Source organism: Nocardiopsis alba (assembly GCF_000710955.1).
GTDB classification, from domain to species: Bacteria; Actinomycetota; Actinomycetes; order Streptosporangiales; family Streptosporangiaceae; genus Nocardiopsis; species Nocardiopsis alba.
Genome location: NZ_BAZE01000002.1, coordinates 1 through 55307 on the forward strand (window position 1 = coordinate 1; position 55307 = coordinate 55307).

The following is a 55307-nucleotide window of genomic DNA, read 5'->3' on the forward strand; positions in this document are numbered from 1 at the left end:
AACGATCTGTTCGGGGCTCCAGCGCTGTTGGAGGCGCTGTTGGACATACTCGCGCAGCCGCGGGTTGGCGTCGAGTTTGCGGGGCTTGGGTCGCCTCCTGCGCTTCTCGGCGCGGGTCTGGGCGGCGTGGGGACCGTACCGGTATTTCTTGGCGGTGGCGTAGTAGGAGCGGTTGCGGCGGACCTCGCGGCCGATCGTGGACGGGGCCCGGCCCAGCTCGGCGGCGATCGAGCGGATCGAGGACTTGGCCTGGAGCATGTCGGCGATCCGCACGCGGTCTTCCTCGTTCAGGAAACGCGAAGAGCCTGGCGAGGACCGTGGCCTCCGGATGGGAGGTACGGCCTTCGCCAGGCTTTTGTGCGGGTGGCGGCCATTGCGCCAGACCTTGCCGGTGCGCCGATTGATCCCGACGATCCGGCAGGCCTCTCTGCTGCTGTAGCCCTGTTCCATGAGCCGGAAGTATTCCTCCCGCTCACGGACGAGCTTTGTCCGGCCCTGGTTGACCGACCGGTCCCGGATCTGGAAGTCGTTCATCGCACCCCTTCAGAGATGGGGTGTTGCAACGACCGTTAGAACCTAAGTCGCCTGGTGGGGGTCGGTTTACTTTCAGATCAGCTCGTGCGGAGCGCGCTGAGCAATGCGGTCCATTCGGTGGCTGGCACATCCAGATAGCCCAGAGTTCGGTTCTGGGTGTCCCGGATCCAGGTCATCTGACCTTCCGCAACCTCTACGCAGTCGCCTTGCGCGCCGCTGTGCCAAGACTTGTGCCACTCGCGAAGCTCAGTGCTCACTTCATCTCTCCTATGACTTCTTGGATCCGTTCCCGTGAGGCTGGAGGGGGCAGAGCCCATGTGAGTAGATCCCCAAAGATCGTCACAAGACGCCGCACACCATCAGGTTCCGTGATCAGCTCACCCCCCGACGAGTGCTCCGCATAGACCTGAGTGTCCTGATCCAGGAAATCCAGAATCCGGAACGGGCCCGACGAAAGTCCCCCGTGGTAGGGCGTCGACCTGGGCAACACCAGGGTCTGCACCTGCTCCGAGAGAGATAGTAGGTGCCGGAGCTGCTCCTTCATCACCTGGGGCGAGCCCACAACGTCTGTGATGGTTCGCTCGGAGATGATGGCCAGCATGCGTGGATTCTGCGCTTGCCTTAGGGCTTCGAGCCGCGCGACACGGAGGTCTGCGAGTTGGTTCAGTTGCTCAGAGGTGTCGAAGGGACGTCCATCGCGGAAGATGATCCGAGCGTAGTCCCATGTTTGCATGAAGCCGGGGATCAACCATGGATGCCACATCCTGATCTCCGTTGCCCGCTCCTCGCTGGTCACCACCTGCCTGTACCAGTCGGGGTCTGAGTCCCTGGTTCGGTGTTTCTCCCATTGGCGGAGCAGGTCCCCATTTTTCCTCATCGCCCTGTCAAGCTCGGCGATAAGTTTCCTATTTGGTTCCCTTTTGGCGTTTTCGATCTTGCTGATCGTCGACACCGAGTAGCCGCATGCCTTGCTTAGATTCTGGAGTGTCCATCCCTGCTGCCTGCGCAAACTCTTGAGCAGGGTGCCGAACTCGACCCACGAGGAGAGTGTTGCTTCGGTCATGTAAAAATTTTACAGAAAAACTTTCCCCGTGTGTACCCCAAGAGCGCTCTTGTGGGGAATCTGAGGAAAAACCCTTGTGAGCTACGGATAGATGTCGCACGGTAGGGATTGACGGGCTCACAGTTAGCTTTGAGGATTTCGCAGGCTTTTGTCCTGCTTTGTCTGGAGTGACTGTGGCTAGATTCAAGAAAACCCCGGGGGCCGAAGTCGTGAGCGGCCGCCCGGGGTTGTGACCCACCCCGACAGCTCCGAGGTGAGACGAATGAAGTGTACTGCTCTGAGGACACGCCACGACAGGCCTTTGTCCTCTGCCTACCAAGTCCTCCACTACCCCGACCCCGACAGGCTGGGCCTTCGTGTGCGGCACACGGTCGCGGCCCGCGCCGCTGCGCAGAACTGGGTGCGTCGGCATGCGGCTCGGGGGATCGCCAACCCGATGGCGGCTGCTGAGATCGCGAACCGGGCTTCGTTGATCGCGTGGGAGTTGATGGACAACGCCCACCAGCACTCATATTCCGGAGCTCCTGATCAGACGCTCACGCTGATGCTGGAACGGTCGCGGTATCTGTTGTCGATCACGGTCACCGACGCCGGCCCCACCCCGGGCCGCACGAAGCTCTCTTTCCCGGAGCAGAAGAGCCACGGTGGCGGTCTGGGTCGGGTGGCTTCACTCTCCTTCTATTGGGACTGGGACGGATGCGCCGGCCTACCGGTCACGGTCAAGGCCCGGATCGAACTTCCCTGACCAGAAGCAAGGAGCAGAACACCGTGAGCATGATCCCGACACAGGTCCGACGCACCCTCCCAACCACCACCACGTTCACCCCGCCCAAGGGCACCCCTGTCCTGCCTGTCCGGCAGGGAATCTTCGTTCCGCCCGACACCACCACCGCTACTCCGGTCATCCCGAAGGTTCGGAAGCGCTGGTTCGGTCTTCGGTGCCGGTTCGCCCACTGGGCCGGGTTCCTCCCGACATCGGGCCGGGCCGAGCGTCCGGTCTCACCGCCCTCGACGGTTCCGGACGCTTCGGACACCCCGGTCGCACCGAGCGTTCCGCCCGCTCCGGCGCCCCGGCCGCCTTTGCCCGCCCGGCGCGCTTCGGCCAACCGGTTCGCTCCGAGCACGCCGCCGGCTCCGATGTTCCGGTTGGCCTCGCCCGTCCCACCGACCTCTCCCGTGCCTCCTCCTCGACGTCCCGCACAGTCCACTTCCAGTGCTTCGGCCTCTTCTGCCTCGCCCACTTCGCGTTCAGTGGAGCAGAACGCGGCCGCGGAGTTGAGCGCGTTGCGGTTGTTGGGTCGGTTGAGTGTCCAGCAGCGGCTTGCGCGGGTGGATCACCGGTTGAGTCTGGCTCGGCTATTGGTCGACGGGATCTTGGACGAGCGCTCCCGCGTGGAACGGCAACTACGCGAGGCCGAACAGGCCGAGCAGGACGCCGGTACCCAAGAGCTCGGCGTGGCCATACGCCGATACCTGGCGCAGGGAGGTCGGTCGTGGACGACCTCCTGGCCCCCGCCCAGGCCGCCTCGCAGTGGGGGGTGTCGTATGCGACCGCCGCCCGCTGGGCCCGCGAAGGCACCATCCCCGCACTCCATGTCGGGCGTCGTTACTACTACCTCCAGGGCACCGTCGACCAGGTCAGGCGAGCCCGAGCCACAGGTGCCGCCCCTTACCCGAACCACTACGCGAATGCGGGGGTAGCGATGGCGATGACCTGGGGCGTGGCCCGCAGCGGAACCCTGCTCGACCGTGAGGAATGGGCGTTGACCAACGCGGCCCGCACCTTCGACTACCTGGACTACGGCAAAGACTCGTGGAGCCAGGACCGCCACACGGCCGTCAAGATGGCCGAGGCCTCACCCGCCTTGGCGGGGCAGATGCTGGTGCACCGCAAAGCCCGCGAAGGTGTGGTCGACGCGGTCTGTCGATCGTTCTCGCAGGTCGTGGATCTGGGTTGTGGGTTGCCGGCGATGCGCCGAGCCCCGCATGAACGCGGCCGGGTGTTGTGGGGGTCGCGGGCGAGGACGGTCTATGTCGACCACGACCTCGCCGCTCTGGCTGCTGTTAGGGCGTGGTGGGAGCACCCGGCTCAGGTTCGTGGGTACAACGTGCGGGTCTTGGACCTGGATCTGCGCTACCCGGAGAACCTCGCTTCGGCACTGGAAGAACACCTGGACCTGTCGATGCCGGTAGGGGTGCTCTCCACCCTGACCCTGGACCACCTGGAGGATTCCGAGGTCACAGGGTTGGTGGAGGCACTCGCTGCGGCGCTGGCTCCGGGCAGCGGGTGGGGGATCACCCACCTGTCCGGGATGGTCGGCGCCGCCGACGTCTATACCGACCAGGCCCGGGAGCAGGGTACGGACACTCGGCTGGTGGCGCGGGATCCGGAGGGGTTGCGGAAGGTGTTCGAGGCCGCGGGCTGGGGGCGTTGGCGGGGCTTGTCGCCGCGTGAGCCGGGTGGGGGAGAGCCGCCGATCGCCGCCCTGACCACCCTGGACGCCTCCACACACCCCGATCGAACCGACCGGGCTTCCCGGACCGCGCCGCCCGACCGACACCTCTGAACAGGTGGGTCACGCACCCGGTCGGTCCACCGCGGAGGCCGGGTGCGACCCCCCACCGGCGGGACGCACCACGCCGGTGGAAGAAGACGCCAGCCCCTCCCGACTACGGAAGGGCTGAACACGGGGGACAGAGCCCCGGTCCCGGGCGCGGTTGCCGCCGCGTCCCCGGGTTTCCACCGAAAGAAGAAGCAGAAAGCAGGCTATCGATGCAGATCATCTACACCCAGGGTCGTAAGTCCCTTACCGCTGGTGTTCAGCACAAGGCCGAGGCCTCTCAGGGCGCCTCCAACTGCGCCGCCGCCAAGCTCGTGGATGGCGGGAACGTGTTGATGGGCGACACCCAGAACCCCGACCAGGTGCGTTTGACCCTGCCGGGCAGCGCTTGGGACGCGCTGGTGCGTGCCCTCGCCTAGTTGATCCCCCCAAGACGACGGGGCACTTGCGGCCTGGCAGCAGCAACGCGTGGCCCGTCCGGTGCCCCAGGAGGCACGCCCTCACCGGCGCCCTCCTGGGGCCCACCCTCAGACCACGGCCCTTTCTCGGAGAACAGTGACGACGCGGGCGTACCTCGAGAGAACGTCCCGCCTTCGCCCCGCGACCGACGCGCAAAGGAAACCATGACCCCCCTCATCACATACGCCGTGCCGATCGCGCCGGCACCCCCGGCACCCCCGGCACCGCGGGAGCCAGCGCCGTTCGGCCTGCGCTGGAACACCGGAGTTACCGGAGCCGCGGGGACCCTCGGCGCGCACCCTCGTCTCCGGGTTCCCCGCGCCGGTCACCAGGGGAAGGGCACCGTCCGATGAGCGACGCCACCACCCGCCCGAACCCCACCGACCTCGCCCGGGACCTGGCCGCACGGCTCCCCGGACCCGAACACGTCCGTGCCCTGTTCGCCACCGTGCCCCGGCACCGCTTCCTGCCCGACGTCCTGTGGGATGAGAACAGCGTCCGCTACGACCGCTCCGTGGACCCCGACGCGTGGACGCGCACTGTCTACACCGACCAGGCGCTCGTCACCCAACGCGACGACGGACGCGAAGACGGCACGGGCCTCCCGACCTCCTCGTCGAGCGCCCCCACGGTCATGGCCCGCATGCTCACCGCCGCCCGGATCGAACCCCGCGACCGCGTCCTGGAGATCGGCACCGGCACCGGATACAACGCCGCCCTCCTCAGCACCCTGGTCGGCGACGACCGGGTCACCTCCATCGAGATCGACCCGCGGATCGCCGCCCGAGCCCGGCGGTCGCTGATCGAGGCCGAGTTCGCGCCGACCGTCCTCACCGGCGACGGCGAGAACTTCGCGACCGGACTCCCCGGCCCCGCCTACGACCAGGCCATCGCCACCTGCACCGTCAGTCGAGTCCCGGCCGTGTGGATCCGACAGGTACGGGAACACGGCCGGATCGTCACCCCCTGGGCACCGACACCGGGCGCCCCCGGCGGGGTCCTCGCCGTCCTGGACGTGGTCGACGGCCGCGCCGAAGGCCGTTTCGAAGGGGGCCTGGCGTTCATGTGGGCGCGTGGCCAACGGCGGGCGGGCCACAGGCCGCCCATCGGAGCCGAGGCCGACACGGTGGCCCGAGTCGACGGCGACCCCCGCGAACCCTGGCTCGACGGAGAGCAGGCACTCCTGCTCTCCCTGCTCATGCCGGGGTGGACCCACGGCATGGGACAGGAGGATGACGCAGAGGAACCGTACGTGTGGATCGCCTCCACCACCTGCCCCTCCTGGGCACGGCTGCACGCCGACGGCCGGATCGAACAGGCCGGCGAACGGAACCTCGTCGACCAGGCCGCGCAGGCGCGCGAGTGGTGGCACGACCAGGGCGAACCCGGCTACACCGACTTCGGGCTCACCGTCGATCTCACACGAGAACGCCAGACCCTCTGGCTGCACGAACCCCACCAGACACTCTGGTCCACCCGACGGGACGCCCCGCATGGATGACGACGGCGAAGCCAAGAAGGAGCTCGGCGTACACCTGAGGAGGCTGCGCGAAGTGGCCGGGCTGAGCGGATACCGGCTCCCCGGGGTGGACCAGTCGACGGTCTCCCGCATCGAGAACGGGCGGATCCGCCCCTCCCACGAGCTCATGATCCGCCTGCTCGACGTCTACGAGGCCGATCAGGAGGGGCGCGAGCAGGCCTACCTGTTGTGGGACCAGGCCCAGCTACCCCTCCAGACCCGACGCCGGCAGATCGAGGGAACGCGCACCTCGTGGGACTTGAGCGGTGAACCGGTCCGCGGCCCGACGCTACTGGCCGGAGCGAGCGCCGCCGAGGACGCCGCCCGCTACCTCACCCGTGCCAATGGGCGGGGAACGGCGCGACCCGACGGAACGCCCTGCTGAACGACGCCGAAGGACGGCTGCTCCAGGCCTTGGCCGCGCTGCACGCCGCCCGGACACGAATACCGGTGTGACGAGAGGTGCTTCGCTCCCCGACGGAGCGGGCTCGCCTCGCCGAGGCGGCCCCGTCGAACAGCCGGACCCTCCTCGAACCCTGAACTTCCCTGACCCCCGATGACGACCCCCTTTGAGAGAAGAACATGACGCAGCCGGATGTCGACCCCATGGACCTGCTCACCCCCCAGGAGGTGGCACAGGCGTTCCGGGTGGATCCCAAGACCGTGCGCCTGTGGGCGCAAGAAGGGCGGTTGCGGTGGGTCCGCACGCTCGGCGGACATCGTCGCTACTTCAAGTCCGACGTTCAACGCCTGCTCACCGAGCCCGGACGATGATCGAGGCCCGGACCACGTCGATCTCGGGGTACCGGAGCGGGCTGTGATCGAGACACGAAGACCTTCCGCCTCCGCTCGTCGGTGACGTGCGCGGGGGTGTGAAAGCCGGCGTGGCGGTGCGGTCGACCTCGGACAGCGCGGACCACCCCTTCGCGGGGGCCGTCAGGTCCCGTACCGCCACACCCACCAAGCCCCGCCGCCTACGGGTGGTGAGGCTCCGCTCGGACCTGAAGCCGGGCGGGGCCATGGGGGAGCGGGCCGGGGGTGTCACCACCACCTCCGGCCTCTGCAGAACACACTCACCGCACATCGACGCGGGGTGGCAGCCCCGCGGAACGAGGGCCCGGCCGCACCGGGTTCGCGTGTCGTGCGGCCACCGCCGGTACCTCCGAGCCGACGACCGACACCTGATCGAGGAACCCGAACGGTGACCCACGTGAACGGACATTCCAATGAAAGGGACCCGCGCGCGGGCGCGAGCCCCTTCACGCATTACGCGCTAGATGACCAATAGGAGAGAGTGCCCCGGCGCCTGTCCGTCCAACGCCCGCCAGGCGGTCGCCCACCTCTGGAAGTCGTCGGAGTCACCGCCCAAGGAAACCACGAAGGCATTGAGGAGCGGAAAGGTGGGAAGCCTGTCGGATTTCAGCGCCTCGCAGAATCCGGCGGCCGAACACGTTCCGACACGGAGCGACATCTTGCGGAAGCTGGGATCGCCCGCCCACCTCCGGTACCGCCGCATCATCTCGATGAATTCCGCGACGCTCGTGGCCTCCATGGGATCCGGTTTCATGGAGAACCCCGGGACGTCCTCCGGCACCTCCGGCACCTTCTCCGGACGTGGCGCGGGTCGAGGGCCGAGGACGGTGTGGACCGATCCCCGCCGGCCAGGGGGAGTGTCACGGGCCAGGGTGAGGGGGAACTCCGCCCACAGGGAACCGTCCGGATCCTTGCGGACGGCACGGGGTCGAGCCTCTGAGGCCACCACGTACCGCTCGCCCTCGAAGGCGTACGCGGACGACATCAGCGCGCCTCCTTCGGGATGATGCGATGAGAGACATCAGCGGCGAATCCGAGTGTTGCCGCAGCCAGTACGAGGGCGGTGGCGAGGTCTTGTCCCTGACGATGCAGGATGAGCGCGACGATAATCATGACGACCACGATCATGACGCGCACCCCCCGAGAGTCGAGGGAGAGATAAGCGGTCACATTGGACCTTTCGTGTGAGATTGGCACGGCTGGATAGTCGCGAAACCCCGGATCTTTCGGCTTCGGCGGATTCTGGAGATGCCAAGCCGTCAAGGGAGCGACAGGGGCCGTAAAGGAGAAAGTACATCATCCTGGGACGGGTGCGCAGCGACTCGCAAGTCTCTTCGTCCTGGTTGTCCTGTTGATGTGTGTAAGTCACGCTCTTCGGTGACTGGGCCGCTTTGCGAACAGGTGCGTTCGCCGGTGTTCGAGATCGTTCATCAGGGTCGTGACTTGTTCGATATCTTTAGGTTCCCCCAAAAGGGGGATACCGGTACTACCCCTGCACGAATCAGAGGTACCATTTTCGGGTTGACCGAAATAATGATTCGGAGCAGCGTAGAACGTGAGGGCCGGCTGGATATCGGGGCCGCGGGACTGGAGACCCGGCGGTTTCGAAGGGGCCCTCCGCAAGGGCCGCACCCTTCGGGGTGCGGCCCTGTTCCATGGCCGGGGTGTCCCGGGCGAAGCCGTGCGTCGAACGGACCGCGTTCAGTCGGGGGTCGACGGTGATGTGCCCCGAGCCTCGGCCTGTTCGGGGGAGGGTCCCTCCAAGAGGTGATCGACCCGGACCAGCCGGTAGCCCCGGTCGAGTAACGTCTCGATGATCATGGGCAGGGCGTCGACGGTCTGCGAACGGTCTCCGCCACCATCGTGCATCAGAACGATGGACCCGGGGCGGACCTGATCGAGTACCGACCGGGCGATGACCTCCGCTCCGGGCCTCGACCAGTCCTTCGGATCCACGTCCCACAGGACCGTGGTCGCCTCCATCGTCGTCAACCAGTCGTACGGTCCCGGTGGCAGAGCGCCGTACGGGGGACGGAACAAGGTCGGTGCGTCGCCGTTGGTGAACGTGGAGAGCGCCTCGCCCGTGCTACGCAGCTGTTCGAGGATCTGCGCTTCGGACAGATCCGGCAGATAAGGATGCGACCACGTGTGGTTCCCGAACGCATGCCCCCGCTCCTGTATTCGCCCGAGGATCTCGGGGTGGGCGACGGAGTTCAGGCCCACGCAGAAAAAGGTGGCAGGTACCGCATAGTGCTCGAGTATGTCCAGGATTCGGTCGGTGTGCGGAGGAAAGGGGCCGTCATCGAAGGTGAGGGCGACCTTCTTCTCGCCACGCGGACCGTGGGCGAAGAACCTGCCCGGGGCGGGCTGATCGGCGACCGCGGCCATAGCGGTCTCATATCCTCCGGCGAGCTCCTCGTCGCGCCCGGAGTGGGTCCCCGAGCCCGTCGCCGACCGGGAGAGCGGAGGCCGATCGCGGAGGGTCGTGCGTGCCAGGGCCTCGGCCGGGGCCGAACCGAGAAGTGGGAGTCGGGACGGGGCCCGGTGGTCCGCCCGGTACACGGTGAGGCCCGCCTCGGTGAGCCGGTCGTACAGAAGGCCATTGGTGTCGTCGATGATGACCCGAGATCCGTTTCCATGTAGAAAATCGACCATGGTCTCGATTTCATCTGTTCGGTATCCATGGGTGGGTATCACCGTTCTTCCGTAATCGTCGACCACGGTGACATGGAAACCCGCCGCATCCCATGAGATCCCCGCGCGCATCATTCATCTCCATCGAGTCCGGTGCGCGAACCGCGGTTTTCGAGCCTTGCACTCTCTTCGCTCGATGTCCAGATCGGAAGGTAGTGGGAGGAGAGCGTGATTCGAGCCGGTGGCCGCCGGAGGACGGACGGGCCCGCGGTGGTGGTTCCCAGGGTGTGAAGACCGGTCGTCTCCTGGAAGGGCTGTCGAGGGTGGGTGTGTCCATCGCGGTGGGGCGGGCGCGACCGATATGTGCGATCTTGGCTGTGGCGCTTCACCCACCAGGACATCCGAAGCCGTCGGCCACGTGTGGTCGACGGCTTCATACATTGTGAAATCCGGAACATCCAGGAAGGCCCGCCGGATGAGGTCGCAGGGGAGGGGCCGGGGCATCACCGTCGCCCCGACCCCTCCAGGCCATAGGTCGAAGTCGACCCTTCGGCTGTGCGTTGTCGGCCGTCGCCCGAACGGCCGGGACGTCACCACCGCCCCGGACGACGTCGAACTAGCTGTCGCGCTTCTTCACGTAGGTGCCGCGGCGAGGCACCACGTACGCCCACTCGTCCTCGACGAGGAGGGCGATGGTGCGGCGCACGGTGGAGCGGGCCAGCTCGTACTCCTGGACGAGCTGGGTCTCCGAGGACATCGGGCGATCGGGGGCCCAGTCACCCCGTTTGATCCGGGCGATCAGGATCTGGGCGAGCTGACGGTAGGGCGGTTCGGGGGCGTCGTGAATGATGTCGGCGTCAGGGCCGAGCGGCTGGTCCATGGCGTAACCGTAATAGTTACGCTACGTGCGGGCTACTGACCCTTTGTATTCATTTGAGTATGGACAAGTTCATACAACTCGAGACGTGTGAAAAGTGTTCGGGGTGCTGAGCTGGGGCTTCGAGGGGGCGGGGGAGGCCTCGCGGGAGAAGGCGTTCGTCGTTCGTTCGAAAACAGGGCGGTAGGCCCGCTCGGCTCGCAGAGGTCCATCTCAGGGCTCTTCCTCGTCGGTCTTCATCATCTCCTCGAGGGTCCTGTCGACCAGGGTCCGGGCCAGCAGGCGGAGCAGGATATCGAGCGGCATCAGCCACCACCTGCCCTTCCTGTTCTTCCCGTGGTCGGACTTCCTGTGAGATCCGTGCTCTTCGCTCATGTGCGCTCTCCGGTGGTGGGTGTCGTCGGTCGAAGCTCGGGGCGGGGGTTCGTGGTGAGGTGTCCTCTCCTGGAAGAGGGCATGGCTCCGCCCCTGGTGGACGTGATGGTGAAAGCCGTACTCGATATGGCACGGCGCTGATCCGCTGCAAATTCAACCACACTTCTCGAGTTTCTTGATTATCCAGGGAGCATGCAAGGCGATTTCGTGCATGTGAGAGTTCGCATGGAGATAAAGAGTTCGTATGGAACATGAAGCTTCACGTGGGCTATCAATCTTCTGGTTTTTAATGTAGAAAGATAATTCTTCTTATCGTGTGGGTTGGTGGGTTGAATTCAGAGGGTCGAGGTGGGTGTTCGAGAGTTGTATTGAGGGGGTGTTTAATATTGAAATATGGTATTCCGTGATTTATGTTGTGGGGCGGGCTTGGGTATTAATTGGAGGACTGTGGGCTGAAATGGCGTGAGGTGTTTTCCTGGGGCGTCTGGGGGCTGGCTGCGGTCCCGAGGTGGAAAGGGTGGGGAGGTGGAGGGGTGTCGGATGGGAGGGTCCTCCCCTGGTGGGTGTGAGGAAGCGGTGGCCTGGGTCTCTCATGCCACAGGGGCCTCTTCAGTCCCTCTGATCTCTCTCGCCACCGTGGCCCCTCGCCGACGATGCTCTTGTACGCGAATATTTCCTTGCGGGTGAAATGGAGGGTTCTCACTCTTTTCTCCTCCTCTGTGGCTGAAGAGAATCGCCACCCGTGCATAATGCATTTTCTCGCGAGAAGGCATGTACAGGGGTATGTGTTCGCCGGCATGATGGTTTCGCCGGAGCGAAAGCCCCCGCCACGTACATATCGCCCAAAAGGCGATGCGTGTTTCCTTTCTGGAAGAGGGATTCCATGGCGAACGAGATCAAGTACGGCGACCTCATCCACCTACAGAACGGCTACAACGACTGGGCCGGCGGATACCTCGACACCAACGGCCACCGTCCGGCCCCGGCCAAGTACGGGGTCTCCACCGCGGACACACCCACCCGAGGCCCGGGCACCGGAACCTGGGAGGTCCTCTCTGCCGAAGGCAAGGCCGACGGGACGGCCGTGATCAGCGGAGACGTCATCTACCTGCGCAACCTCTACCAGGACGACGGCGGATACCTCGACACCAACGGCCACGCCTCCGACGATCAGAAACGCTCCGGCGGCAGGTACGACGTCTCCACCTCTCCAGGCAAGGATCGAGGCGAGGGCACCGGCCGCTGGCGGATCTTCGCGCAGACCTCCAGCCCCACGGACCAGGCCGTACGCCTCGGTGACGTCCTGCTGCTGTGGAACCTCTACGGCAGCGGCAGCTTCCTGGAGACCAACAGCACCGCCGGGCCGGGCCTGTACGACGTGTGCACCAACGCCTACTTCAACCGCGCCGCAGACGTCACCCTGTGGAAGGCCCTGACCGCCGAGGCGTGATCCTCGGAGCCCGAGCTCGCTTTTCCGGGGTCCGGAACGCGGTGGCGACGAAGGCATCGGATTCCGGACGCCGCCCGGAACGGTGCTCAGGCTCTTCTCGGAAGGGCTCTCCGGATCGAGTGGAAAAGGGGAGCCCTATGCCCTTGTCGGTGGCCCCGGTGGGGGCTTCGGAGGCAGGGAGGTGCGGGGAGAGGGTGAATTCGTTTTCGCTCAGGAAAGGAGGGGCGTTCGAGGAAGGTCGTGGCCGATCACTTCACGGCGGAACCGTGAATCCCAGTCGTGCCACATGGCCAGGGTCAGTACCCCCTCGACCTGGAGGCCGGGCGGTTCGACCGAAGCCCACAGGTACAGCTCCCGCTCCTCGTCCAGCGAGAACCACCGAGCGCTGTCGGCGGAGGAAGGAAGGTGTCCGGGCAGAGCCTGGTAGATCCGGCGCAGCGTTTCCCAACCCTCGGAGGTGAAGCGACGCCAGTCCAGGCGATAGATCCGCTCCACCGCGATCCAGCGTGTCGCGGTTTCCGGGTTCGGATCGTCGAGGTCCGCGTCGAGGGGAGCTTCCTCGTCGTTGTCGTAGTACCAGTCGTGTTCCCGCACGGGAACAGCCTTCCAGAGTGAGGGAGGACGACGATCTGCCGGGTGCCGGGCCTGATGGAAGTCGACGAGGGTTGTGCTCAGACCTGCGGGTCGTGGGGAGGGCATGGCCCGTGCCGTCGGGGGTATCGATCCCCATTATTGCTCTACGTAGTCATAGGCCCCGGGAAATTCGCAAGACTCATTACTCTGGGTAGCGGAGTCGGGGGCCTGAGAACGATCTCGGCAACAGGGTGCGTCGGCCCGGTCGGGCGGCGAGCGCCTCAGGGTCTTTCTCGTCGGAGCCGGTCGATCGCTTTCCTGGAAGCCAGAACACCCTCACCGAAGAGCCGAGGATGCTGTCCGTGAGGTGGATACCCGAGCCGGAGGCGCCTGGTTACGGTTGGCGACACATCGGGTCATGCCATCACGGGGGGAATCATGTTCCGTATACCGACGAAGGTCGCCGCCGTGGCCGCGGCCGCGGTGACCGCGCTTTCCCTGACCGCCACTCCCGCTGCCGCCGCCCCCGGCAGCTTCACCGCCGAAGGCGTACGCATCTATCGGTACGCGGACTTCCAGAGCGACGTTCTCGGGCTCGGCTATCCATCGCACTCGGTCAACGTGCGATGTGTGGTGTACCGGCAGTACTACATGTCGATGTACTACCTGACGAACAACAGCACGGGCGTCACCGGCTGGGTGCCGACGGAGTACGTCCGAGCGGGTGACGTTCCCGGCTGCTGACGGCAGTGGACGGTTCGCTCTGAGGTCTTCGGTGGGTGAAAGACCCACCTGCTCCCCGCGCACGCGGGGATGGACCGCGCGATATCGCCCCGGAAGAAAGGGCCTGCTGCTGCTCCCCGCGCACGCGGGGATGGACCGCCTTCGAGATCTCCACCGAAGCGCTCAAGCCGCTCTTCGCCGCGATGGGAAAGGAGGACCAGGGGCCGCTGATCGCCTCCCACCTGGCCGACCGAGGGCTGACATTGCGCGACAGTGTCCTCGCCGCCCTCGAAGGCCTGGACACGGAGACCCTCCTGCTGGAGGCCGGGATCACCGAGGGCGACCTCGCACGCGTTCGGGCCCGCCTCCTGGACCGATCGGACCGTTCCGAGCGGTGAGCCCGGCGGAAGAGGACGGGCTCACCGCTCGGCGCAGACGTCCCAACCTGTTCAGGCCGATGACGGCCAACACCGGCTTGAGCAGGGCGAGTTCCCCGAAGCGGTGCTCCTCCGCACGTACGAGCCGCTCGGCGATGTCGGGCCGCTGACGCCACAGGTAGGCGCGGCCCTTCTCCGCGTGCAGGGAGTTGGAGACGATCTTGAGCGTGTCCATGTCCTCCACCAGCGGGATCACGTTCTCGATGTTCTCCCAGGTGCTGGTGCTCTTGCGGTCCAGCCGTATCGGCCCCGTGTATCCCAGCTGATAACGGGCGTAACGCGCCATCACCTCGGCCTCGGAAACATCACCGGCCACCGTGCCTCCGCACAGCACCAGCACGCTCCGCTTCGCGTGGGGATCTTGAGAGCGCAGCCCGGCGCGCACCCGATAGCGGTTCAGGTAGTTGGCCTTGACGGACCGGTTCTGAAAACCGAGCACGATGACCGCCTCGGACCCTCCAGCGCGTCTCACGCCGCCCAGACCACGCCTGGAGGATCGCCAATGCACGACCTCCGCCCACACGATGATTCCGGTCAAAGCGGCTGCTGGGATGAGAAAAGAGGCTGGACGCACTGCGCGAGTGTATCCGCGGGCGATGTGGGGCGCCCGACGAACGCCGACCTCGGGTCGAGGCTGTTACCGGGCGGTGAGGGTATCGGCACACCCTGGAATCCGGATCCGAGAACTCAGCGGAGCGATTTCGCGAGCCTGAACTCGTTCCCCGAAGGGTCGGTCAACAGGTGCCAGGGCCCCCCGGCCTCGGTCTCCACGCGACGCGCGCCCAGGTCCACCAGCAGATCAAGGGCGTCGCTCTCCCGTTCACCCTCGTCGAGCCGTAGCGCTAGGCCCATGACGTTCGGTTCGTCCACCGGCTTGGGGGCGAGTTCGTCGCAGAACGCCAAGCGGATGCCGGGGCCTTGGGGCGGACGCAGCTCCGGCGTGCTCGCCTCGACGGGGATCCAGCCGGTGACCCGGGCCCAGAAGTCCCGATCGACCCGAGGGCGCGCGGAGTCCACGGGCAGGGAACCCAGGCCGGGGCCGGTCTCCTCGTAACGATCGCCGGGCATCACACAGAACAGATGGCCCTCCACATCGGCCAGTACCTCCCAGACGACGTCCCCCTGACCCACGTCGCGAGGGCTCGCGCCCATCTCGCACAGGCTCCGCGCCCAGGCCCGATGGTCGCCTCCGCCATTGAGGTCGAGGTGTAGTCGCGTGATGGCGGCCTCGGGCCGGGGCGTGGGGGAGACCGGGGTCGGGAGGAAGCGCAGCGGTACCCCAGAAATGGGGAGGAGGGACCCGGCGGGCCCATCGGACACGACCGGCACCTCCAGGGCCTTCGACCAGAAGCGGGCCAGGAAGGACGGATCGTCGGCCTGAAGGGTGATCGAGTCCAAGAGCATGGCGGGAGGGTAACGCGGGGGTGCGACCTTCGAGGGGGCTCTTGGAAGAGATCGGGAGAGCGCGGTGGAGGGGTGAGCCCCGCGCCCCGGCGCACGTGCCGTGGCCGGGGCGGGGGAGTGCCCCTAGCGGAAGTCCTCGACCCGGTCTCGGGCCCACTGCGCGAACGTTCGCGGCTCGGCGCCCGTCACGGAGCTCACGGTGGGCAGAGGCCCCAGAGAACTCGGATCGAAGTCGGCCGCGTCGGCGGGATCGGCCGCATTGCCGTCGTAGTCGGTGAACCCCAACAGGAAGTCCGCCGCCTCGGCGGCGAACCCTCCAAGCCTCTGGTAGATCTCGCGTGCCTCGGCCGGGGTGACCTCCTCGAAGCGGATCTCCTCGCCGAGCGCGTCGGCGATGGCCCCGACCTGGTCGCGCAGACTGATCAGCTCGGGGCCGTTGACGTCGTAGGCCTTGCCGTGATGACCGTCCTCCAGCAGGGCCGCCAACGCCGCGTCGGCCACGTCCCACTCGTGCACGGGGTACCAGCCCCCGTCCGGGTTCGGATCCCGGACCACCCGCTCGGCCCGGATCGACGGCCCCCACAGCGCGAGCTTGTTGGCCGCGAACTCGCCGGGCCGGATATGCGTCCACCCCACCCCCGAACGCTCGGCGGCCTGTTCGACCGGAGGGTGGAACGTCGTGTCGAAACCGCCGGTCACCGCTCCCGAGGAGAGCACGACGATCCGCCGAACACCCGCGCGCACGGCGCGTTCGACCAGGTCCTTCGCGGTCGACGGCTCGGGGAAGAGGAACATCCGGTCCACTCCGTCGAACGGCACGGTCTCGGGCTCGGTGAGATCGCCCCGGACGATCTCGGCCCCGGGAAGATCGGCCCTCGCCGGGTTCCTGGTCAGGGCGCGTACCGAGACCCCCGCCTCGACCAGACCCGCCGTCACCCGTCGCCCCACGTTCCCGGTCGCCCCGGTCACCAGAACTCGCACTGGTCACTCCTTTTTCGTACGTCCTACGGATAAATAATACCGTAGCCTATACGGAAAATGAGGAGGCGTGATGGACCGCAGCGGTAGGGGAGACCCCCGGGAGACCTTGAACCTGCTCTGGAGAACACCGCGGACCAGGTCGGGCCGCGGCCGCCCGCCCAAGGTCTCCTTCGACAAGATCATCGTCGCGGCCATGGCCCTGGCGGACCGCGACGGGCTCGACGCCATGACCATGGACCGCATCGCCGATTCCCTCGACGTCGGCACGATGACGCTCTACACCCACGTCCCCGGCAAGGCCGAACTGACCGACCTGATGGTGGACCACGCCTGGCGGGAACTCGACCTGGCCCCCGAAGGCCCCTGGCGTGAACGGATCGAGCGCTACGCGCGACAGAACGTCGCCCTGCACGAACGCCACCCCTGGCTGCGCCAGGTCTCCACCGCGCGCCCGCCCTTGGGCCCCGGCCTGTTCGCCAGGAACGACTTCCTACTGAGCGCCCTGTTCGAGACCGGATTGACCGCCGCCGAGATCTCCGCCGCGAGCGACTCCATCATCACCTTCGTCGACGGCGCGAGCGCCACCCTCGCCGAACACTCGCACGCCGAACGGATCAGCGGCCAATCCGACGAGGACTGGTGGGACGACCGCCGCGTGTTCTGGGAGAACATCTTCGACCCGGCGCGCTACCCGGCGATCGAACGCACCTGGAACGACGGCGGATTCGACCGCAGCCCCGCCGAGGCCGCCGCGAAGGCGTTCGATTTCGGCCTGTGCTCCCTGCTCGACGGAATCGAGGCGATGGCCCGGCGGAGCGGGCGAGCGGGGGCTTCTCGTCCCCGGCGCTCAGCGGACGAAGACCGCCATCACCGGTAGCCGACGCCGATCATCGTGCCCACGTGGTCGGGTTCGGGGGCCGGGACATCGACGGCGCGGTGGCGTTGGGGATGAGCGTGCTCGAAGCGGTGCCGGAAGGGTCGTTGCGGGCCAACACCCGACAGAGGATGCTGCGCCTAGTCACCGAGGTCGGAGAGGGCGGGGCCGCGCACGGATTGGCCGAAGCGGTGCGTTCTCGTCGGGTGTAGCGGAACCTCACCACCGGCCGTTCTCTCCGTCGTGAGGTTCTCGTATCGCCGAGCCCCGCACACGCGGGGATGGACCGTCGCACAGGTCTCCGATTCGCACGACTTCGTCTTGAGCCCCGCGCACGCGGGGATGGGCCGGCCCGCGTCTTCGGTCGCACGGGTGCACTACGGACCTGTCCTTCGGGCCAGCTCTTTGTGGCAAAGGTGTGATGACAGGTTGTCCTCGAAGCGGCTGACCCGCAGCACCTCGATCGGTCACCATGTCTCGCGGGATCGTACACATCACGAACGGGGACCGTTTCATGCTTCGTGCTCGTACCAAGGCTCTCGCCCTCGCCGCCTTCACCGCCGTCCTGGCGTTCGGTGCCGTTCCGGCCTCCGCCGGAACCGTCGCGCCCGCCGTCGAGAACACCTCCGCGGTCTCGACGACCACCCCCATGGCGCAGGCCGACGTCCCGGCCTCCTTCCGTGAGGACGGCGTCCGCATCCGTCGCTCCTATGACTCGACGAGCGAGGTGCTGGGCCTGGGCTACCGGAGCCACTCGGTCTCCGCTTTCTGCGGTGTCTACCCCGACCCCATGGTCGGGTACTACGGCGTGCAGAACCACACCACCGGGGTTCGGGGCTACGTGTTCTGGGACTACATGTACGTCGAGAACGCCTCGGCCCTGCCCAGTTGCTAGCCGATCGCACGGCGCGGGGCCTATCGCCCAGAGGAGTCCCGCGCCGAGCGCGCATCGGGACGACGGGCCTCCCGGCGATGTCCTACCGGGGCGGGGATAGGCTCCCGGCATGGCCGGCCCGACCCTGGTGATCGACCTGGCAGGGCCTCCCCCCTCCACCAGGTCGAACGAGTTCGACGCGTTGATACGAGCGCTCTCCACCCACTTCGAACGGACCCGTCGCGGATACTTCGACATCGGTGTGCCCGTGGAACGGCTGGGCGTCGAGGCGCGGAGGGCTCTCGACCCGGGGGAGACGGACGAGCGACCCTTCCTGGTCCACCTGATGGGGCCGGGGTTCGGTGACGAGAGCCTCTTCGAGGCCGAACACGCGGACGAGGCCGTGATCGAGGCGGCCTTGGGCTTCAAACCGACGCACGCCGTGAACGTCAGCGCGGGTCGTAACCAGGACATCGACCACGTCGCCACCGCCCTGCTCACCGCGGCGATCATCGACGTCCTCGGGGGTGTGGTCAAGGCCGAACTGCCGGTGGGACAGGAACGGGTGATCGCCGGCCTCCCCGGGGCGCTGGGCCTGGTCGACGATGGCTATCCGACGATGCTGGGCACCGCGGCGTTCCTACGCGCCTGGGTCGAGCGGCCCGGGTTCCGGCTGCTCAAGTAGCCCGTTGGGGACACCCCTCGGAACACTGACCGGGACGCTCTGACATGACGCCTGCCCGACGAGGTGCTCTACCGGGGTGGTTGTGAGCTGTGGGGCATATGTGGCGCGGGACCTCTCGCCCGGGGAACCCCGCGCCACGTACGTGTCTGCTCAGGGGCAGCGGGTGGCCAGGACACAGAACTCGTTCCCCTCGGGGTCGGTGAGCGTCACCCAGCTCACCTCGCTCTGACCGACGTCGGCGCGCCGAGCCCCCAGGTCGAGCAGGCGACGGACCTCCGCCCCCTGATCCCGGTCGGTCGGATTGATGTCGATGTGCAGCCGGTTCTTGACGACCTTGCCCTCCGGCACGCGCGCGAACGTCAACACCGGCGGCACCGGCCCGGGACGCTCCCGCCCCTCGGGCACCTCGGGGGAGCCGATGCTGATCACGCCGTCCTCCTCCTCGCCCTGGACCTCGTAGTCGAGTACCGCGCACCAGAAGCGGGCGAGTGCGGCGGGATCGGCGCAATCGATCGCGAGCTCGGCGAACTTGGCGGCCATGGGGCACCTTCCGGGTGAGTGACGGGTCCGTCGCGGGCGGCCCCGGCGCCTTCGAGGGAGAAGGCCACCGGGGCACCGTGACGAGGACGTTCCTATCCCGGGGCGGGGCGGCGCGTCCATGGGGTTTCTCAGCTCCGGAGGGCGAGTTCCAGGCGTTCGGAGGTCCAGCGCTCCACCGAACGCCCCCGGCTGTCGTGGAAGGCCGGTACGGTCTCCTCGGGATCGACCACGATGATTCGGTACCCGCCGTCGATCATCTTGGTGGCGGTCTCGGCCGCGGTCCTGCGCGCCACCGGAAGCACCTCGTCCACCCGGCTCATGTCGAAGACCACCACGTCGGTCGCCGGCGGGTTCTCGACCAGCTCGTGCACGAGCGCCTCGATGCTGCTCAACACCATGTCGCCCTGGAGCACGTAGATCGTGGTCGGCTCCCCCTCCACGACCTCCTTACGGGTCTCCCGCAGCGAGGAACGCGACGGGCGCCCCGGCTCCATCAGGTGCAGGCCCAGATCCTCGGACAGCTTCTCCATCATCACGACGCCCCGGGCGCTGTTGCCGTGCCGGTCCAGGCGCGGGGAGAACACCGCGACGCCCACCTGCCCGGGGAGCACCCCGATGATGCCTCCGGCCACGCCGCTCTTGGCGGGGATGCCCACGCTGGTCAGCCAGTCGCCGGCCGCGTCGTACATGCCGCAGGAGGCCATCACGCTCAACAGATGCCGGGTGGTGCGCCTGCTGAACAGTTTCTTGTCGGTGTTGGGCTGCACGCCGCCGTTGGCCAGGGTCGCCGCCATCAACGCCAGGTCGCGCACGGTCACCGACGCCGAACACTGGCGGACGTAGCCCTCCACCGACGAGGCCGGATCCCGGGCCAGACGGCCCGAGGCGTGCAGCAGGTACGCGAGCCCCAGGTTGCGGTCCCCGGTCGCCAGCTCGGAGGCGGCCAGCGCCTCGTCGATCTCGACCGGCCGTTGGGCCAGGTCGGAGAAGAGGCCGAGCAGGCGGTCGATCGCCGGAGCCTCCCGGTCGTCGACGAGCGCGTGGACGGCGATCGCGCCCGCGTTGATCATCGGGTTGCGCGGCCGGCCGGTCTCGGGATCCAACGACAGCTCGTTGAAGGCCTCGCCGCTGGGCTCCACCCCCACCCGGTCGAGGATGTCGTCGATCCCCCGGTCCTCGATCGCCAGCGCGTAGGCGAAGGGTTTGGACATCGACTGGATGCTGAACAGGTCGTCGGCGTCGCCGCTCGCGTACACGGTCCCGTTGACCGTGCAGACCGCGACCGCCACCCGGTCGGGGTCGGCGGAGGCCAGCTCCGGGATGTAGTCGGCCGGGGCCCCGGAGACGACGTGCGCGGTCTGGGCGATGATCGCGTCGAGGTAGTCGAGGATCGGTGAGCGCATCAAGGCGGTCCTGTCTCGGGGTCGGTTCCCGCGTCCCGTATCCGCCGGGTTCCTCCCGGAAGGGGACGCCGGTGGGGTGGGCGGGCCTCAGATTAACCGCCGGTCCACCACGGCCCGCCGTCGCTCGCCTGCGTGTCGTCCGAATACCACCGGACGGTCCTCGCCGGGGCCGACGCGGGCACGAGGGCTCAGCTCAGGACGAGGGGGAGTCGCGTGGCCATCGTCCCCAGGGCGGAGCTCTCCGCCTCGGTCGGGGCGCGGCGTCCGGTGCCGACCCGCAACACGGCCTCGTCGGTGAGGGTTTCGGGGAACGGTTCACCGGCGATCCGCTCCAGCGACCGGCGGGCATGGGCCAGGGGCGCCGCAGCCGGCCTCGGGGCGTTCGGCAGATGGGCGACCAGATCGAGGTGGTGCAGGGTCCACTCCAGCACGTACGCGTCCAGATAGTCGCGCACGGTGAGGACCTCGCCCTGGGTCTCCACCCGCAGATCGGGGTCGGCGAGCCCGGCGGCGCGGCCCGCCGCGGAACCGAGGTCGTCGAGGTGGTACCTCAACAGCAGCGGCTCCTCGTAGGCGGTGGCCAGTCGGACGGTGAGCGCGTCGAACGGGCCGTCGCCGGTGGGAGGGGAGTCGGAGACGTCCCAGTAGGTCGCCGCGTCCCGGGTCGGCGGGGCCTCCGTCGGGGTGGCCAGGGTGATCAGCACGTCCTGGGCGTCGATGACCAGGTGGAACACCAGGTCCCGGACCAGCCAGCCGGTACAACCGGAAGGGCGGGCGAAGTCCTCGTCGGGCAGATCGGCGACGGCCGCGCGCAGCGCCGCCCAAGAGTAGGCGAAGAGATCCACGGCGGCACGGTAGTGCGGGCGGGAGGGGCCGGCAAGACGCCGCGCCCGGTGGGGGAAGGCGCCCCCACCGGGCGGAACGGGGGTGGGGCGGTCGGCGTGCCTTCGTGGTCCATGGCCACGATGTCCCCCTCAGGGGGCCGGAGAGGGGCGGTCGGCGGGCGAGGAGCTCTTCGCCTCGGCCGCGACGGTGGCCGAGACCGGCTCCCGGACTCGGGCCAGGACCAGGCAGGCCAGGGCGGGCAGGACGAGCAAGGGCAGCAGCGCGCCCTGAAGGCCCACCTCGTCGGCCAGCGCTCCGATGGCCGGAGAGGCCAACCCGCCCGCCGAGACCGCCAGACCCAGAGTGGCGCCGTTGGCGGTGCCCATGCGCCGGGGCAGATAGTCCTGACCCAAAGTGACGTGCAGCGAGAAGGGCACGTACAGCACCAGCGAGGTCAACGCGATGAACACGAACACCGCCGGCCCCGGGACGAACAGCAGACCCGCCAGAACGGGCACCGCCAATGCGTAGGACCAGCGCAGGATCGTGACGCGCGCCCACCGGCGGGCCAGATGGCCGCCCACCGCGGTGCCGAACGCCCCGCCCAGGTAGAACACGAACAGCGACGTGGCCGCGGCCGTCTCCCCGAGGCCGGCGTGGGCGTGCACGAACAGCACGAGGAAGGAGCCCAGACCCACGAAGACCACCGACCGGCACACGATCGCCACCGTCATCATCGAGAACGAGCCCCAGTCGTCACGACCGGCGTGCCCGGCCCGGGACGCCTTCCCGGTCCGTTCGGCCGATCCCGTCACGGGGCCGATCAGTGCCACGGCCGCCAGCCCGGTCAGGGCGGGGACCAGCAGCAGCGGGGTCGCCTCCAGCCCCCACACGCCCACGGTCGCGGCCACGAACAGCGGCGCGACCGCGAACCCGATGGTGCCGCCCAGAGAGAACCACGACATGACGACGTGGTCGTCGCCGCTGATCCGACGCGAACGGTTCGCTCCGGCGGGATGGTAGGCGGCCACACCCACCCCGGACAGGCCGGCCAGGAGGGCGGTGACCCACACCGACTCCGACACCGAGATCGCCGCGATGCCCGCACCCGACAGCACGATGGCCACCGGGATCAACCATCGCATCGTCCACCGGTCGCCGAGCACCCCGAACAGAGGCTGCACGATCGAGGACGATAGCGAACCGGCGAGGACGACACCGGCAGCGGCGGCGTAGTCGTAGCCGCGCTCCAACACCAGGAAGGGCACCAGGGCGGCCACCGCGCCCTGATAGAAGTCGACGGTGGCGTGGGAGTAGGCCAGCAGGCGGGCGCCAGCGCGGGCCGAACGGGAGACGGAGGAGAGCATGCCCTCCAGTGTGTTCATCCGACCACGGGCGCGCTTTCCGTATCCTGCCGGGTGATGTCGAAAATCCGCCATGTGCCGATCGCCCCCACCGAGACCCGAAGGCTGACCTCGGGGGAGGACGTCGACGCGCACCGCCACGACGATCACCAGCTCATCTACTCCAGCTCGGGGGTGCTGGAGGTGATGGTCGAGAGCGGAACGTGGTTCACCCCCTCGAATCGGGCCGTGTGGGTGCCCGGCGGCACGGAGCACCGGTGGCGGGTCCACGGCGCCACACGCGTGCACCTGGTCGGGGTGCCCGCCCGGCGGAAACGGCCCTGGGGGCACGAGCCCGCGCCGGTCCTGGTCGACCCGCTCTTCCGCGAGCTGCTGATCGCCTGCTCGGAGACGGGCCCCGCGGTCTCGCCCGAACAGCGGAGGATGCTCGCCGTGCTCATCGACCGGATCCGCCCGGCCCCCGAACCCGCCACGATGGTGCCGGTGCTGCGCGATGCCCGCCTGCGCGAGGTCCAGGCGGTGCTGGAGGCCGACATGACCTCCTCGCCCACCCTGGGCGAACTCGGCCGCCGGATCGGGGTGGGGGAACGCACCCTGTCACGGCTCTTCCACGACACCGTGGGTATGGGCTTCACCGTCTGGCGCACCCAACTGCGCCTGCACCGGGCCGGCCTGCTGTTGGCCCAGGACCGGACCGTGACCCAGGCCGCGGCGGCGTGCGGGTTCTCCTCGCCCAGCGCGTTCATCGTCGCGTTCCAGGCGGCCTTCGGTCGCACCCCCGGCTCGCTGTACCGGTGACCTCAGGGTCGCCCCGGCGGTAGGGCCGCTTCCCGAAGGCCCGGGCCGCTCCGTCAGCACCCCTCGTCGAGCACCAGCATGAGATGTTCGTCCTCGCCGTACCGGACGGTCCCCTCGCGACGGAAGCCGTGCCTCTCCAACAGTCGTACCGAGGCGGTGTTCTCGACGAAGGGGTCGGCGCGCAGAGGCCGCGTCCGCTCCTGTTCCAGGAACAGCGCCAGGGCCCGACCGCCGACGCCCCGGCCCCAGTAGGGCCGCCCGAGCCAGTAGCCGAGGAAACGTCGCCCTTCGATGGACCACGAGACCAGGTTGCCCGCGAGCTCACCGTCGACGGTGACGGCCCGCACGAAGGAATCGGGGTCGCCGAGGACCCGGGTCCGCCAGTGCTCCATGAAGGCCTCCCGATCACGCGGAGGGAACCGTGAACGCCGCACGGCCTCCTCGTCGTGTTCGTAGGCGAAGAACACCTCGAGATCGGCCGGTTCCACTTCCCGTAGACGTACCTGGTCGCTCATGCGGGGAAGCCTGCCGGCGGCCACGGACATTCCCGGGCCGCGCCGTGGGGGGAGTGAGCACCCTCCTGAGCCTGCTGTGGCTATAGAGCAACCCAGGAAGTGAAAAAACAAACTCATATGGGAACCAGAAGGATTCCAGTGGAGTCGTATGCGTCAAGAGTAAGCAAACAGCCAACGATGTGTTGGCTCTATGGGAACCCAGGTAGATGGACATGGAACACACCCCCGCCCTGCCCACCTCACCCCGAGCCCGGCTCAGGGCCGCGGCCTCCGCCGGAGCCCTCCTGCTCCTGCTCACCGGATGCGGACTGATCGGAAACACCCCCGAGGAAGGGGCCGATGACACCGGCGACGGTGGCGACACCGCGAATTCCACGGAAGGCACCGCCGCCCAGGAGGCCGTCGAACTCCCCGTCGGATCGACCACCACCTCCACCGCCTGGGGTTCTGACCTGGAGGTGGAGATCCAGGCCCTCGAACGGGTCGGAAGCGACGCGCTCCGCCTCACCGTCGGCGTCGGCAACCACACCACCGACGACATCCGCCACTTCAAGAACCTGCGCGACAACGACCTGGGCGGATACGACCTGTCCGGGCTCACCCTCCTCGACGTCACCACCGACCGGCAGTACCTCCCCCTCACCGTGGGCGGCGACTGCGTCTGCGAGGAGTTCCCCGACCGGCGTATCCGTGCGGGCGTGGTGGAGTCCACCACCGTCCTCTTCCCCGCCCCGCCCGAAGGCGTCGAGACCATGGCGGTCCTCACCCCCATCACCGCGCCCTTCCACGGCGTTCCCCTCACCGACGCCGACGAGGAGATCCCCGACCCGGGCGCCGACGCCCCCGTGATCCTCGATCTCACCCACCCGACCGACACCGTCGTCACGGACTACCAACGCCACGAGACCGACGGCGAGGTGACCTACGAACTCGCCGCCGACGTGCTCTTCGAGACCGACAGCGCCGAACTCGGCGACGCCGCCGCACAGAGCCTGGAACGGGTCGCGGCCGAGATCGACATCTCCTCCGCCGACCGGATCTCCATCGACGGCCACACCGACGACACCGGCGACGACTCGGTCAACGTCCCCCTCTCCCGAGAGCGGGCCGAAGCCGTGGAGACGGCCCTGAACGACCTCGTCGACCGCTCCGGCATCACCTACGACGTCGACGGACACGGATCGGCCGACCCCGTCACCGACAACGACACCGACGAGGGTCGCGCCCAGAACCGCCGCGTCACCGTCACCTTCGCCAAGTAGGACCTCGTGAGGAAACCGATCATGAAGCGCACCGCCGCACTCCTGACCTTGACCACCGCCGCGCTCCTGGCCACCGGCACGGCCGCGCCCGCCGACACCCTCGACCACGTCGACACCGCCACCGGCGTCGACGAGAGGACCGCCGGCCTGGTGCTGGAGGTGAACGAGCTCAGCCGTGACTCCTCCGGCACCTACGCGACCCTGCTGTGGAGCGTCCGCAACGAGGGCACCGAGCGGATCACGATCAACCCCAAGGACACCTCCCTGGACTTCGACCGACAGAGCTTCGCCGGGGTGACCCTGCGGGACGAGGAGAGTCGCACCCGCTTCCACCCCGCGATGAACTCCGAGTCCGCCTGCCTGTGCACCCGCGACACCGTCGGTACCATCGACACCCGACTCGACCCCGGAGCCACGCTCACCTACTGGTCGCTGTACTCGGTGCCCGCGGACCTGGAGACGGTCACCGTCGAGGTCCCCGACTTCGGCGACGTGACCGACGTGCCCCTCACCTGACCGCACACCGTGCCGGGGCGCGGACGGAGCGTCCCCGGCACGGTGGTGTCGGTTCACACGGGTATGTCGGGGCCATGGTGAGAGCCGTGTTCAAGGGGAAGGAAGAGAGGAGAGCCACCCGTCGGGGCCCGTGGGAGACAACGCGGGCCGGCCGGTCGAGGGCACCGGGGAGAATCCACCCGGGCCGGGGCGATGAGTTCCGTCCGCCGCCGAGGTCTTCCCGGGTAAACCGATCAGGAAGGACCCATCCCATGTCCCGCGTCATCTACTCGGTCGCCTCCTCACTCGACGGCTACATCAACGATCCCCAGGGCGACTTCTCCTGGGCCGTCCCCGACGAGGAGGTCATCGCGGCGCTCACCGAGGACGCCGCCCGGGCGAGCACCTTCCTCTATGGGCGGCGCATGTACGAGACGATGGCCGTCTGGGAGACCGACCCCACCACCGCCGACCAGTCACCGGAGTCCGCCAACTGGGCCAGGATGTGGAAGGCCGCCGACAAGATCGTCTTCTCCAGGACCCTGCCGAAGGTGTGGACCGAACGCACTCGGCTGGAGCGCGAGCTGACCATCGAGGCCATCGAGAGGGCCATCTCCGAGGCCTCCGGTGACCTGACCATCGAAGGGCCGACCCTGGCCGGAGAGGCGCTTCGCCTCGGCCGCGTCGACGTGGTCGAGGTGCTGGTGTGCCCGGCCATCGTCGGCGCCGGAACACCGATCTTCCCCGAGGGCCTGCGGCTCGACCTCTCGCTCGACCGGGCACGCCGCTTCGACAACGGGATGATGCAGGTCACCTACGACGTCCGGTAGGCGACCCCCGCCACGCTTCCCTCGACCGCGTGGCCGGGGCGGGATACCCGGCCACGCGCCCCTGAAAGAAGGGGTCGCGTTACAGGGGTGGGGATTTTCCCTGGCTTCGCCCCGTTATCGGAATCCCAACCCCGCTTACCGGTGCGGAAAACTCGCCGATGGGCCCTGTCATGGCCGGGAAATCCGCTCCGGTGTACCTACGATCATCACGTTCCGTGATCATTGAAAAGCAGGGAGAGACAATGCTGAAGCCCGCCGCAGCGGCACGCATCGCCGGCGGAGCGGTCGGCCTGGCCGTGCTCGGCGGACTGGCCACCATCGCCATGCCCGAAGGCCTCCCCGGAGCCCCCGCCGCCGCTGCCGCCTCCGAGGGATACGACCGGACCGTGTCCCCCGACGCCGTCGCGCAGCAGGAGGTGCTCAAGGCCGACGCCATCCTGGCCGCCGCGGAGGCCGGCCTGAACGCGGCCCACGAGAAGGGGCAGCAGGTCACCATCGCCATCGTGGACCGCTCCGGCTCCACCCGCCTGGTGCTCAAGACCGAGAACGCCGGCCCGCAGACCCAGGAATCGGCGGAGCGCAAGGCGTTCACCGCGGTCTCCTTCGGACAGCCCACCAGCGCCCTCACCGAAGGCGCCTCCGGAGACGAGCCCAACCTCTCCGACATCCCCGGCACCCTGTTCCTCGCCGGTGGGGTCCCGGTGATCTCGAACGGCACCCCGATCGCCGGCATCGGCGTCGGTGGAGCCCCGGACGGCGCGATCGACGAGGAGATCGCCCGGGCCGCGCTCCACGCCCTGGAGACCTACCGGGACTAGGACTTCGGAATGGGCGGGGAGTCCGGGGTTCCGGCCTGACCGCGGAACCTCGGACTCCTCTTCGTTCGCGGATACACCTACCGGGACGGCGCGCGAAGATGCCTCGGGGTCGTGAGCGGGTCCGGTGTGAGCCCACACCGGGCTCCAGGTCGGGCCGTTCCCGGTGACTCTGTGCGAGCATGTGGCCGAGCCGTTCACCGACCACATGAGCTCAGGGAGCCGCGTGAGCACCTCTCCTCAGCCGGCCGAAGAGATCCGACGCGTCGCGATGGAGCTCACCGCGCTGACCGAGTCGGGGCTGGCGTACTGCACCGACCGGTTCGATATCGAACGCTTCCACCGCATCGGCTCCCTGGCCCGCGACCTGATGGCGACCGTCTCCGCCGAAGAACCGCCCGCCTACGACCGGCGGGTCGCCTCGGTCGCCGGATACACCACCCCCAAACTCGACGTGCGCGGTGGCGTCTTCGACGCCTCGGGACGGGTGCTGCTGGTGCGGGAGGTCTCCGACCGGCATCGTTGGACCCTGCCCGGCGGATGGTGCGACATCCTGGAGAGCCCTCGGGAGGCGATCGAGCGCGAGGTCGAAGAGGAGGCCGGGGTAGCGGTTCGGGCGATCCATCTCGCCGGGGTCCTGGACCGGCACCGGTGGCCGCACGTTCCGACCTACGACCGGCACGTCTACAAGCTGTTCTTCGTCTGTGAGCCGGTGGAGGAGGTCGACACCGACTTCACCAGCGTGGAGACCAGCGGCGCCGGCTGGTTCGAGGTGGACGACCTGCCGGAACTGTCGGTGGCACGGGTCGTGCCCGAACAGATCGAGCTCCTGCACGAACACTGGTCCGCTCCCGGCCCGGCTCACGTCGACTGACCCGGACCCGCTGTTCGGCCGGGCTCTCGTCGAACGGGGATCTGCTCGGTTCGGCCCTGCTCACGGCGTGGTTCTGGAAGAGTCGGTGACGGCCGGCCTCCGGCCGTACCCCGACCACGAGGACCACAGGACGACCATGAGCGACACCGAGGCCCCGACCCTCTGGCTACGCGGGACCAAAGCCGGGATCGGCCCCCTGCGCGCGGACCTGAAGGAGCTGTACTGGCGGTGGGAGAACACGATCCCGACCATCGTCGGGTACAACAGGCAGACCCCTCAGCCCTTCGAGGTCGGCAGGCTCTTCTATGACGGTTATGAGAAGAGCTGCGACCGCCATCTCAAGTTCACCATCTACGACCTCACCGATGAGAGGCCGGTCCCCGTCGGGGCCGCCCAGGTCTACGTCGACCAGATGCGCCGTAACGGCGAGTACGTCGTGGCGATGGGGGAGGGCCGGGGCAAAGGCGTGGGGAGCGAGGCGACCAGGCTGGTCCTGGACTACGCCTTTCACGTGACGAACCTGCGTTGTGTCCACCTCACCGTGATCGAACCGAACAAGGGAGCGATTCGCGCCTACGAGAAGGCCGGGTTCAAGAGGCAGGGCCGGCGCCGGAACGCGAACCAGTGGCTCGGCCAGACGATCGATGAGGTGCTGATGGACGCCATCCCCGAAGAGTTCGAGGGGCCGTCGTTGGTCAAGCGACAGTTCGAGTCGTGAAGGCCTCGTCGCCACCGAACGAGCTGATGGCCGCGTGGCTCCGCGCCGCCGAGCGCTTCGGTACGAAGGCCGCCTCCGACCTCGCGCTCCAGACGGGGGTCGGGGACAGAACCCTGAGCGGCCCGGTCATGGCCTCGAACGGGATACCCGCGTGGCTGCGGGTGATGCGGGCCGCCAAAGCGGGCGGAAGGACCTGGGAGGGTTCGGCCCTGGCCGCCGCGACACTCGGCGACGAGATCCCGCGGCCGTCTTTGATCGGCGAGCACGAGTGGTCGGGGCCGAGCGGCTCGATGTTCCAGGCCCTTCTCTGGGAGCGGCTCACCGGCCGGGTGGTGTCACGGACCCCTGACCTGTCCGAACCGGTCACACTCTCCGACCCATGGTGGACCGAACTGCGTGACGGACTCGAACACCTACGGCGGACGGCCGTACCCGAACACCGACAGAGGAGCCACACACCGGGGTTCATCGAACGCATGCCGCGGTTCATCCCCGAACTGGAGGGCCTGGACCTGACAGTGCCCGCGTGGGAGACCTCCCACTGCGATCTCCACTGGGCCAACCTCACAGCCGAGCCCCTGGCCATCATCGATTGGGAGGGGTGGGGTCAGGCCCCGGTCGGATACGACGTCGCCGTTCTGCACACTTACGCGTTGCCCGCGCCGGAGACGGCGGCCAAGGTGCGCGAGGTGTTCGCCGACGTGATGGAGACCGAGACCGGGAGGTTCGCCCAGCTGGTCATCTCCGCCGAGGTGATCCAGGCATCGGAGCGCGACGACCTGCACGCCCGACTGCTGCCCTACGTCCGGCGGAGGGTGGGGGAGCTGCTCGCTTCGATGTAGGTGAGCGAAGTGCCCACCGCGGAGAGGGGAGTGGAAGCACCGAAGACCAGGGGGCCTCGCTTCTCCCTGGAGTCCTTCCGCTCGCCCGCTCAGGGGAGGGGAGAGGGGGCGAAGGCGGACTTTCGGGGGGTGGGGGAGCGAAGGGCGGAGCGAGAGGGGTGCCGCCCCGGTTCGGAAGGCGGCGCCGCTCTTTCCGGCAAGGCTTCGAGGGGCCGGGATCGGGGGATTCACCGGGCCCTCTCGCCATAATGTAAATCTACGTCGTCAAGGTGGGGGTTGGATTCACGCCTGAACCCCGACAACAGAAGGGAGCGGCTTCGCCGCACCGAACCCACAAGGGTCCGTTCGGGGATCGTGGCGTCGAATCGACATCCACATCGAAGGGCCCCGCTCACCTCCCGAGGAAGTCGATCAGGGCCGCGGTCAGGGGAGCGGGGGCATCCTCCTGGACCAGGTGCCCGCCGCCCGGGATCAGCCGAAGGTCGGCCTGCGGGATCGCCTCGGCCAGGGCCCGCCCGCGCTCCACGGGAAGCCAGGGATCCTCCTCGCCCCACAGCACGGTGACCGGGCATTCCAACTCACCCAGCAGGGGTTCGAACTCGGCGGTGTAGCGTTCGTCGGCCTGGGAGATCTGACGGTAGAACGCCGCCCGGCCGACCTCGCCCAGCCAGGGACGGACCAGGGCATCGAGGGTCGTCGCGCTCGGCTCCCGGTGGAAGGATCCGGCGATGTAGGCGCGCACCAGCGCCTCGTGCAGGTGTTCGGGCAGCTCCGAGAACACCTCCGCCGAGCGGTTGACCAGCCGGAAGAACGGGCTGCCCCAAGGGCGCATCGCCACCGCGTCGACCAGGGCCAACCGGTCGTAGGCGACGCGATCCAACAGAGCGGTGCGCAGGGCCACCGCGCCGCCGAAGTCGTGCGCGACCCCGCGGGGTCGCTCCAGCCCCCAATGCTCCAGCAGCGAGGTGAAGACCTCCTGCTGGGCGGCGAGGGAGACGTCCTGTCCTTCTCTCATCTCGGACCGGCCGTAGCCGGGCATATCCCACAGGTGGACGGAGTAGTGGCCGCTCAAGGCCTCGGCGATCTCCCGCCACACGTGGGAGGAGAAGGGGGTGCCGTGCATCAGGACCACCGGCGGTCCCTGGCCGGCGCGGGTCCAGCGCACCTCTCCGTGGGGCGAGGCGAAGCGTTCGTCGGGGGTCCAGCGGTCCAGGGCGTCGCTCTTCTCGGTCATGATCTCCTCCGTTACCGCTATCTCGCTTATGGGGGTAACCGTAGAGCGTTACCGTCATTCATGTAAAGGGGGTAACCTCTGGGGTATGGCCTACGACCGTCCACCCGCCCCCGGAGACCTGGCGCTCATCGAGGGGCTCTGTAACTCCGCCCGCTTTCTGAAGAGGGAGGACCTCCTCGTTTCCCTCGACTCGGCGCGCGCGTGGGCGAACGCGCGCGATCTGCCCGGGGTCGCCGAAGCGCTCGACGTCGACTCCCTGACCTGGCTGCGACGTGCCCGTGAGGCGGTGCGCGGGCATTTGGAGGGGGATCGAGAGGCGGCCGGGTATCTCACCGGCCTGTCGAGCGAACTTCTGGGGGCTCCGCGGTGGGGCGCCGAGGGGGAGATCGTGCTGCCGGTGGCCACGGAGGAGCCGGTACGTCGTGTGGTGGCCGAGGTGTTGTCGGTGCTGGCGGTGGCGGAGTTGGCCGATCGTCGGGCGCGGTTGAAGGTGTGTCGGTCGCCCGAGTGCCGGTGGGTCTTCTACGACCGTTCTCCGGCGGGCAACGGTGGCTGGTGCAGCATGGAGATCTGCGGGGCGCGGCACAAGATGCGCACCTATCGGGAGCGGCGGCGCGGCTGAGGTTCCCGGTCTCGGTCGCCCCGCGCCCTGATTCATCGTCTGGCGGCGATATGATCGTTGTATGGCGATGAATCAGCAGGGGTGCGCCCCCGGCACCGGCGCGGCCGAGGCCCTCTTCCGTGGCCTCTCCGACGGGACCCGATTGGCGATCGTGCGTCGGTTGGCCGAAGGGGAGGCCCGCGTCTCCGACCTGGTCGAGCGGCTGGGGTCGGCCCAGTCCACGATCTCCGCGCATGTGGCCTGTCTGCGCGACTGCGGTCTGGTGGAGGGGCGACCCGAGGGGCGTCAGGTGTTCTACCGGCTGGCCCGGCCCGAGCTCCTCGACCTGCTGGCCTCGGCCGAGCGTCTGTTGGAGGCCACGGGCGAGGCCGTCGCGCTGTGCCCGGAGTACGGGGTGGCGACCGTTCATGAGTGACACCTGTGGTTGCTCGTCCGATCGTCCGGAGGAGGCCGGCGGTACGGAGTCGGGTCCGAGCACGCTGTGGGGTGTGCGGGAGATCCGTTTCGCGGCGGTGGCGCTGATCCCCTTGGCCGCCGGTCACACCGGGTCGTGGCTGGGGGTTCCCGACACGATCGTCCACGTTCTGTGGGCTCTGGCGTTGGTGGTGGCCGGGTGGACCTTCGTGCCGGGAACGTTGCGCCGTCTGTTCCGTTCGGGTCCGTTCCGGGATCGGATCGGGGTGGGCACCCTGATGACGATCGCGGCGGTCGGCGCGGTCCTGTTGGGGGAGGTGGCCGAGGCCGCGCTCCTGGCGGTGTTGTACACGATCGCCGAGGGGCTGGAGGGCTACTCGGTGGCGCGTACCCGGCGGGGGTTGCGGGCGCTGTTGGATCTGGTGCCGGCGCGGGCGACCGTGCTCCGAGACGGTCGGGAGCGGGAGGTGGCGCCCGAGGAGCTGGTCCCCGGCGACACCCTGTTGATCCGTCCGGGGGAGCGGGTGGCCACCGACGGGGTGGTGGTGTCGGGGCATAGCGCCCTGGACGATTCCGCCGTCACGGGGGAGTCCATCCCGGCGGAGGTCGGTCCTGGCTCGGAGGTGTTCGCGGGGACGGTCAACGGCACCGGTGTCCTGGAGGTCGCGGTGAGCGCCGGGACCGAGGACAATTCGCTGGCCCGTGTGGTGCGGATCGTGGAGGTCGAGCAGGCCCGCAAGGGCGCGGGGCAGCGGTTGGCCGATCGGATCGCCCGCCCGTTGGTGCCGGGGGTGATGGTCGCGGCGGTGCTCATCGCGGTGCTCGGTGCCGCGCTGGGCGATCCGCTGGTGTGGATCGAGCGTGCCCTGGTGGTGCTGGTGGCGGCCTCGCCGTGCGCGTTGGCGATCTCGGTGCCGGTGACGGTGGTCTCGGCCATCGGCGCTGCCACGCGCGGGGGTGCGCTGGTCAAGGGCGGCGCGGCTCTGGAGGCGCTCGGCGGGGTGCGGACGGTGGCGTTGGACAAGACGGGGACGTTGACCCGTAACCGGCCGGCGGTGGTCGAGGTGGTGCCGGTCGAGGGGCGTGGTCGTGACGAGGTGCTGGCGGTGGCGGCGGCCCTGGAGTCGCGCAGTGAGCATCCGTTGGCGGCGGCGATCCTGGCGGAGGTCGGGGATCCGGTGCCGGCGCGGGACGTGACGGCGGTGCCGGGGGCCGGTCTGATCGGCCGTGCGGCCGATGGCGAGGTGGGGCTGCGGCTGGGGCATCCGGGGTGGATCGAGGCCGGTCCGTTGGCCGATGCGGTGTCGCGGGCGCAGGAGGCCGGTGCCACGGTGGTGCTGGTGGAGGAGGACGGCCGTGTGATCGGGGCGGTCGCGGTTCGTGACGAGCCCAGACCCGAGGCGGGGCGGGCGGTGGCGGCGTTGCGCGCGGCCGGTCATCGGGTGGCGATGCTGACCGGTGACAACCGGGTCACGGCGCTCGCGGTGGCCGAGAGGGTCGGGATCGATGCCGAGGAGGTGTACGCGGAGCTGCGTCCGGAGGACAAGGCCCGTGTGGTGTCCGAGCTCGGTGGGCGCGGCCCGGTGGCGATGGTCGGTGACGGGGTCAACGACGCTCCGGCGCTGGCCCGCGCGGATGTGGGGATCGCGATGGGGGCGATGGGCACCGATGTGGCGGTGGAGACGGCCGATGTGGCGTTGATGGGGGAGGACCTGCGGCATCTGCCCCAGGTGTTGGCGCACGCCCGTCGTGCGCGGGTGATCATGTGGCAGAGCGTAGGGGTGTCGCTGGCGATCATCGCGGTGCTGATGCCGTTGGCGCTGTTCGGGGTGTTGGGGTTGGCCGCGGTGGTGTTGGTGCACGAGGTGGCCGAGGTGGTCGTGGTGGCCAACGGGGTGCGGGCGGGGCGTTCGCGCGCGGTGACCGAGGTGCTGGCCGCGGAAGGGGTGGAGCGGTCGGTGGAGCCGGTCGGTGCGCGTTGAGGGACGGGCGTGCCCCCGAGGGCGGTCCGTGCGACCTGTTCCGGCGCGGCGGTTCGGTGGGTGGGGCCGGACGGGGGTAGGCACGAGGTGTGGGCTTACGTACGGGAGGCTTACGCCGGGGGTCGGGTTCTCGGGGCGAGGGGTGGACACCGCTCGCCCCTGGAGGGTGTGCGTGGACGGCCGGGTCCGCGCTCGAGTACGGGAGCGCTCCCCGTTCAGGGGCGGCGGTGGCCCAGGGCCCGCAGCAGGTAGGGCAGGAGCCGGGTCGCGATGTCCCGCCCCGGAGCGGGGGTGTCGGCCTCCCCCTCGGGTACGAGGAAGGTGTGGCTGACCATGGGGCCGATCACCATCTCCGCGACCACCAGCGGATCCTCCACCGGGGGGATCTCGCCGCGTGCCACGGCGCGTTCCAGGAGGGCGAAGACTCTGTCCTGGAGGGGGAGGACGAAGGCGTCGAAGAGGACGTCGGCCAGGGCGCGGTTGTGCGCCGCCTCGCCCAGGACCGCTCGCAGCAGTCGGCCGGAGGGGCCTTCCAGAGCGAGGGCCTTGTCGTGGAGCAGTGCCCCCAGGTCCTCTTCGAGGGAGCCTGTGTCGTGGTCGGGGCCCAGGTTCTCGGCCCAGGCCTGGGCGGCGCCCACGACCAGGTCCTGTTTGGAGCGCCAGCGTCGGTAGAGGGTCGCCGTGGAGACCCCGGCCCGTTTGGCCACGGAGGCGGTGGTCAGTCCGCTGTAGCCGTGTCGTTGGAGTTCGGCGAGTGTGGCGTCCATCAGCGCGCGGTCCCGGCTGGCGTCGCGGGGTCGTCCTCGTGGAGAGACCTGTGCGGAGGCGGCCGGCAGATGGGTCGTCATGGGGATAATTCTAGGCGCGTTCCTATTGGAAACGAAACGTTTTCGTTTACTATCTGAGTCATGGCTACGACCGAAACCCCTCGAGAACCGTTGACCACGACCGTCGACATCCCCGAGACCGTCGCCCGACTGCGCGGGACCTTCGCCTCGGGTCGGACCAAGCCGCTCGCCTGGCGTCGCGCTCAGCTGCGGGCCCTGCGCCGCATGCTCGTCGAGGAACGCCCCACCCTGGAGAAGGTGCTCCAGGACGACCTGGGCAAGAGCCCGTTGGAGGCGCATACCACCGAGATCGGTTTCGTCATCAACGAGATCGACCACACCCTCAAGCACCTGGCCTCGTGGCTGCGGCCCGAGCGGGTCTCGGTGCCCATGGCCCTGGCGCCGGCCCGGGCCCGCCGTGTCCGCGAACCGCTGGGCACGGTGCTGGTCATCAGCCCGTGGAACTATCCGGTGAACCTGGCGCTGGCGCCGATGGTCGGCGCCCTGGCGGCCGGCAACAGCGTGCTGCTCAAGCCCAGCGAGCTGGCCCCGGCCACCTCCAACGCGCTGGCCGACCTCCTCCCGCGCTACCTGGACACCGAGGCGGTCGCCGTGGTCGAGGGCGGGGTGCCCGAGAGCACCGCGCTGTTGGCCGAGCGTTTCGACCACATCTTCTACACCGGTAACTCGACGGTGGCGCGGATCGTGATGGCGGCCGCGGTCGAACACCTGACCCCCGTCACGTTGGAGCTGGGCGGCAAGAGCCCGGCGATCGTGGAGCCCGGGGTGGATCTGGCGACGGTGGCGCGCCGGCTGGCCTGGGGCAAGTTCACCAACGCCGGTCAGACGTGTGTGGCCCCCGACTACGTGCTGGCCATCGGGGACACCGCGGCCGGCCTCCAGCGTGAGCTGGGCGCGGCCATCACCGAGATGTTCGGTTCCGACCCTCGTAAGAGCCCCGACTACGGGCGGGTCGTCAACGAGCGCCACTTCGACCGGCTCACCGCGTTGATGGACAGCGGTGAGGTGGTCGTGGGCGGTTCCAGCGATCGCGCGGACCTCTACATCGCGCCCACCGTACTGGGCGGGGTGTCTCCCGACAGCCCGGTGATGGCCGAGGAGATCTTCGGTCCGATCCTGCCGATCATCGAGGTCGCCGACCTGGACGAGGCGATCGCCTACGTCAACGACCACGAGAAGCCGCTGGCGTTGTACGGGTTCACCGACTCCGACGTCACCAAGCGGCGGTTGACCACCGAGACCTCGTCGGGCGCGGTCGGCTTCGGCCTGCCGATCGCCCACCTGGCCGTGCCGGACCTGCCCTTCGGCGGGGTGGGGGAGAGCGGTATGGGCGCCTATCACGGCAAGGCGTCCATCGACGTCTTCTCCCACACCAAGTCGGTGCTGGACAAGTCGTTGGTGATGGACACCATGCGGGTGGCCTACGCGCCCATCACCCAGCTCAAGGAGAAGATCCTGCGCCGAATGCTCTGAGGCGGCGCCGAGGAGGGGTCCGGTCCGGATGCGGGTCGGGCCCCTTCCTTCGTGCCCGGGGTCAGTCCTGGGAGCGGGCGTCGGTGTAGGCGGTGCCCTGGTCGAGGTCGTCGCCCATCAGTTCGGAGACGGTGACGAAGGTGTAGCCCTCGTCGGTCAGCCTGTCCAGGACGGCGGGGATGGCGTCGACGGTGGTCTGGTGGATGTCGTGGAAGAGCACGATGCTGCCCTCGCCGGAGTCGCGGTCGGCGATGTCCAGGATCGTTCCGGGGTCGCGGTTCTTCCAGTCCTCGGTGTCCACGTCCCACAGGATGAGGGGGCGGTCGGCGGCCTCGCGGACGGTGTCGTCGACGGCGCCGTAGGGCGGGCGCAGGGTGGCGGGGGTCTGACCGGTGACGTCCTCGATGGCCTTGTCGGTGCGTTCGAGGTCCTTCTCGATCTCCTCGCCGGACAGTGTGGTCAGGTCGTCGTGCCGCCAGGAGTGGCTGCCGACCTCGTGTCCGGTCTTGACCATGCGCTCGACCTCGTTGGGGTGGTCGGCCACGTTGGAGCCCAGGAGGTAGAAGGTGGCCCGGGCGTCGTGCGCGTCGAGCATGTCCAGAAGTCGCCCGGTGTACTCACCGGGCCCGTCGTCGAAGGTCAGTGCCACGCACTTGACCTCGTCGCAGTCGGGTGTGACGTCTTCCGGCGCGGCACCGGCGGGGACGGTGGTCAGGGCGAGCAGACCGGTGGTGGCCATGAGCCCACCGACGGCGGCCTTACGCATCACAGAGGTAACGTTCACGCATCGAAATGTACGTGAATGTTTTCGTGGTGACAACGTGGGGGTCCCCTTGGGACGTGCCGAGTGAGTAAGGCCTCTTCTTCCAGGTGAGGGCGGTTTCGGTCCGCTTCCTCGGCCATGTCGGGGATCCGGGGCGATCACCGCCTCCGAGGCGTTCGGACATGAAGGGAGGACCGGAGCGCGCCCTCGCGCCCCGGCCCTCATGTACGGATGTCACTCGAGTCGGGCGTCGGTGTAGGCCTCCCCCTCGGAGAGCTGTCCGTCCGCGAACAGGTTCTCCACCGACACGAAGTGGTAGCCCTGGGAATGCAGTTCCTTCAGGATGTCGGGGATGGCGTCGACGGTGCTCTTGTGGATGTCGTGGAAGAGCACCACGCTGCCCGTATCGACCTCGGAGACGGCGTGATCGATGATCGCGTCGGTGTCGCGGCTCTGCCAGTCCATGGTGTCCACGTCCCACAGGATGATCGGCTGTCCCAGGGCGTCGCTCACGGTGCTGTTGTGCGAGCCGTAGGGCGGACGCATGGTGCGCGGAGCCTTCCCGGTGGCCTTCTCGATGGCCTCGGAGGTGCGCTCCATGTCCTCGCGGACGCCGTCGCCGGACAGCGAGGTCAGGTCGTCGTGCTTCCAGGTGTGGCTGCCGACCTCGTGGCCCTCGGCGGCGGTGCGTTCCGCGATCTCGGGGAACTCCTCCACCAGGGAGCCCAGCACGTAGAAGGTGGCCTGGGCGTCGTACTCGGCGAGCGTGTCGAGGAGTTCCTCGGTGTACTCGCCGGGTCCGTCGTCGAAGGTCAGCGCCACGCACTTGGCCTCGGCGCAGTCCAGGGTGCGGCCCTCGGTGTCACCGGTGGTCTCGGCGACTCGTTCGGCGGGCACGGAGTTGCCGTTGACGGCGGCGTCGCGGGCCCGATAGCCGAGCTCGGAGAGCGATTCCTCGGTCTCCTCCGCCTCGATCGGGATCAGCGCCTCCTCGGCCCGGCCCGTCCCCGGGATCTGGGCCGGGTCCATGCGGACGGCCAGGCCGCCCGCCGTGCTGAAGGCCAGGTCGGCCAGAGGCGAGGCGGACCAGCGTTCGGCCGCCTCCATGGCCTGTTCCGGATCGGTCAGGTCGGCGTCGCCCAGAGGCAGTTCTCCCTCGCCCGGGCCTTCCCCCTCCTCGGGGTCGGTCGCCGGGTCCGAGGCCGCGGCCGGGACGAGTTCGCCGTCGGACTCCTCGGCCTTGGCGGAGACCTCGCCCACCAGGCCGGGCAACTGTTCGGGGGCCATGTCGTAGTCCTCGCGCAGGACGTCGGCCAGGGCCAGGTGGGCCTGGGCCAGGGCCTGTTCGTCGTGGAAGAGCGAGGTCCAGGGCATTACCTGTTCGGTTCGGGCGTCGTACCACAGGGTGGACGATCCGGGTCGGTCGGAGGCCTTGGTGGAGTCGGTGACGCTCATGCGCACACCCACCACGTCGTCGGAGGCGGCCAGCAGGCTCGTCGTCTGGACGAGCTCGGGGTCGCCCCGGTCGGGCAGGTTCTCCAGGAAGGCGGTCTGCCGCTCGGCCATGGCGGTGCGCACGTAGGCGGAGAGCGGATGGGACTCGCCCAGGATCGGATAGCTGTAGGAGACCGTACTGTCCTCGGACTCCACGGACACGGTGCGCGTGTTCAGGCCACCCAGGTCCTCGGGGGCGAATTGGATCGCCTCCGCGTAGGGCATCGAGGTGTCCGCGGCGTGGCACCCGGGGACCAGGAGCATCCCCAGGGCGACACCGACGGTGACGTTTCGTCGCAGAGAGATGACAGACACGTGGGGACCATATCGGAGGTGGGGCCGCAAAGCCGCACCTCAGAGCGACGAGTCGACCTCGCAGCGTGAATGAATGTCCGTTCGTTGACGAAAAAGTGCGATTTGTTCTTCGGTGCGCGCTCGGGCGTGTCCCCCGGCCGACGAAAACCCGGCCACCAGGTCGCTCTCGGAAGGGAACGGAGCGACCCGGGGCCGGGCGAAGGACGAAAGGGCTCAGATCAGGGCCGCGGCGACGATGGCGCGTGTCTGCTCCACCACGTCGACGTGCTCCTCCGGACGCGTGGTCTTGGGCAGGTGCACGTGCCCCGAACGGGCACGGGAACCGAGCCGGTCCCGCAGCAGGGTGTTGCGGTAGGCGATCTCGTTGGACAGGTAGTCGCCCCCGCCGCCGCTCCGGGCGGACGAACCCTCGCTCGGTCCCTCCGGGCGCGTCACGGGTTCGGCGCCACCGGCGGGGACCTCGACGACCTCGGTGTTGGCCACCACCCGATAGGGGCCCTCCACCGCGGCCACGATCTCCTCGACCGGCAGGGACGTACGCGTCCACTCCGGCCCGGGCCCCTCGGAGACCGGTACGGGCTCGGTGCGGGTCTGCCCCAGGTTGTCGGTGCCGCCACCGCGCCAGGCGCCGTTGAACACCTCCAGGTCGAAGCGGTCCGGTCGGCCCCGGCTCAGGGTGATGACGGCGTCGGCCACCCCGTGCGGGGGAGCCAGCGCCTCCTCCACCATCCCCTCCTCGAAGTCCGACCAGCGCACCGGGAACAGGGCCGAACGCACCAGCGCGGTGCGCTCGCCCATGGGGAAGGTCAGACCGTCCAGGGCCAGGGCCACCGCCCCCGACGGGTTGGAACACTCGGGGTCCCCGTCCAGATGGAAGGGGTCGAAACCGGTCACCACCACCCGGACCCAGCGGTCGCCGGGCGGAAAGTCCAGCTCGGTGATGCCTCGGGAGGCGGTCTCCAACAGGCGTGCGAGCTCGGCGCGCCGTTCGGCCTCCAACGGGAAGGAGGGCGACCAGGAGCGTAGTCGGGCCGCCAGGGTCAGGCGGGCCCAGTACAGCGGACGGTCGTCGACCGGACCGCCGTCCTCACGGACCGCCTCGGTCCACAGGCGTGAGGCGTGCGAGGCGACCACCTCCCGCGCGCGCTCGAAGGAGTCGGCGTCGCGCAGGTCGGCGGTGAACAGGGGCGCGGCGGCGCCGAAACCGGAACGTTCCAGGATCCGGAGGGGAGCGGGGAGGAGGGCACGGTTCTCTTCGGGGGTGGTGTCGTGGTGCACGGGCCAGCTGTCTGGGTCGGGGACGGGCCCGCAGAGTCTAACGTTCGTCGGTGACGAACGGGCCGGAACTCCGACGGGGAAGGCGAATCCGAACGCCGGGGGTGGACCCCGGAGCGGGGACTTGGCAAGGTGAGGGGTGACCATCGTCCCTCTCAACGGAGAGAGAACACACATGCCGAATGGTGCTCTTCCCGACACGCGGTCCCTCGCCGAACGCGCGCGGATCGCTCTGGAACGCTGCGGTACGACCGGGCTGCCCGAAGCCGTCGGGGCGCCGGGGCGGGCCCGCACGCCGATCACCGGCCAGGACCTGTTCCCCCTGGAGTTCGCCACCCCGGTCGAGGCCGAGAACGCGGTGGCCGCGGCGCACGCCGCCTTCACCTCCACCTGGCGCGACACCCCCGCGCCCGAGCGGGGCAGGCTGGTGCACCGACTGGGCGAGCTCCTGCGCGAGCACAAGGCGGACCTGGCCGAACTGGTGACCATCGAGGCGGGCAAGATCCGCTCCGAGGCGCTGGGCGAGGTCCAGGAGATGATCGATATCTGCGACTTCGCCGTCGGACTGTCGCGTCAGCTGTACGGGCGCACCATGCCCTCGGAGCGGCCCGGACACCGCCTGATGGAGACCTGGCACCCGCTGGGGGTCGTCGGGGTCATCACCGCCTTCAACTTCCCGGTGGCGGTGTGGTCGTGGAACACCTGCGTGGCGCTGGTATGCGGCGACACGGTGGTGTGGAAGCCCTCGGAGACGACCTCGCTGACCGCGCTGGGCTGTCACGGTCTCCTGATGCGCGCGGCGGCCGACGTGGGCGCCCCCGCCGACGTGCACCGGGTGGTGCTGGGCGGGGCCGACATCGGCCGGACCCTGGTGGACGACCCCCGGGTGGCGCTGGTCTCGGCGACCGGCTCCACGGCGATGGGGCGCGCGGTGGCGCCCCGAGTGGCCGCGCGGATGGGCCGCTACCTGCTGGAGTTGGGCGGTAACAACGCGGCGGTGGTGACCCCCTCGGCCGACGTCGACCTGGTGGTGCGCGGCAGCGTGTTCGCGGCCGCGGGGACGGCGGGGCAGCGGTGTACGACGCTGCGCCGGCTGATCGTGCACGAGGACGTGGTGGAGGAGGTCACCGAGCGCATCGTGAACGCCTACGAGCAGTTGGGCGGTCGGGTGGGAGATCCCTTCGAGGAGGACACCCTGGTGGGTCCGCTGGTCTCCGAGCGCGGCTACGAGGCGATGCGCGCCGCCCTGGAGCGGGCCCGCGCCGACGGCGGTCGGGTCCTGGTGGGCGGCGAGCGACGGCTGGAGAAGGACGCGGCCGAGGCCTTCTATGTGGAGCCCGCGGTGGTGCGCATGCCCGGGCAGGCCGAGGTGGTGCGGGAGGAGACCTTCGCGCCCATCCTCTACGTGATGACCTACCGCACCCTGGAGGAGGCGGTGGAGCTGCACAACGGGGTGCCGCAGGGGTTGTCGTCGGCGATCTTCACCCAGGACCAGGCCGAGGCCGAGCGGTTCCTGTCCTCGGCCGGATCGGACTGCGGGATCGTCAACGTCAACATCGGCACCTCGGGCGCCGAGATCGGCGGGGCCTTCGGTGGCGAGAAGGACACCGGCGGCGGCCGGGAGTCGGGTTCGGACTCGTGGAAGGCGTACATGAGGCGGGCGACCAACACCGTCAACTACGGCGGTGAGCTGCCGCTCGCCCAGGGGGTGCGCTTCCTGTAGCGGAGCGGCGTCGGGCCCGCGCCCCGGGGCGCGGGCCCTCGTGGCCGCGGTGCGCCTAGAAAAGTCGTGCCCAACACTGTTGTGCACAACCTTTTCTCTGTTACGGTGGCTCCGACCACCGCGGCGCATACGGGGGAGGGCCCATGGCCGGTACCGACGAGGGAGATCCCCTCCACCTGGACCAGCAGCTCTGCTTCGCCCTCTACACCGCCTCCCGGGCCCTGACCGGGCTCTATCGGGAGATCCTGACCGACCTGGGGCTCACCTACCCGCAGTACCTGGTGATGCTGGTGCTGTGGGAACACGATCCCCTGCCGGTCAAGGAGCTGGGACGGGCGCTGAGCCTGGACACCGGCACACTCTCCCCCCTCCTGCGCCGTATGGAGGGCGCCGGTCTGTTGACGCGCAGTCGCGGCTCCGAGGACGAACGTGTCGTGCACGTCGCCCTCACCGACGAGGGCGCGCGTCTGCGCGAGCGCGCGCGGGACATTCCCCATCGGGTCCTGTGCGCCACCGGTCTTCCCCGAGACCGGGTCGAGGACCTGCGCTCCCTCCTGGATCAGGTCACCCGTTCGGTGACCGGGGACACCGACGACCCCACCCCACTCACCCGGGACCCGGCCGACCGCCGGGACCCATAGAGAGGCAACCATGGCTTTCCAGAAGCTCTACACCGCCAACGCCACCGTCACCGGTGAAGGCCGCAAGGGCAGCGGCAAGACCGACGACGGCCGTCTGTCGGTCGACCTGTCCGTCCCCAAGGGCCTGGGCGGCGACGACGGCCCCGGCACCAACCCCGAGCAGCTCTTCGCCGTCGGCTACGGCGCCTGCTTCCACGGCGCGCTGAAGAAGGTCGCCGGCCTGAACAAGGTCGACGTGGCCGGTTCCAGCATCGACGCCGAGGTCACCCTGGGCAAGGACGAGGGCATGGACCTGGTCGTCCACCTGACCGTCACCCTGCCCGGCCTGGAGCAGGACCAGGCCGAGAAGCTGGTCGAGTCCGCCCACCAGATGTGCCCCTACTCCCGCGCCACCCGCGGCAACATCGAGGTCGGCCTCACCGTCAAGACCGCCTGAGTCGGGATCCGATCCCCGATGGGGGCGGCGCGCATCGTGCGCGCCGCCCCCATCGTCGTGTTCAGGAACGCGAGCGGGTGCGTACGGCCAGTGTCGCGCACAACAGGACGGCGGCCCCTCCCAGCACCACCCTGGGGGTCAGGGCTTCGCCCAGCAGCAGCGCCGCCCAGCCCACGGTCATCACCGGCTGGGTGAGCTGGATCTGGGCGACCCGGGCGGGCGGCCCGATGGCCAGCCCCCGGTACCAGGCGAAGAAGCCCAGGTACATGCTGACCACGGCCAGGTAGGCGAAGGCCGCCCACTGGGTGGGGGAGGCGGTGGGCGGCTCGTGGACCGCGGTCCACGCGGTCAGCGCGACCATCACCGGCGAGGCGAGCACCAGAGCCCAGGAGATGGTCTGCCAGGCGCCCAGCTCACGGGAGAGCAGACCGCCTTCGGCGTAGCCCGCGGCGGCGGCCAGGACCGCGCCGAACAGGAGCGGGTCGAAGGCGAGGGCGCCGAGCGCGCCGCCTCCGGACAGGATGGAGAAGCCGAGCGCGGCCACCGCGCCCAGCGCGACCGTCCCCCAGAAGAGCGGCCCGGGCCGCTCCCGGGTGCGCAGGACGACCGCCGTGGCCGTCGCGGCGGGCAGTAGCGCGATCACCACGGCGCTGTGGGTGGCGGTGGCGGTGGTCAGCGCCAGCGAGGTCAGGACCGGAAAACCGATGACCACACCCGCCGAGACCACGGCCACGCGGAGCCACTGTCGACCCCGGGGGAGGGCCTGCCGGGTCAGGGCCAGAGCGGCGGCGGCGAGCAGGGCCGCCACGACCGCGCGGCCGGCGCCGGCGAACAGAGGGGTCAGCCCCTCGTCGGCCACGGCCAGCCGCGTGAGCGGAACGGTCAGGGAGAAGGCCGCCACCCCGAGTAGACCCCAGCGGAGACCGCTCCCGAAAGAGGGTAGCGGTGGTGCGGTCGTGTGAGTAGTGCTATCGTTGACTCTCATGTCCAACGATAGCAGTGGCCGTATCGTGGCGGAATTGAGCGACTGGATCTCTCGGGCCGAACCGGGCGCGCGCCTGCCCTCCACCCGGGAACTGGTCGCCCGCCACGAGGCGAGCCCGGTCACCGTGCAAAAGGCCCTGCGCGCCCTCGTCGCCCAAGGGCTGGTGGAGAGCCGTCCCGGGGTGGGCACCTTCGTCCGGGCCCGCCGCGCGACCCGCGTCCACGATCACCGATGGCAGACCTCCGCCCTGGGTGCCGCGCCCCGCGTGCCGGAGCCCTCCACCGCGCTGCGCCCCGCCCCCGAGGGGGCCATCGCGCTGCACTCGGGCTACCCCGACCGGGAACTGCTCCCCGAACGGCTGGTACGCGCCGCCTTCGCCCGCGCGGCCCGGGGCGGCGCCGCGCTGGAGCGCCCCACGGCGGCCGGTGACGCCGAACTACGGGCCTGGTTCGCCGCCTCCCTGGCCGGATCCGCGCTTCACGGGATCGACCCGCCGACCCCGGAGGACGTGGTCGTCGTCCCCGGCAGCCAGAGCGGGATCAGCACCCTCTTCCGTGCCCTGGCCGGCCCCGGAGGGGCGCTGGTGATGGAGTCGCCTACCTACTGGGGCGCGATCAGGGCGGCCGCCTGGGCGGGGGTGCGCGTCGTCCCCGTGGCCGGGGGCGAACACGGACCCGACCCCGACGAGGTCGACCGGGCGCTGGCCCGCAGCGGGGCGCGCGCCTTCTACGCCCAACCGCTCTTCGCCAACCCGACCGGCACCTGTTGGTCGGTCGAGACGGCCGAACGGATCCTGGAGGTGGTGCGTCGCCACGGTGTCTTCCTCATCGAGGACGATTGGGCCCACGACTTCGGGATCGAGGACGACCCCGTGCCGATGGCCGCCCGTGACGACGACGGGCACGTGATCCACCTGCGCTCGCTCACCAAGAGCGTGTCCCCGGCGGTGCGGGTGGCCGCGGTGATCGCCCGGGGCCCGGTGCGCGAACGCGTCCTGGTCAGCGCTCAGAGCGAGTCGATGTACGTCAGCGGAGCCCTCCAGGAGGTGGCGTTGGACGTGGTCACCCGACCGGCCTGGCGTACCCACCGCCAGGGACTGCGCCATCGCCTGGCCGAACGGCGCGACCTGCTGACCTCGGCCCTGGCCGAACACGCCCCCGCCCTGCGGGTGGAGACCCCGCCCCGGGGAGGGCTGAACCTGTGGGCGCGCCTGCCCGAGGGGGTCTCGCCGCTCCGGGCGGCCGAGGAGTGCGCGCGGGCGGGGGTCGTCGTGGCGCCGGGGGACGAATGGTTCCCCACCGAACCCACCGGCCCCTACCTGCGGCTCAACTACTCCGGTCCGCGCCCGGGCGACTTCGTCGAGGGGGCTCGCGTCATCGGCCGCGTGGTGGAGGGGCTAGGCGGATGACCCCTCGTCCCGGCCCTGACCACGCCGCGGGCGGGCCCGCAGATGGGCGCGTTCGCCCTGGGTGCCGAAGAGGCTGAGGATCTCCACCGGACGGTCGTCGGCGGTGCCGAACCAGTGCGGGGTGCGGGTGTCGAACTCGGCGGCCTCGCCGGGGGCGAGCACCAGATCGTGCTCGCCCAGGACCAGCCGCAGCCGCCCGTCCAGGACGTAGAGCCAGTCGTAGCCCTCGTGGCTCTGCGGATCGGGCACCTCGCGCCCGCCCCCGGGGGACAGCACCATCTTGAAGGCCTGGATACCGCCCGCGCGGCGGGTGAGCGGGATGACGGTCATGCCGTGCCGGTTCATGGGGCGCAGGTGCACGCGGGGATCGCCGGTGGGAGGGGCGTCCACGAGTTCGTCGAGGGTGACCCCGTAGGCCCGGGCCAGGGGGAGCAGGAGTTCCAGGGCGGGGCGCCGATCGCCGGTCTCCAGCCGGGAGAGGGTGCTCACCGAGATCCCGGTGCTCTCGGACAGGTCGGCCAGGGTGGTGCCACGTTGCAGCCGCAGCGCCCGCAGACGGGGGCCGACCGCGTCCAGCGCCTGATCCAGGTCGTGATCCATGCGTCCATGTTGCCATACCGGCAAGGAAAGTTGTCATTACGCCGGGGAGGGCGCACCGTGTTCGGTGGAGGTGGTCATATGAACACGAAGAACGAGGACGTCCACGAGGTACTGGTGGTCGGCGGGGGAGCCGCTGGCCTGAGCGGGGCGCTCACCCTGGCCCGGGCCCGACGCTCGGTCCTGGTGGTGGACGGCGGTGAACCTCGCAACGCCCCCGCGAGTGGGGTGCACGGCCTGCTGGGACTGGAGGGGATCCCCCCGACCGAACTCCTGGAACGCGGCCGTGCCGAGGTGCGCTCCTACGGAGGCGAGATCATCTCGGGCCGGGTCCGAAGCGTCGAGGGCGACGCCGAGAACGGCTTCCGGGCCGCCCTGGCCGACGGACGCGTGGTCCGCGCGCGCCGGATCCTGGTGGCCACCGGGCTCACCGACCGGCTCCCCGACGTGCCCGGACTGGCCGAACGCTGGGGCCGAGACGTGCTCCACTGCCCCTACTGCCACGGCTGGGAGGTACGCGACCTGCCCATCGGCGTCCTGGCCACGAGCCCGATGTCCACCCACCAGGCCTCGATGTTCGGCCAGTGGAGCCCGGACGTGATCTACTTCGCCGACGGCGGAGAGATCGCCCCCGAGCAGGCCCGCCGCCTGAACGCCCAGGGCATCAGGGTCGTGTCCGAGCCGGTCACCGCGATCGAGACGGTCGACGACGCCCTGGCGGGGGTACGACTGGACACGGGGGAACTCGTCGAACGCCGGGCGTTGGCCGTGGCCGCGAGGATGGAGGCACGCGTGGACTTCCTGGCACCGCTGGGCCTGAAGCCGGTCGACCACCCCTCGGGGATGGGCGACCACCTGCCCGCCGACGCCACCGGACGCACCGAGGCGGCCGGGGTCTGGGTGGCGGGTAACGCCACCGACCCCTCCGCGCAGGTCGGGGCCTCGGCCGCCGCCGGAACCCTGGCGGCCGCCCGGATCAACGCCGACCTGATCGAGGCCGACGTCGACCGGGCCCTGAACGGGGAGAGCAGGTCCTCGGCCTGAACCGGGGCACGAGGCAACGCCGGGCCGGTGACGTGCCGGAACCGGGATCGACACACCACAGGGGGAAGCACATGTCCGACACCTTCGGCCGGGACTATTGGGAGCGGCGCTACGAGGGTCACGAGCACGGCCACGGCACGCACCGGGGACCCAACCCGACGCTGGTCGAGACCGCGGGGGAGCTCGACCCCGGCACCGCCCTGGAGGCCGGCGCCGGCAGAGGCGAGGACGGTATCTGGCTGGCGCGACGCGGCTGGCGGGTCACGGCGGTCGACATCTCCGAGGCCGCCCTCGACCAGGCCGCCCAGAGCGCTCGGGACCTGGACCCCGAGGCGGCCGCACGGATCACCTGGGTGCGCGCCGACCTGACCGAATGGGCTCCGAGCGAGCCCGGTTTCACCCTGGTCAGCAGCCACTACGCCCACCCCACCGGCCGCTTCGAGAGACTGGTGGAACGCCTGGCCGCCAAGGTCGTTCCGGGCGGCACCCTGCTCATCGTGGGCCACGACACCTCCGAGGCCCACACCCACGCCGCCCCGCACGACCGACCGGCCCACGCCCACATGTCGGCGCCTCGGGTCGCGGCGGTCCTGGACCCCGCGGAATGGGACGTGCTGGAGGCCGACAGCCGCGAACGCGTCGTCACCCTCCCCGACGGCGGGCACAAGAGCATGCGCGACGCCGTCGTCCGCGCCCGCCGACACCGCTGAACCCGGCCCCGGACGACGAACGGGCCCTCCCGCACCAGAGCGGGAGGGCCCGTCGTCACGTCCACCGCGAGGATCAGGCGGCGGTGTCCAACAGCAGGAGGCGGTCCAGGATGTCCTGGAGGGTCACCAGACCCACCAGCTCCTCACCGTCCTCCACCAGGGCCAGGTGACTGCGGCTCTCCCGCATGATCCCCATGGCCGCGTACATCGGCGTGGCCGGGGCCAGCGTCAGCACCGGACGCATCAGGTCGGCGGCGGTGGTGCCCGCCGGCCCGATGAGCGCCTCGCGCACGTGGAGCACGCCCACCGGCCGCTCCTGCTCCATGACCACTAGACGCAGGTGCGTGGATTCGCGCGAGACCCGCTTGATCTCCTCCACGTCCGCGTCCGGGCCCACCCAGGCGATCTCCTCGCGTGGGGTGATGTGCGAGCTCAACGGTTGGGAGTTGACCTCCAGGGCGGTGGCCAACTGGTCACGACGCTCGGAGTCCAACGCACCGGCCTTGGCCGAGTGCTCGACCAGCTCCCGCACGTCCTCCGGGTTGTGGCCGCTCACCAGCTCGTCCACGGCCTGCACCCCGAACAGGTGCAGGACCCCGTTGGCCATGTTGTTGAGCATCACGATCACCGGGCGGGTCAGCCACATGAACGCCCGCATCGGGATCGCCAGCATGGTCGCCGACTTCTCCGGATGCGAGATCGCCCACGACTTGGGCGCCATCTCTCCCACGACCAGGTGCAGGAAGGTCACGATGATCAGGGAGAAGGTGAACGAGAGCACGTAGCCCACCGTGTCGGGAAGACCGCCGAACAGCGGCTCCAACATGTGGTGGAAGGCGGGCTTGGAGATCGCGCCCAGGGCCAGGGTGGCCAGGGTGATCCCCAACTGGGAACCGGCCAGCAACAGCGACAGGTCGCGGGCGCTCTTGAGAGCGGCCCGGGCCGAGGCGCTGGTGTGGGCGGCCTCCTCCAACCGGTAGCGGCGCGCCGCCACCAGGGCGAACTCGATCGCCACGAAGAACCCGCTCAACGCGATGAACAGGACGGTCAGCGCCATCGCCAACCAGATGTTCATGTCACTCATGCCCGCACCTCCCGCGCGCCCTCTCCGGCGACCTCGTGCAACCTGACCTCGACCGTGTGCGGCACGTGCCGCTGGACCGCGTTGACCGTCAGGGCCAACGTCATGTCCGGGTCCTCGTCATGGGCGCCGGCCGGCCGGGGCAGAGGCAGGTCGACCCGGTCGCCCACACGGGGCAGCCGGTGCAGCGCGTGGATGACCAGACCGCCTATGGTCTCGTAGTCGCCCTGAGGCAGGTCGTGGCCGATGAGCCGCTCGACCTCGTCGATGTGCAGGGCGCCGGGGACCAGATAGCCGTCGTCACCGCCGAGCGGGGCCGGAGCCTCCTCCTCGGGGGTGTGCTCGTCGGCGATCTCACCGACCAGCTCCTCGGCCAGATCCTCGGTGGTGATGACGCCGGCCAGGCCGCCGTACTCGTCGACGACGCACGCGAACTCCTCCGAGGCGTCGCGGAGCTGGTCCAGGACCCCGGGCAGCGGAAGCGAGGCCGGCACCATCACGGTGGGCCGGGCCACGTCGCGTACGAGTATCTCGGACAGGTCCCGATCGCCCAGGGCGAGCACGTCGCGCAGGCAGATCACGCCGACGATGTCGTCGACGCCGTCCCCCAGCACGGGGAAACGGGAGTGGTCGGAGGCCATCAGCTCCACGACCCGGCTGACCGGATCGCCCTCCTCCACGGTGGTGACCTCCGGACGCGGGATCATCGCGTGACCGGCGGTGCGCTCGTGGAAGTCCAGGGTGCGATCCAACAGGGTCGACACCTCGGCCGGAAGGTCGCCGCTCTCACGGGACTCGGCGATGATGCTCTCCAGGTCGCGCGGGGTGGCCGCGTGCTGGACGTCCTCGACCGGGGTGATCCGGACGAGCTTGAGCAGTCCGATGGCCGCCTGGTCGAACAGCCAGATGACCGGGCCGAACACCTTCAGGTAGATGCCGGTGGACAGGGCCAACCGGCGGGCCACCGGCTCGGGACGGGCGATGGCCAGGTTCTTGGCGAACAACTCGCCGAACACCATCTGGACGACGGTGGAGAACAGCAGGGCCAGGACCGTTCCGATCGCGAGGCCGGTGCCGAGGGGGACGCCCGCGCCCCCCAGGAGCTCGCCGACACCGTCACCGATCATCGGTTCGGCGATGTAGCCGACCAGGAGCGTGGTGACGGTGATGCCCAACTGGGCACCGGAGAGCATGAACGAGGTGCGGTTCGTGATGGACAGGGCCCGCTGGGCGCCGGTGTCACCGGCGGCGGCCCGTGCCTTGAGTCTGGAGCGGTCCACGGCCATGTAGCCGAATTCCTGGGCGACGAAATAGCCGGTCGCCATGGTGATCAAGAAGACCACCAACGCTCCGAAGGCGATACTGAGGACGGTGCTCATCGGGCACGCACCGCCTGTTCTCGCCCGTGGATCGGGTTTCTAGCCAGGTGCGCGCCCTTCCAAGAAGGGGGCTCGTCGGAGTCGGGGTCACAGCATCCACGAGGGATGCTGCCGGTACTTCGGGACGGGTCCACTGTTCCTCTCTCTGCGCCGTGGCGCTTGGGACTGATGTGCGGAATACGCGGTAATGGTCAAAAGGGTGACGTACGGGACGGAGAAAAGATTCCCCTCGGCCCGGTCACATCCCGACGGGGGCCTCTGCCTCGCCGTCGAAGGTGGTCCACTCGCGGCGCCGGGCCTCGGCCAGGGCGATGGCGGTGGCCACGGCCACGTTGAGGGAGCCGACCCGGCCGATCTGCGGAATGTAGGTGATCGCGTCGGCGCCGGCCAGCAGCGCGGGGGAGCAGCCGTGGTCCTCGGCGCCCACGGCCAGGCACACGTCGGGCTCCAGCGGGGCGGCGTGCAGGGGGACGGCGCCCTTGGCGAGTTCGACGGCCACGACCTTGTAGCCGTCGGCACGGGCGGCCTCGAGGGCCTGCGCGGTGGTCGAGACGCGCTCGTGCGCGATCTTGGCGGCGGTGCCCAGCGCGGTCTTACCGACCTTGGGGTCGTCGGGGTCGGCGCTGTTGCCGGTGAGCCAGAGACGGTCCACACCGAAGGTGGCGCAGGTGCGCAGGATGGAACCCAGGTTGTAGGGCTGGGTGACCGACTCGACCAACAGGGAAAGACGTCCCTCGGTCCGCCTGCGCCACTGGCGGTTCAGACGTTTGACGTCCGTGGGACGCAACTGCGTGCTCAACTGCGGTGTGTTCCTCGTGGGTCTGGGCCGGACGGTCCGGCCCTGGTCGGTACACACTACCGGCACCCCGTCGGGTGTGCACGCCCGACCCGGCGCGTTCGGGACCTCAGGCCCTTTCGTCGGGGGTCGCGGGGTGCACGGTCAACACCCGGAAACCGGCGCGCGAGGCCAGACGTTCGGTGGCGTGCCCCCGCGACTCCAACCATTTCTGGAGGGAGTCCGAACCCAGGTGACGCTGGACCACCAGGTGGGCGACCCCCGTGGGGGACAGGCGACCCAACCAGGTGAGCAGCAGGGAGTGCAGGACCTCCTTGCCCACCCGGATGGGCGGGTTGGACCACAGCACGTCGAAGGGGCCGAGAAGGTCTTCGGAGGTGGGGGCCGCGCCCTCGACCTCGCCCTGTTCGGGGGCCGGATCGCCCTCGGGGGTGATCACGGCGAAGCGGGCCCCGTCCAGGCCGTGCTCGGCGGCGTTGCGGCGGGCCAGCGCGACGGCGCGGGCGTTGACGTCGACCCCCAGCACGCGGGCTCCCGGCGCGCGCGAGGCCAGGGTCAGGGCGATGGGTCCGTAGCCGCAGCCCACGTCGAGCAGGGTGCCCTCGGGCGGCGGGGGCGGAACGCTCTCCAACAGGACGCGGGTGCCCAGATCGACCTTGTCGGGGGAGAACACCCCGCGGTCGGTGCGCAGGCGCAGGTGGAGATCGGGCAGCACCAGGTCGGCGGTGGAAGGCCGACTGGCGGAGCTCGGAGAGGAGTCGAAGTAGTGCTGGGCCACGCCGTGACGCTACCAGGGTCGGGGCCCGCGACGAGCCGGTAAAAACCTCTCATACCACGGGGAACGAAAGGGCCAACCGTTGGTGTGATCACCGTTTCGGGCGGAATGATGAGGATAGGCGAGGTTTGTGGGGGAACCGATGCGAGCAAAGGTAGGCGACCACCTGGTCGTCGAAAGCCCGAACGCCGACACCCACCGCCGGACCGCGGTGGTCACCGAGGTCAGGGGGCCCGAGGGGGCACCGCCCTACCAGGTGCGCTGGACCGATGGCGGCGTCGAACACCGGGACCTGATCTACCCGGGACCCGACGCGCACATCGAACACATACCGCACGCGAGGGGAGCCGAGTCCATGCAGACGATGAAGCGCTGGAACGTCGACGTGGTCGTCGCGGAGGAGAGCGAGGGCGACGCCGCCCGGACCTGGGCCGAAGTCGGGCTGATGGCCGACGACGGCACCGCGCTCCGGGGACACGGCATGGCCCGTAAGCACCCCACCGATCTGGACGTACCGGAGATCGGAGAGGAGCTCGCGGTCTCCCGCGCCCTGTCCGACCTGTCCCGACAACTGCGTCAGGTGGCGGCCGAGGACATCAACGACAACACCGGCACCCCGTGGCGTCCGATCTGAACGTGAACGCGACGGGCGGGGCGACCAGGGGCGCCGACCGCCGGGTCGACGCGATGTGAGCAGGCCCTCGGAGAGGTCCGAGGGCCTCTCGCTGTGCCGACGGGGCCGGGGTTCGCGGCCGCCGCGAGACCGGGTCCGGACACCGCGACCACGGGAGGCGGCCCCCGCGGGCCGATCGGATCGGGCACACTCGAAAAGTCGGATCATCGATCAAGGAGACCTTGTTGGCCACCTCTTCCGGACCGCAGGCCGAACCTGCCCGGGTGCTGGGTACCGTCGACGCGGCCGCCATCGGCGCCGCCGCGATGCTCGGCGCCGGGGTGTTCTCGGTCTTCGCACCGGCGGCACTGGGCGCCGGCGCCTGGCTTCCCGTCGCCATCGCCATCGCGGGCCTGGTCGCCTATTGCAACGCGATCTGCTCCGCGCGACTGGCCGCCCGCCACCCCGAGAGCGGCGGCACCTACGTCTACGGACGCGAACGCCTGGGCGACCTGTGGGGCTACCTCGCCGGTTGGGCGTTCGTCGTGGGAAAGATCGCCTCCTGCGCCGCCATGGCATTGACCTTCGCCGCCTACCTCCTCCCCGGCTGGGAGAGACCCGTGGCGGTGGCCCTGGTCCTGGTGCTGGCCGCCCTGAACTACCGAGGGGTGCGCAGATCCACCCTCGTCATCAAGATCCTGCTGGTGGCGGTCCTGGCCGTCCTGCTCGCCGTCCTGGCCGCGATGGTGTTCAGCGGCCGCCTGTCCGCGGTGGCCGAGGTCGACGGCATGGGCCCCTGGCCGGGATCCTTCGGTGTCCTCGGAGCGGCGGGGATGATCTTCTTCGCCTTCGCCGGCTACGCCAGGATCGCGACCCTGGGCGGCGAGGTACGCGACCCCAGGACCACCATCCCCCGCGCCATCACCCTGGCCCTGGGCGTGGTGCTCGCCCTCTACCTGGCGATCGGCACGAGCCTGCTGATCGTGCTGGGACGCGAGAGGCTGACCACCAGCGACGCCCCCCTGGTGGACGCGGTACGCGTGGCCGGGGTCCCCTTCCTGGTCCCGTTCGTGATCGCCGGCGCGGTCCTGGCCTGTGTGGGCGCGCTGCTGGCCCTGCTGCTGGGCGTCTCGCGCACGGTCGCCGCGATGGCCGCCGACGGGCACCTGCCCCGCCACCTGGCCCGCACCCACAAACGTTTCGGGGTGCCCCACCGCGCCGAGGTGGCGGTGGCCGTAGTGGTGATCGCCCTGGTGCTGGTCGGCGACCTGGGCGGTGTGATCGCCTTCTCCGCCTTCGGCGTGCTGGTCTACTACGCCATCGCCAACGCCTCGGCGCTGCGTCTGGGGCCCGAGGAGAACCGGCCGCCCCTCATCGCCCCGGTCGGGGGCCTGGTGGGGTGCGTGGTGCTGGCGTGCAGCCTGCCCCTGCCGGTGGTCATGCTCGGTGTTCTGGTCCTGGGGGCCGGCGCGGGGCTGTGGTGGCTGCGCCACCGCGCTCTGGCCTGAGCCGGGGCCGGGCCGAGGGTGATGCTCGACCCCGGGACGGCCCTCAGCGGCCGCGATGCTCGACGAGGAAGCCCAACCCGCGACGCGCGGTGGTGGACAGGTTCAGTTCCGCCAGCTCCTCGGGGGTGAACCACGCGCAGTCGGCGGTGGAGCCGTCCGGCTCGTTCACCCGCGGCTCGGTGGGCCGACCCACGTGTACATGGGAGAACACCCAGACCGCGTAGACGTCGGTGCCGCCCTCCGGGGTACGACGGTGACTGGTCACCTTGATGAGGTCTCCGACCACGCCGAACTGGCCGGTCTCCTCCAGCACCTCGCGCCGTAGCGCGGCCCGCACGTCCTCACCGGCGTCCACGCCCCCTCCGGGCAGATGCCAGGTGCCGGCGGCGGGATAGCCCTCGGCGATCCTGCTCAACAGGATCCGCCCGGAGGGGTCGGTGACGATGCCGTAGGAGGCGAAACGGCGCCTTCTCGGCGGGGCGTCGGCGTCCGGCTCGGGCTCTTCGTCCACGAGCCGCGACGCGGTCGGGGTGAGTCCCTCGGTGGGGACCACGTTCGGCCAGGAGGCCAGCAGATGGGGTCGGGAGTAGACGACGCGGTCCACGTGCAGGGCGCGGCTGTGGGACAGGCTCACGGTCTCGGTGAGCACGTCCACGGTCGCCAGCGGCTCCTCCGGGGACATCCCGCCCAGTTCGCGGGCGATCGCCTCGGGATCCTGACCGAAGAGCACCCGGGCGCCCGACAGGACCGGCCCCCGAGGTCCGTCGGTGATCAGGTGGACGGTGACCCGACGGGCCATCCAGTCGGCAGTGGTCACAGGGCCCCCACGGCCGAGGGGAGACCCAGAAGGCGCAGGAGGCCCTCCAGGTCCGGAATGGCCGTAACGCCCTCGATGGGGCTTCGGCCGGCGCGGTCGATGATGACCGGATGCATGCTCGCGGCGGTGGCCCCCACCCCGTCGGACTGGAGCTGGTCGCCCACGTGCCAGCAGGCGGTGGGGTCCACGCCCAGACGCTGGGCGGCGAACTGGAAGATGCGCGCGTCGGGCTTGCCGGCGCCGGCGGTGTCGGCGCA

61 protein-coding genes and 1 pseudogene (1 of these 62 running past the window's edge) are annotated in these 55307 nt (G+C 69.5%); 33 read left to right on the forward strand and 29 right to left on the reverse strand.

Going from position 1 to position 55307, the window contains the following annotated elements; translation table 11 throughout:
• From TR33_RS03300 to TR33_RS25830, 3 genes are all read right to left on the reverse strand, one after another.
• Positions 1-534 (reverse strand): helix-turn-helix domain-containing protein (locus TR33_RS03300; protein ID WP_042281354.1); only part of this gene is annotated, 534 nt, incomplete at its 3' end.
• Positions 535-611: 77 nt separating this feature from the next.
• Positions 612-791: a DUF397 domain-containing protein gene (locus TR33_RS03305; protein ID WP_017536579.1), complete on the reverse strand. Its 180-nt coding sequence runs from the start codon at positions 789-791 to the stop codon at positions 612-614.
• Entirely contained in the window at positions 788-1597 is an 810-nt protein-coding gene (locus TR33_RS25830; protein WP_084570188.1) for a helix-turn-helix domain-containing protein, read from the reverse strand. The genes TR33_RS03305 and TR33_RS25830 overlap by 4 nt, the downstream gene beginning before the upstream one ends.
• A gap of 301 nt (positions 1598-1898) precedes the next feature.
• On the opposite strand from TR33_RS25830, the gene TR33_RS03315 reads away from it, so the two are divergent.
• The 6 genes and pseudogenes from TR33_RS03315 to TR33_RS03340 all read left to right on the forward strand — a co-directional run bounded on the left by TR33_RS03315 (position 1899) and on the right by TR33_RS03340 (position 6910).
• Positions 1899-2342 carry an ATP-binding protein gene (locus TR33_RS03315; RefSeq protein ID WP_234305733.1) on the forward strand — a complete coding sequence of 148 codons (444 nt, stop codon included), beginning with the start codon at positions 1899-1901 and terminating at the stop codon, positions 2340-2342.
• 748 nt (positions 2343-3090) lie between these two features.
• On the forward strand, positions 3091-4164 hold the full coding sequence (locus tag TR33_RS03320; RefSeq protein WP_042281356.1) for a helix-turn-helix domain-containing protein: 1074 nt from the start codon (positions 3091-3093) through the stop codon (positions 4162-4164).
• A gap of 206 nt (positions 4165-4370) precedes the next feature.
• Positions 4371-4577 carry a DUF397 domain-containing protein gene (locus TR33_RS03325; RefSeq protein ID WP_017536583.1) on the forward strand — a complete coding sequence of 69 codons (207 nt, stop codon included), beginning with the start codon at positions 4371-4373 and terminating at the stop codon, positions 4575-4577.
• A 389-nt stretch (positions 4578-4966) separates the two neighbouring features.
• On the forward strand, positions 4967-6118 hold the full coding sequence (locus TR33_RS03330) for a methyltransferase domain-containing protein (RefSeq protein ID WP_042281357.1): 1152 nt from the start codon (positions 4967-4969) through the stop codon (positions 6116-6118).
• Positions 6111-6592: pseudogene (locus tag TR33_RS03335) on the forward strand (helix-turn-helix transcriptional regulator). The gene TR33_RS03330 and the pseudogene TR33_RS03335 overlap by 8 nt, the downstream one beginning before the upstream one ends.
• Before the next feature lie 150 nt (positions 6593-6742).
• Positions 6743-6910 (forward strand): BldC family transcriptional regulator, encoded by a 168-nt coding sequence (locus TR33_RS03340; protein ID WP_014910824.1) that lies wholly within the window; start codon positions 6743-6745, stop codon positions 6908-6910.
• Between the two features lie 499 nt (positions 6911-7409).
• Here TR33_RS03340 and TR33_RS27095 read toward each other — a convergent pair whose 3' ends face one another.
• The 4 genes from TR33_RS27095 to TR33_RS03365 form a co-directional block, all read right to left on the reverse strand.
• Positions 7410-7730: a hypothetical protein gene (locus TR33_RS27095; RefSeq protein ID WP_234305734.1), complete on the reverse strand. Its 321-nt coding sequence runs from the start codon at positions 7728-7730 to the stop codon at positions 7410-7412.
• Positions 7731-7933: 203 nt separating this feature from the next.
• On the reverse strand, positions 7934-8086 hold the full coding sequence (locus tag TR33_RS03355; RefSeq protein ID WP_234305762.1) for a hypothetical protein: 153 nt from the start codon (positions 8084-8086) through the stop codon (positions 7934-7936).
• 564 nt (positions 8087-8650) lie between these two features.
• On the reverse strand, positions 8651-9604 hold the full coding sequence (locus tag TR33_RS03360) for a polysaccharide deacetylase family protein (protein ID WP_052358080.1): 954 nt from the start codon (positions 9602-9604) through the stop codon (positions 8651-8653).
• Positions 9605-10199: 595 nt separating this feature from the next.
• The gene (locus TR33_RS03365; protein WP_014911697.1) at positions 10200-10463 is read right to left on the reverse strand and encodes a winged helix-turn-helix domain-containing protein; all 264 of its coding nucleotides are present in this window, start codon (positions 10461-10463) and stop codon (positions 10200-10202) included.
• Between the two features lie 1255 nt (positions 10464-11718).
• On the opposite strand from TR33_RS03365, the gene TR33_RS03370 reads away from it, so the two are divergent.
• Positions 11719-12285 carry a hypothetical protein gene (locus TR33_RS03370; protein ID WP_042281368.1) on the forward strand — a complete coding sequence of 189 codons (567 nt, stop codon included), beginning with the start codon at positions 11719-11721 and terminating at the stop codon, positions 12283-12285.
• 210 nt (positions 12286-12495) lie between these two features.
• Here TR33_RS03370 and TR33_RS03375 read toward each other — a convergent pair whose 3' ends face one another.
• A complete protein-coding gene (locus tag TR33_RS03375; RefSeq protein WP_042281370.1) occupies positions 12496-12879 on the reverse strand; it encodes a hypothetical protein in 384 nt (127 codons plus the stop codon).
• 417 nt (positions 12880-13296) lie between these two features.
• Here TR33_RS03375 and TR33_RS03380 point away from each other — a divergent pair, with 417 nt between their 5' ends.
• Both TR33_RS03380 and TR33_RS03385 read left to right on the forward strand, forming a co-directional pair.
• Positions 13297-13602, forward strand: a complete 306-nt coding sequence (locus TR33_RS03380; RefSeq protein WP_042281372.1) for a hypothetical protein — start codon at positions 13297-13299, stop codon at positions 13600-13602.
• 35 nt (positions 13603-13637) lie between these two features.
• Positions 13638-13979: a hypothetical protein gene (locus TR33_RS03385; RefSeq protein ID WP_199806095.1), complete on the forward strand. Its 342-nt coding sequence runs from the start codon at positions 13638-13640 to the stop codon at positions 13977-13979.
• Here the strand turns inward: TR33_RS03385 and TR33_RS03390 are convergent.
• The 3 genes from TR33_RS03390 to TR33_RS03400 all read right to left on the reverse strand — a co-directional run bounded on the left by TR33_RS03390 (position 13912) and on the right by TR33_RS03400 (position 16403).
• Positions 13912-14457, reverse strand: coding sequence for a YdcF family protein (locus TR33_RS03390; protein WP_234305735.1), 546 nt, complete (start codon positions 14455-14457; stop codon positions 13912-13914). The genes TR33_RS03385 and TR33_RS03390 overlap by 68 nt on opposite strands.
• 248 nt (positions 14458-14705) lie before the next feature.
• Entirely contained in the window at positions 14706-15422 is a 717-nt protein-coding gene (locus tag TR33_RS03395; protein WP_042281377.1) for a VOC family protein, read from the reverse strand.
• Positions 15423-15545: 123 nt separating this feature from the next.
• Complete coding sequence (locus tag TR33_RS03400; RefSeq protein ID WP_042281378.1) at positions 15546-16403, reverse strand: SDR family oxidoreductase; 858 nt, start codon at positions 16401-16403, stop codon at positions 15546-15548.
• 70 nt (positions 16404-16473) lie between these two features.
• On the opposite strand from TR33_RS03400, the gene TR33_RS03405 reads away from it, so the two are divergent.
• From TR33_RS03405 to TR33_RS03420, 4 genes are all read left to right on the forward strand, one after another.
• On the forward strand, positions 16474-17280 hold the full coding sequence (locus tag TR33_RS03405) for a TetR/AcrR family transcriptional regulator (RefSeq protein WP_042281380.1): 807 nt from the start codon (positions 16474-16476) through the stop codon (positions 17278-17280).
• A gap of 23 nt (positions 17281-17303) precedes the next feature.
• A complete protein-coding gene (locus TR33_RS03410; protein WP_042281382.1) occupies positions 17304-17489 on the forward strand; it encodes a hypothetical protein in 186 nt (61 codons plus the stop codon).
• A 302-nt stretch (positions 17490-17791) separates the two neighbouring features.
• Complete coding sequence (locus TR33_RS03415) at positions 17792-18172, forward strand: hypothetical protein (RefSeq protein WP_108914108.1); 381 nt, start codon at positions 17792-17794, stop codon at positions 18170-18172.
• A gap of 109 nt (positions 18173-18281) precedes the next feature.
• Complete coding sequence (locus tag TR33_RS03420; RefSeq protein ID WP_042281384.1) at positions 18282-18836, forward strand: DUF6368 family protein; 555 nt, start codon at positions 18282-18284, stop codon at positions 18834-18836.
• Between the two features lie 150 nt (positions 18837-18986).
• Here the strand turns inward: TR33_RS03420 and TR33_RS03425 are convergent, their stop codons facing one another.
• The 4 genes from TR33_RS03425 to TR33_RS03440 all read right to left on the reverse strand — a co-directional run bounded on the left by TR33_RS03425 (position 18987) and on the right by TR33_RS03440 (position 22989).
• Positions 18987-19376: a VOC family protein gene (locus tag TR33_RS03425; RefSeq protein ID WP_042281386.1), complete on the reverse strand. Its 390-nt coding sequence runs from the start codon at positions 19374-19376 to the stop codon at positions 18987-18989.
• Between the two features lie 128 nt (positions 19377-19504).
• Positions 19505-20779 carry a glutaminase A gene (gene glsA / locus TR33_RS03430; protein ID WP_042281387.1) on the reverse strand — a complete coding sequence of 425 codons (1275 nt, stop codon included), beginning with the start codon at positions 20777-20779 and terminating at the stop codon, positions 19505-19507.
• A gap of 188 nt (positions 20780-20967) precedes the next feature.
• On the reverse strand, positions 20968-21624 hold the full coding sequence (locus TR33_RS03435) for a maleylpyruvate isomerase N-terminal domain-containing protein (RefSeq protein ID WP_042281389.1): 657 nt from the start codon (positions 21622-21624) through the stop codon (positions 20968-20970).
• Positions 21625-21753: 129 nt separating this feature from the next.
• Positions 21754-22989 carry an MFS transporter gene (locus tag TR33_RS03440; RefSeq protein ID WP_017535001.1) on the reverse strand — a complete coding sequence of 412 codons (1236 nt, stop codon included), beginning with the start codon at positions 22987-22989 and terminating at the stop codon, positions 21754-21756.
• Positions 22990-23043: 54 nt separating this feature from the next.
• Here TR33_RS03440 and TR33_RS03445 point away from each other — a divergent pair, with 54 nt between their 5' ends.
• Positions 23044-23766 carry an AraC family transcriptional regulator gene (locus tag TR33_RS03445; RefSeq protein WP_042281391.1) on the forward strand — a complete coding sequence of 241 codons (723 nt, stop codon included), beginning with the start codon at positions 23044-23046 and terminating at the stop codon, positions 23764-23766.
• Positions 23767-23819: 53 nt separating this feature from the next.
• Here TR33_RS03445 and TR33_RS03450 read toward each other — a convergent pair whose 3' ends face one another.
• The gene (locus TR33_RS03450) at positions 23820-24281 is read right to left on the reverse strand and encodes a GNAT family N-acetyltransferase (protein ID WP_036568175.1); all 462 of its coding nucleotides are present in this window, start codon (positions 24279-24281) and stop codon (positions 23820-23822) included.
• A gap of 212 nt (positions 24282-24493) precedes the next feature.
• Here TR33_RS03450 and TR33_RS03455 point away from each other — a divergent pair, with 212 nt between their 5' ends.
• The 7 genes from TR33_RS03455 (at position 24494) to TR33_RS03485 (ending at position 30117) form a co-directional block, all read left to right on the forward strand.
• The gene (locus tag TR33_RS03455; RefSeq protein WP_234305736.1) at positions 24494-25543 is read left to right on the forward strand and encodes an OmpA family protein; all 1050 of its coding nucleotides are present in this window, start codon (positions 24494-24496) and stop codon (positions 25541-25543) included.
• A gap of 21 nt (positions 25544-25564) precedes the next feature.
• The gene (locus TR33_RS03460; RefSeq protein WP_042281395.1) at positions 25565-26059 is read left to right on the forward strand and encodes a hypothetical protein; all 495 of its coding nucleotides are present in this window, start codon (positions 25565-25567) and stop codon (positions 26057-26059) included.
• Positions 26060-26310: 251 nt separating this feature from the next.
• Positions 26311-26868, forward strand: a complete 558-nt coding sequence (locus TR33_RS03465) for a dihydrofolate reductase family protein (RefSeq protein WP_017534996.1) — start codon at positions 26311-26313, stop codon at positions 26866-26868.
• 242 nt (positions 26869-27110) lie between these two features.
• Entirely contained in the window at positions 27111-27686 is a 576-nt protein-coding gene (locus TR33_RS03470) for a GlcG/HbpS family heme-binding protein (RefSeq protein ID WP_042281396.1), read from the forward strand.
• 223 nt (positions 27687-27909) lie between these two features.
• The gene (locus TR33_RS03475; RefSeq protein WP_234305737.1) at positions 27910-28557 is read left to right on the forward strand and encodes an NUDIX hydrolase N-terminal domain-containing protein; all 648 of its coding nucleotides are present in this window, start codon (positions 27910-27912) and stop codon (positions 28555-28557) included.
• A gap of 136 nt (positions 28558-28693) precedes the next feature.
• Positions 28694-29275, forward strand: a complete 582-nt coding sequence (locus TR33_RS03480) for a GNAT family N-acetyltransferase (RefSeq protein ID WP_042281917.1) — start codon at positions 28694-28696, stop codon at positions 29273-29275.
• Positions 29272-30117, forward strand: a complete 846-nt coding sequence (locus TR33_RS03485; protein WP_042281401.1) for a phosphotransferase — start codon at positions 29272-29274, stop codon at positions 30115-30117. The genes TR33_RS03480 and TR33_RS03485 overlap by 4 nt, the downstream gene beginning before the upstream one ends.
• A gap of 391 nt (positions 30118-30508) precedes the next feature.
• On the opposite strand, the gene TR33_RS03490 is transcribed toward TR33_RS03485, so the two are convergent.
• The gene (locus tag TR33_RS03490; protein ID WP_042281403.1) at positions 30509-31351 is read right to left on the reverse strand and encodes an alpha/beta fold hydrolase; all 843 of its coding nucleotides are present in this window, start codon (positions 31349-31351) and stop codon (positions 30509-30511) included.
• An 85-nt stretch (positions 31352-31436) separates the two neighbouring features.
• Between TR33_RS03490 and TR33_RS03495 the strand changes: the two genes are divergently transcribed.
• The 3 genes from TR33_RS03495 to TR33_RS03505 all read left to right on the forward strand — a co-directional run bounded on the left by TR33_RS03495 (position 31437) and on the right by TR33_RS03505 (position 34369).
• A complete protein-coding gene (locus tag TR33_RS03495) occupies positions 31437-31973 on the forward strand; it encodes a CGNR zinc finger domain-containing protein (protein ID WP_017534992.1) in 537 nt (178 codons plus the stop codon).
• Between the two features lie 61 nt (positions 31974-32034).
• A complete protein-coding gene (locus TR33_RS03500) occupies positions 32035-32388 on the forward strand; it encodes an ArsR/SmtB family transcription factor (protein ID WP_042281404.1) in 354 nt (117 codons plus the stop codon).
• Complete coding sequence (locus TR33_RS03505) at positions 32381-34369, forward strand: heavy metal translocating P-type ATPase (RefSeq protein ID WP_042281406.1); 1989 nt, start codon at positions 32381-32383, stop codon at positions 34367-34369. The genes TR33_RS03500 and TR33_RS03505 overlap by 8 nt, the downstream gene beginning before the upstream one ends.
• Positions 34370-34584: 215 nt before the next feature.
• On the opposite strand, the gene TR33_RS03510 is transcribed toward TR33_RS03505, so the two are convergent.
• Positions 34585-35136 (reverse strand): TetR/AcrR family transcriptional regulator, encoded by a 552-nt coding sequence (locus TR33_RS03510; protein WP_017534989.1) that lies wholly within the window; start codon positions 35134-35136, stop codon positions 34585-34587.
• 141 nt (positions 35137-35277) lie between these two features.
• On the opposite strand from TR33_RS03510, the gene TR33_RS03515 reads away from it, so the two are divergent.
• Positions 35278-36690 carry an aldehyde dehydrogenase family protein gene (locus TR33_RS03515; protein WP_026125077.1) on the forward strand — a complete coding sequence of 471 codons (1413 nt, stop codon included), beginning with the start codon at positions 35278-35280 and terminating at the stop codon, positions 36688-36690.
• Positions 36691-36751: 61 nt separating this feature from the next.
• Here the strand turns inward: TR33_RS03515 and TR33_RS03520 are convergent, their stop codons facing one another.
• The 3 genes from TR33_RS03520 to TR33_RS03530 form a co-directional block, all read right to left on the reverse strand.
• Positions 36752-37456 (reverse strand): polysaccharide deacetylase family protein, encoded by a 705-nt coding sequence (locus tag TR33_RS03520; protein WP_017534987.1) that lies wholly within the window; start codon positions 37454-37456, stop codon positions 36752-36754.
• A 231-nt stretch (positions 37457-37687) separates the two neighbouring features.
• On the reverse strand, positions 37688-39262 hold the full coding sequence (locus tag TR33_RS03525; RefSeq protein ID WP_042281409.1) for a polysaccharide deacetylase family protein: 1575 nt from the start codon (positions 39260-39262) through the stop codon (positions 37688-37690).
• A gap of 213 nt (positions 39263-39475) precedes the next feature.
• Complete coding sequence (locus tag TR33_RS03530; protein ID WP_017534985.1) at positions 39476-40540, reverse strand: PA0049 C-terminal domain-containing protein; 1065 nt, start codon at positions 40538-40540, stop codon at positions 39476-39478.
• 172 nt (positions 40541-40712) lie between these two features.
• Between TR33_RS03530 and amaB the strand changes: the two genes are divergently transcribed.
• From amaB to TR33_RS03545, 3 genes are all read left to right on the forward strand, one after another.
• Positions 40713-42260 (forward strand): L-piperidine-6-carboxylate dehydrogenase, encoded by a 1548-nt coding sequence (gene amaB / locus TR33_RS03535; RefSeq protein WP_014909522.1) that lies wholly within the window; start codon positions 40713-40715, stop codon positions 42258-42260.
• 143 nt (positions 42261-42403) lie between these two features.
• Positions 42404-42901 (forward strand): MarR family winged helix-turn-helix transcriptional regulator, encoded by a 498-nt coding sequence (locus TR33_RS03540; protein WP_014910754.1) that lies wholly within the window; start codon positions 42404-42406, stop codon positions 42899-42901.
• Between the two features lie 10 nt (positions 42902-42911).
• On the forward strand, positions 42912-43337 hold the full coding sequence (locus TR33_RS03545) for an organic hydroperoxide resistance protein (RefSeq protein WP_014910250.1): 426 nt from the start codon (positions 42912-42914) through the stop codon (positions 43335-43337).
• A 61-nt stretch (positions 43338-43398) separates the two neighbouring features.
• Here the strand turns inward: TR33_RS03545 and TR33_RS03550 are convergent, their stop codons facing one another.
• Positions 43399-44322: a DMT family transporter gene (locus tag TR33_RS03550; RefSeq protein WP_084570189.1), complete on the reverse strand. Its 924-nt coding sequence runs from the start codon at positions 44320-44322 to the stop codon at positions 43399-43401.
• Here TR33_RS03550 and TR33_RS03555 point away from each other — a divergent pair.
• Positions 44321-45730: an aminotransferase-like domain-containing protein gene (locus TR33_RS03555; protein WP_042281413.1), complete on the forward strand. Its 1410-nt coding sequence runs from the start codon at positions 44321-44323 to the stop codon at positions 45728-45730. The genes TR33_RS03550 and TR33_RS03555 overlap by 2 nt on opposite strands.
• Here TR33_RS03555 and TR33_RS03560 read toward each other — a convergent pair.
• Positions 45719-46330, reverse strand: coding sequence for a helix-turn-helix domain-containing protein (locus TR33_RS03560; RefSeq protein ID WP_017534982.1), 612 nt, complete (start codon positions 46328-46330; stop codon positions 45719-45721). The genes TR33_RS03555 and TR33_RS03560 overlap by 12 nt on opposite strands.
• A gap of 78 nt (positions 46331-46408) precedes the next feature.
• On the opposite strand from TR33_RS03560, the gene TR33_RS03565 reads away from it, so the two are divergent.
• Together TR33_RS03565 and TR33_RS03570 are read left to right on the forward strand one after the other, a co-directional pair.
• Positions 46409-47371, forward strand: coding sequence for an NAD(P)/FAD-dependent oxidoreductase (locus TR33_RS03565; RefSeq protein ID WP_017534981.1), 963 nt, complete (start codon positions 46409-46411; stop codon positions 47369-47371).
• A 71-nt stretch (positions 47372-47442) separates the two neighbouring features.
• Entirely contained in the window at positions 47443-48081 is a 639-nt protein-coding gene (locus TR33_RS03570; RefSeq protein WP_014909311.1) for a class I SAM-dependent methyltransferase, read from the forward strand.
• A 73-nt stretch (positions 48082-48154) separates the two neighbouring features.
• Here TR33_RS03570 and TR33_RS03575 read toward each other — a convergent pair whose 3' ends face one another.
• The 4 genes from TR33_RS03575 to TR33_RS03590 all read right to left on the reverse strand — a co-directional run bounded on the left by TR33_RS03575 (position 48155) and on the right by TR33_RS03590 (position 52115).
• On the reverse strand, positions 48155-49165 hold the full coding sequence (locus tag TR33_RS03575) for a hemolysin family protein (protein WP_014909362.1): 1011 nt from the start codon (positions 49163-49165) through the stop codon (positions 48155-48157).
• Entirely contained in the window at positions 49162-50541 is a 1380-nt protein-coding gene (locus tag TR33_RS03580; protein WP_014913572.1) for a hemolysin family protein, read from the reverse strand. Before TR33_RS03580 ends, TR33_RS03575 begins: the two co-directional genes overlap by 4 nt.
• Positions 50542-50779: 238 nt before the next feature.
• On the reverse strand, positions 50780-51340 hold the full coding sequence (locus TR33_RS03585) for a TrmH family RNA methyltransferase (protein WP_187294495.1): 561 nt from the start codon (positions 51338-51340) through the stop codon (positions 50780-50782).
• A 106-nt stretch (positions 51341-51446) separates the two neighbouring features.
• Positions 51447-52115 carry a class I SAM-dependent methyltransferase gene (locus TR33_RS03590; RefSeq protein ID WP_017534980.1) on the reverse strand — a complete coding sequence of 223 codons (669 nt, stop codon included), beginning with the start codon at positions 52113-52115 and terminating at the stop codon, positions 51447-51449.
• A 139-nt stretch (positions 52116-52254) separates the two neighbouring features.
• Between TR33_RS03590 and TR33_RS25840 the strand changes: the two genes are divergently transcribed.
• On the forward strand, positions 52255-52746 hold the full coding sequence (locus TR33_RS25840) for a dsRBD fold-containing protein (protein ID WP_081616083.1): 492 nt from the start codon (positions 52255-52257) through the stop codon (positions 52744-52746).
• A gap of 224 nt (positions 52747-52970) precedes the next feature.
• Positions 52971-54233 (forward strand): APC family permease, encoded by a 1263-nt coding sequence (locus tag TR33_RS03600; protein ID WP_042281414.1) that lies wholly within the window; start codon positions 52971-52973, stop codon positions 54231-54233.
• A 43-nt stretch (positions 54234-54276) separates the two neighbouring features.
• On the opposite strand, the gene TR33_RS03605 is transcribed toward TR33_RS03600, so the two are convergent.
• A complete protein-coding gene (locus tag TR33_RS03605) occupies positions 54277-55032 on the reverse strand; it encodes an NUDIX hydrolase (RefSeq protein ID WP_014911362.1) in 756 nt (251 codons plus the stop codon).
• A gap of 14 nt (positions 55033-55046) precedes the next feature.
• Positions 55047-55307: the 3' end of an HAD family hydrolase gene (locus TR33_RS03610; protein ID WP_017534976.1), read on the reverse strand. The gene runs 465 nt beyond the window's last position; 261 of the gene's 726 nt are visible here — the last part of the coding sequence; the start codon falls outside the window, past its right edge — the gene reads right to left on this strand; its stop codon occupies positions 55047-55049.

Coding starts and splice junctions, on each gene's coding strand:
- TR33_RS25830 (WP_084570188.1), bottom strand. CDS start 1,597: ATGACCGAAGCAACACTCTCCTCGTGGGTCGAGTTCGGCACCCTGCTC.
- TR33_RS03325 (WP_017536583.1), top strand. CDS start 4,371: ATGCAGATCATCTACACCCAGGGTCGTAAGTCCCTTACCGCTGGTGTT.
- TR33_RS03330 (WP_042281357.1), top strand. CDS start 4,967: ATGAGCGACGCCACCACCCGCCCGAACCCCACCGACCTCGCCCGGGAC.
- TR33_RS03340 (WP_014910824.1), top strand. CDS start 6,743: ATGGACCTGCTCACCCCCCAGGAGGTGGCACAGGCGTTCCGGGTGGAT.
- TR33_RS03360 (WP_052358080.1), bottom strand. CDS start 9,604: ATGGTCGATTTTCTACATGGAAACGGATCTCGGGTCATCATCGACGAC.
- TR33_RS03365 (WP_014911697.1), bottom strand. CDS start 10,463: ATGGACCAGCCGCTCGGCCCTGACGCCGACATCATTCACGACGCCCCC.
- TR33_RS03370 (WP_042281368.1), top strand. CDS start 11,719: ATGGCGAACGAGATCAAGTACGGCGACCTCATCCACCTACAGAACGGC.
- TR33_RS03380 (WP_042281372.1), top strand. CDS start 13,297: ATGTTCCGTATACCGACGAAGGTCGCCGCCGTGGCCGCGGCCGCGGTG.
- TR33_RS03395 (WP_042281377.1), bottom strand. CDS start 15,422: ATGCTCTTGGACTCGATCACCCTTCAGGCCGACGATCCGTCCTTCCTG.
- TR33_RS03405 (WP_042281380.1), top strand. CDS start 16,474: ATGGACCGCAGCGGTAGGGGAGACCCCCGGGAGACCTTGAACCTGCTC.
- TR33_RS03415 (WP_108914108.1), top strand. CDS start 17,792: ATGCTTCGTGCTCGTACCAAGGCTCTCGCCCTCGCCGCCTTCACCGCC.
- TR33_RS03420 (WP_042281384.1), top strand. CDS start 18,282: ATGGCCGGCCCGACCCTGGTGATCGACCTGGCAGGGCCTCCCCCCTCC.
- TR33_RS03425 (WP_042281386.1), bottom strand. CDS start 19,376: ATGGCCGCCAAGTTCGCCGAGCTCGCGATCGATTGCGCCGATCCCGCC.
- glsA (WP_042281387.1), bottom strand. CDS start 20,779: ATGCGCTCACCGATCCTCGACTACCTCGACGCGATCATCGCCCAGACC.
- TR33_RS03440 (WP_017535001.1), bottom strand. CDS start 22,989: ATGAACACACTGGAGGGCATGCTCTCCTCCGTCTCCCGTTCGGCCCGC.
- TR33_RS03450 (WP_036568175.1), bottom strand. CDS start 24,281: ATGAGCGACCAGGTACGTCTACGGGAAGTGGAACCGGCCGATCTCGAG.
- TR33_RS03455 (WP_234305736.1), top strand. CDS start 24,494: ATGGAACACACCCCCGCCCTGCCCACCTCACCCCGAGCCCGGCTCAGG.
- TR33_RS03460 (WP_042281395.1), top strand. CDS start 25,565: ATGAAGCGCACCGCCGCACTCCTGACCTTGACCACCGCCGCGCTCCTG.
- TR33_RS03465 (WP_017534996.1), top strand. CDS start 26,311: ATGTCCCGCGTCATCTACTCGGTCGCCTCCTCACTCGACGGCTACATC.
- TR33_RS03470 (WP_042281396.1), top strand. CDS start 27,111: ATGCTGAAGCCCGCCGCAGCGGCACGCATCGCCGGCGGAGCGGTCGGC.
- TR33_RS03480 (WP_042281917.1), top strand. CDS start 28,694: ATGAGCGACACCGAGGCCCCGACCCTCTGGCTACGCGGGACCAAAGCC.
- TR33_RS03490 (WP_042281403.1), bottom strand. CDS start 31,351: ATGACCGAGAAGAGCGACGCCCTGGACCGCTGGACCCCCGACGAACGC.
- TR33_RS03495 (WP_017534992.1), top strand. CDS start 31,437: ATGGCCTACGACCGTCCACCCGCCCCCGGAGACCTGGCGCTCATCGAG.
- TR33_RS03500 (WP_042281404.1), top strand. CDS start 32,035: ATGGCGATGAATCAGCAGGGGTGCGCCCCCGGCACCGGCGCGGCCGAG.
- TR33_RS03505 (WP_042281406.1), top strand. CDS start 32,381: ATGAGTGACACCTGTGGTTGCTCGTCCGATCGTCCGGAGGAGGCCGGC.
- TR33_RS03510 (WP_017534989.1), bottom strand. CDS start 35,136: ATGGACGCCACACTCGCCGAACTCCAACGACACGGCTACAGCGGACTG.
- TR33_RS03515 (WP_026125077.1), top strand. CDS start 35,278: ATGGCTACGACCGAAACCCCTCGAGAACCGTTGACCACGACCGTCGAC.
- TR33_RS03520 (WP_017534987.1), bottom strand. CDS start 37,456: ATGCGTAAGGCCGCCGTCGGTGGGCTCATGGCCACCACCGGTCTGCTC.
- amaB (WP_014909522.1), top strand. CDS start 40,713: ATGCCGAATGGTGCTCTTCCCGACACGCGGTCCCTCGCCGAACGCGCG.
- TR33_RS03540 (WP_014910754.1), top strand. CDS start 42,404: ATGGCCGGTACCGACGAGGGAGATCCCCTCCACCTGGACCAGCAGCTC.
- TR33_RS03545 (WP_014910250.1), top strand. CDS start 42,912: ATGGCTTTCCAGAAGCTCTACACCGCCAACGCCACCGTCACCGGTGAA.
- TR33_RS03555 (WP_042281413.1), top strand. CDS start 44,321: ATGTCCAACGATAGCAGTGGCCGTATCGTGGCGGAATTGAGCGACTGG.
- TR33_RS03550 (WP_084570189.1), bottom strand. CDS start 44,322: ATGAGAGTCAACGATAGCACTACTCACACGACCGCACCACCGCTACCC.
- TR33_RS03560 (WP_017534982.1), bottom strand. CDS start 46,330: ATGGATCACGACCTGGATCAGGCGCTGGACGCGGTCGGCCCCCGTCTG.
- TR33_RS03565 (WP_017534981.1), top strand. CDS start 46,409: ATGAACACGAAGAACGAGGACGTCCACGAGGTACTGGTGGTCGGCGGG.
- TR33_RS03570 (WP_014909311.1), top strand. CDS start 47,443: ATGTCCGACACCTTCGGCCGGGACTATTGGGAGCGGCGCTACGAGGGT.
- TR33_RS03575 (WP_014909362.1), bottom strand. CDS start 49,165: ATGAGTGACATGAACATCTGGTTGGCGATGGCGCTGACCGTCCTGTTC.
- TR33_RS03580 (WP_014913572.1), bottom strand. CDS start 50,541: ATGAGCACCGTCCTCAGTATCGCCTTCGGAGCGTTGGTGGTCTTCTTG.
- TR33_RS25840 (WP_081616083.1), top strand. CDS start 52,255: ATGCGAGCAAAGGTAGGCGACCACCTGGTCGTCGAAAGCCCGAACGCC.
- TR33_RS03605 (WP_014911362.1), bottom strand. CDS start 55,032: ATGGCCCGTCGGGTCACCGTCCACCTGATCACCGACGGACCTCGGGGG.